Below are 41,006 nucleotides of genomic sequence, written 5' to 3' on the forward strand. Positions count from 1 at the left end.
TCATTCATATCATTAATCCAGAAAATGAGGAACAAATAATCAATAACATATAACAAGAAAATTCGTAAGACTAAATTCCACTTTATTTTTTAAAGTAGAATTTACTTTTACAATTAACCCAAAAAAATAAATATTATTTATTTTTTATCTAAAAATATTGACAATTTAATAAAGGTGTGATAATTTGATATAAACAAACCAATGAGTAGGAGATAAAACTTGAAAATGTACTTAAAGAGAGTCCAGGATGGTGGAAGCTGGATAGTGGCAGTTAAGTAAATGGACCTATGAGGGCAAAGGGGAAAGGTAACGAGTATCCTGCGACGTGAGCTTACGTTACAAAGCAAAAATGTGTTGGCATTTTAATGAGGTGGGTTATTTTTATAACCAATAAAGGTGGTACCGCAGATTATAACATCTGTCCTTTGATGGACAGGTGTTTTTTGTTTATATGCCAATAAGAAAGGAGCTTTCTTATGAAAATGAAACGATGGTGTCTTATTTTCTAGTTAAACATGAATAAAATACAATATAAAGGAGATAAGACTATGAAAAAAATTTTAAAAAACGTATTAATAGGAATATGTATATTATCAATGACAATGGGTTGTCAAGGTGATAACTCAACTGTGAAAAAAGTTGCTGTTGTTCAATATATGGAACACACATCATTAAATACAATTAAGGATGCTTTTGATAAGCAAATGGAGGAGTTAGGTTATCAAGATAATCAAAATATTGAATATATTTTTAAAAATGCACAAGGGGATAATAGTATTGCTGCTAGTATTACACAAACATTTGCATCAGAAAATCCCGATGTCGTTGTTGCGATAGCAACTCCTGTTGCTCAGTCAGTTGCATCGCTTTCTTCAACAACACCTGTTGTCTTTGCAGCAGTGAGTGATCCAATTGGAGCTAAACTGACAAGTTCTTTAGAAAAACCAGATAAAAATATAACAGGAACCAGTGACGAGATTCAAGTAGATTTGATTCTTGATAAAGCCCTTGAAATAAATCCGAATTTAAAAACTTTAGGAGTTATTTACAACAAAGGAGAAGCTAATTCAGTAACAAATATTCAAAAAGCTAAAAATTATGCACAAAAGCATGGTTTTGAAATTAAAGAAGCAACTATTACAAATGTTAATGAAGTTCAAAGTGCAATTGATGTTCTTGCAACTCAATGTGATGCTGTTTTTGCTCCTAATGACAATACAATTGCCAGTGCTATGAACGTTGTCAGTCATTCATGTATTCAGTCACAAGTTCCACTTTATGTAGGAGCAGATTCTATGGTACAGGATGGTGGATTTTTAAGTGTAGGGATTGATTATGAAGAATTGGGAAGGGAAACTGCCAATATGGTTGATCAAATTCTTAATGGGGCAAATGTAAGTGATATTCCTGTTAAGGTTTTTAAGGATGATTTAAAGATTTATGTGAATCAGGATGTCATGACACAAATTGATGTTGAATTACCTGAAAACATCATTCAAGATTCTTCATTGGTTATGATGTAGAGAGGTGGTCATGTTATGAATATGATAGTTATTATTGGAGCATTAGAACTTGGTGGTATATTTGCGATTATGTCTTTAGGATTATATTTGAGCTATAAGATTTTAAACTTACCTGATTTAACAGTTGATGGAAGCTTTACATTGGGTTGTGCAGTTAGTGCTGTTTTGACACTTTCTGGGCATCCTTACTTGGCATTATGTGCAGCTTTTATTGCAGGAATGCTGGCTGGTCTTGTGACTGGGCTTTTAACAACAAAGTTGAAAATTGCATCTTTACTTGCAGGGATTTTAACTATGACTGGACTTTATTCTATAAATTTAAAAATTATGAATGATTCACCTAATTTGTCATTGTTCGGTTCTACAACCATATTTACACCATTGACCAATTTACAACCATATTCACAGTTTTTATTGATTATCATGTTTGTAGCTGTTATTTTTGGAGTTCTTTATTATTTTTTAAAAACACAGCTTGGTTTAGCGCTGCGCGCATGCGGCGATAACGAAGATATGGTTAAAGCTTCATCTATAAATGCTGACTTGATGAAAATTTTAGGTTTTTCTTTATCCAATGGACTTGTGGCTTTGTCTGGAGCTATATATGCTCAGCATCAATCCTTTGCGGATAGTCAAAGTGGCACAGGAATGATGGTCATTGGTTTAGCAAGTATTATTATTGGAATGGCATTTATAAAAAAAGATCAGATTCATTATCAATTATTAGCGGTTACGATAGGTGCATTTATTTATCGTGGAATTCTCACTTTAGCTTTACAAATGGGGATTCCATCAACAGATTTAAAACTGTTGTCTGCTTTATTAGTTGTATTGGCTTTGATTTTGACAAAACTAAAAATAAGGAGGAAAAAAGTATGTTAGAATTACAGGACATATCGGTTGTTTTTCATTCTGATACAATTCATGAAAAGAAAGCTTTATCACATGTCAATTTACAAATTCAACAAGGGGATTTTGTAACAATTATTGGTAGTAATGGAGCTGGAAAGTCAACATTGTTTCAAACAATAAGTGGAGCGATTCTTCCAGCTCAGGGTCATATTTATTTGAATCATCAAGATATTACAAATTTAAAAGAGTACAAACGTTCACGCTTCATCGGTAGGCTTTTTCAAAATCCTTTAAAAGGAACAGCACCTACTATGACTATTGAAGAAAATTTAGCATTAGCTGGTTGTCAGGGGCATTACTTCAAATTAAAACCAGTTTCTCACTTGCAACGCCAACAAATGAAGGAAGCATTGAAAGAGCTGGGATTAGGATTAGAAAAACGTATGGATACAAAGGTTGGTGTTCTTTCTGGAGGACAACGTCAGGCATTGTCTTTATTAATGGCAACATATGCAAAACCACAGCTTTTACTATTAGATGAGCACACTGCTGCTCTTGATCCACAAACTGCAAAGACAGTCTTAGATTTAACAGCGAATATTGTCAGAAAAAATCAAATGACAACATTAATGATTACTCATAATATGGAAGATGCTATTCAATACGGACAAAAAATCATTATTATGAGTGAAGGGCGAATTCTTGATTTCATTGATGAAAAACGTAAACAAAATTTAACGGTGGAAGACTTGATTTATCTTTATACTCAACATACTCATGATTATCATGATCATATCTTATTACAATAAAAAGTAAGTCAAATGGATAAAATATAAAAAAGGCTGTTTTGAGTAACAGTCTTTTTGTATTATAAGTAATATTGTTGAAAATAGTGTAGACGAATTAAATCACAAATTGTCATAATTTGATAATTAAAATTAATACTATCAAATTTACCAGGAACATAAATAACTTTACAATTTGGTGAAGTTTCTGTTCTCAGATATTTTTTATTTTGGGTAATTAAAATCTGCTGTGCTTTATCAATATGTACATCAGCTTTTGATTTTTTAAATCCTTCTAAGTATCGACCTGTTGCACTAATAACAATGGCCACATCATGTTCATCCATAACAATAGGATCATAACTATGATATTGAATAAAAGGTTTACCAAATGTAATCATGTCAGTTTGTAGTTCAATAGCAATAGATATTGGATATAAAGCACCAAATACAACAATTCTTTTGGCACGATAAAGCTTTTGACAAATATCACTAATGATTTTTTGCATTTCATCATCACTACAGTCCTTATCCATTTTTTCAATGAATTCACGACTATCAACACCAATCATTCTGACACGAATTTGATTAAGACGTGTCTGATGATGATTGACTAAGGTTTCCTTAAATTCTTCATATTCTTTAAAGCCTAGTAAGGCAATAAAAGAATATAATTCTTCTTTTTTAAAACATCCTTTTTTTAAAAATTCTTCTTCACTCATATCTTCCATTTCAAGGTAATGAAAAATAATGAATGTACAAATTTTATAATTATAATCATGAAAAAGGGTTCCATTTAAATAGGTTAAAATACGGCTCAATAATATATTCATAAGATACCTCCCTATTCAACATTATATCATGTTTAAATAGAAATAGATAAAGATTTTGCTTTTTTGAAAAAAATGATATAATCAATAAAATAAAGGAGATGGCAAAATGCGTATAATGAAAATAGATATATCACAGATAGAATTTAACTATCAAAAATATCCTCAAACACTTTATCAATCAGTTTTAAGAATTGGTTTTTCATTTCCTATTTCTGTCAATCAGGAAAATCAACATTACATTTGTGTGGATGGACATAAACGTTTATCAGCTTTGGCTGATATTTTAAAGGACAATCCACAGTATTCACGTGGCACATTGGTACCTGTTATTATTAAAAATAATGGAAATGTACGTTCCAATGATTGCTGGAGAGGAAGAAATACCCATTAAAAAATATTTATATCTTATCTTAATGAAAAACCAATTGGGCAATGTGAAAGAATGCAAATCATTGATCAAAAAAGGTTATGTGATGATTAATGATCAATGTGTGAAAGATCCACATTACCTTGTTTGTAAAGAGGATAAAATTAGAGTTCAAGGTAAAGTGATTGAGGCAATGCCATTTGTTTATTATATGATCAATAAACCAGTGGGATATATATGTGCTGCGCATGACCAGAAATATCCTTGTCTATTAGAATTAATAGATCGAGATGATTGTTATTGTGTTGGACGTCTGGATAAAGATACAACAGGTTTTGTGTTATTAACTAATGATAAATCTTTATCTAAAAAGCTTCTATTGCCACACAATCATGTAGAAAAAACATATGAAGTGCAGACAAAATTGCCAATAACGGAAAACTATGTTGAGGCTTTTCAAAAAGGAATGATGATAGTTAGGACCTATCAATGTTTACCAGCAGAGCTAGAAATAAAAGATGATTATCATTGCCTCGTTACAATATGTGAAGGAAGATATCATCAAATCAAAAAAATGTTTTTATCAATGTCTAATGAAGTTGTTAGTTTAAAACGAATAGCATTTGCGCATATTGTTTTAGATGAACAATTGAAATATGGACAATATCGTCAACTTAATGAAGATGAAATGAAATTATTGCAGAATGCTTTGGCATAGACATCTGATAGGGAAGTTGATATAATTGTGACAAGATTGGAGGAAAATAGAATGTCAGTATTAGATACAAATATACTTATATATCGTTATTTTGAAGAAATTTCACAAATTCCGCATGGTTCATACCATGAAGAAAAATTGGCGGATTATATTGAAGATTTAGCTAAACAACATCATCTTCGTTATATGCGTGATGACATGCATAATTTGATTGTGTTTAAAGAAGCCAGTCAAGGCTATGAAGATCATGAACCAGTCATGTTACAGGCACATATAGATATGGTTAATGAAAAGAATAAAGAAAGTCAGCATAATTTTGATACTGATCCATTAAAGCTTTATGTGGAAGATGGTTTTTTACATGCCAATGAGACAACTTTAGGAGCTGATGATGGTTGTGGTGTATGTTATATGTTGGCATTGTTGACAGATAACAGTTTATCTCATCCAGCATTGGAATGTGTCTTTACTGTTCAAGAAGAAGTTGGACTATGTGGAGCAATGGCTTTAGATACAACATCACTTAAAGCTAAACGTTTAATTAATTTAGATAATGAAGCAGAAGGGGAAACTTGTGTGTCATCATCAGGAGGAAATGATGTTTTGATTACCAAAGAAATCACGGGTGAAGATAATCATTCTCCAGTTTATGTTTTGGAAGTGAAAGGTTTAAAAGGTGGACATTCTGGTGGATGTATTCATTTAGGTAGAGGAAATGCTAATAAGATTGCGGGACGCATTTTATATCATTTATTGAAAAATGGGATGGATATTCGTTTGATTGATATTACAGGAGGATTAAAAAACAATGCGATTCCTAGAGAGTGTACAGTTGCTTTTGCAAGTCAGCAATCTTATGAAGAATTAGCACAATATATTGGACAGTATGAAACAGATATTCGAAAGGAATTAGAAATCAGTGATCCTGAATTTTATGTGGAATTGCATTGTGATGAATGTCATGTCTGTGTGAAGGCAAAAGATAGTGAAGCTATGATTTCAATTATGTATTTAGGTTTGAATGGAATGCTGGAAATGTCACAGGCAATTGAACATTTACCAACTTTATCATTGAATATGGGGGTCATACGTACACATGATAATAGTTTTACAATTGATTATTCATTACGTTCACCTTTAAAAAGTTTACGTGATGAGTTATGTCTACAACTGGAAACAATTGCTTTATTATATGGGGCTTCTATTCAGGTGTCTAATGATTATCCGGGTTGGGATTATGATCCTCATTCACGCTTTAGAGCACAGTTTAAAGAATTTTATCAAACCTATGCCAATCAGACATTAAAAGAAGAGGCAACACATGGTGGATTAGAAACGGGTATTTTTAAACAAAAAATTCCTGATTTAGATATTATAACTTATGGACCACATATGGAAAATGTTCATACACCTGATGAAAAATTAGATTTGGCTTCTTATTTAAGATGTTATGATTGTTTAGTTGCCTTTTTAGCAACTTTATAGAGGAATTTTATGGATTGTTCAATCAAAAAACAATGTGGCAGCTGTCAATATATTGGAATGGATTATCAAAAACAGTTGCTTATAAAAAAAGAAAAGTGTCAAAAACTATTTCCTCATCATTTCGTTCATGATGTTGCTGGAATGGAAAAACCATATTATTATCGTAATAAAGTCATTGTCGCTTTTAATCAAAGATATGAATATGGTTTATATGAAGAAACATCTCATCGCATTGTACCGATGAAATCATGTTTGTTGCATGATGATGAAACACATCAAGTTTTATCGACCATACAGAAGATTCTCAAAAAATATCGTGTATCCATATATGATGAAAAGAAAAATAGAGGATTTTTAAGACATGTTTTAATACGTAGGGCAGTCATAACGAATCAGACACTCGTTGTTCTGGTTGGAACAGATCATGTCATGAAGGGAAGTAAAAATTTTTGTCAGGAATTAATAAAAGCCTGTCCATCTGTTCAATCGGTTGTTTTAAATACAAATCGTAGACAAACAAGTGTAGTTTTATCTAAACAAGAAAAAGTGCTATATGGAAAAGGATTTATTGTTGATCAATTATGTGGCTTAACATTTAAAATATCAGCACAATCATTTTACCAGATTAATCATGAACAGTGTACAGTTCTTTATCATCGCATTTTAGCGTTATTGAATTTACATCAGGATGATATCATTTTAGATACTTATTGTGGTATTGGAACGATTGGAATGTTTTTGGCTCAATATGTTCAAACTGTTATTGGGGTGGAAATCAACAAAGAAGCTTATAAAGATGCTATTAACAATGCAAAAATGAATCATATTTCAAATATTCATTTTGTTAATGGGGATGCTTCTGAGTTTATGCATCAATTGGCTATTCAAAAGCAAAAAGTGGATTGTGTTGTTATGGATCCACCACGTGCTGGGAGTACAAAAACTTTTATTGAAGCAATTCGTACTTTACAGCCTAGACAGGTTGTCTATGTATCATGTGATCCAACAACGCAGGCACGTGATTTGAAAATGTTTGCTAAAATCGGCTATCAAAGTCATGATGTTTATCCAGTTGATATGTTTCCACATACTGAGCATGTGGAGACGGTAGTACTTTTGTCCAAACTCAATACCAAAAAACATATCAACATTGAGATACATACAGATGAATTAGATCTAACTAAAGCCGAAGCTAAGGGTACATATGATGATATCAAAGACTATATACGCGAGAAATATGATACAAAAGTATCGTCGCTCAATATAGCTCAAGTAAAAGAAAAACTAGGCATCAAAGAAAGAGAAAATTATAACTTCTCAAAGAATAAAAATCATAAACAACCAAACTGTACTAAAGAAAAAGAAAAAATGATCATTGATGCGCTAAAGCATTTTAAAATGATCTAATCGAGGAGGAACAGTATGTTTTACAAAATGATAGAGAATAAGTGCAAAGAATGGTATAGCTCAAATCAATGTACTGTTAATCCAATAATCGATTATATTGAAAAGACAGGACAAATGAGAGATGCTCAAATTGAAGCCATTAAAATCTATTTGTTTCTAAAAATAGGTTGCGAATGTAAGCCACTAGAATTTTTATTTAGAAATGGTGTTTTTAATTCTATCAATCTAAATGATGTTGAATTATCAACAAGTACAAGAGAATACTTAGAAGATAATCCAGCTGCAACAGCCTTGTTTGAGTATTCTCGATTAACAAATGATAAAGGTGAACAGGTATCTGAAAAACTTGAAAAACAAATAAAGAAAGACCCATCAAGCATTGATTATGACAGGTTCTTTCGTAATGTTTTTTATGGACTTTCCTATACCGATTATCTATTCAGTCTTCCGATGGGAGCTGGTAAAACATATTTGATGGCAGCATTTATATATCTTGATTTATATTTTGCTAAAAATGAACCTTTAAATCCTGCTTTTGCACATAATTTCATTATCTTTGCTCCATCAGGTTTAAAGTCTTCTGTTGTACCTAGCCTTAAAACAATCCAGAATTTTGATCCTGCTTGGATAATCCCCGAACCTTCTGCATCAGAAATAAAACGTAGTATGTCTTTTGAGGTATTAGATCAAAGTAAGACTGCTAATAAATCAAATAAAACAAAGAATCCAAATGTTCAGAAAATTGCTAACCATCAGCCTCTTTCAGAATTGTTTGGTTTAGTTGCTGTTACCAATGCCGAGAAAGTTATTCTTGATCGCATTGTAGAAAAGAATGGTCAAGTAAGCTTATTTGAAGATAGTGATGATGAAAAAGATAGACAAGCAAATGAATTACGAAACCTTATTGGTAAATTGCCGTCACTTTCAATTTTTATTGATGAAGTTCATCACGCTGTAAGTAGTGAGATAAAACTTCGTGCTGTAGTTACAAAATGGGCACAGAATAATACATTAAATTCTGTTATAGGTTTCTCCGGAACTCCTTACCTTGATAAAGCTGAGAAATTTAAAGTCGTTGATTCTTTGTCCGTAGGTACATCAGAAATAACTAATATTGTTTATTACTATCCACTCATTGATGGTGTAGGCAATTTCTTAAAGCGCCCAGTAGTTAAAATTGCTGAAATCGCAGATAGTACTGTAATCATCGAAAAAGGTGTTCGAGAATTTTTAGATACTTACAAAGACACTGTTTACGATGGCGGTCTAGTTGCCAAATTGGGGATTTATTGTGGGACAATAGAAAAACTTGAAGAAGTAGTTTATCCACTGGTATCTCGTATCGTTGCCGAATATGGCTTAGGCACGGAAGTTATTCTTAAATTCCACAAAGGAAACAAGCAATATAAGATGCCTGCTGATAGCCAATTACAGTTTGATATTTTAGATAAATCAATTTCTAAAACACGCATTATTTTGCTAGTGCAAATAGGAAAAGAAGGATGGGATTGCAAAAGTCTTACCGGAATTATCTTGTCTCAAGAAGGTGACTGCCCGACAAATATGGTCTTACAAACATCTTGCCGTTGCTTAAGGCAAGTAGTTAAAGGTGCCCCTGAAACTGCTCTAATATATTTAAACGAAAGCAATGCAGAAAAATTAAATACACAATTAGAACAACAACACCATATTACACTTAAAGAATTTTCATCTGCTGATAACAGAAAGATTCCTTTAAAGCGTTATGACAGAACCTCTTACTTAAAATTGCCGAAAGTAGACTTTTATCAATTGAAAATCAACTATGATTCACTTGTAATTGAAAAAGCAAATCCGAAAGACAGTATTATTAAGGCTACTGAATCTGCTCGTTACGCTGACACCATTATCAAAACAACAGATTTATCTATGGATGAGAGCAAAACAACAATAAGTGTTGATGATACTGAATATGGTAAAGAATTAGCTACTTTCAACTCTTGGATTTATGGAATTATGAAAGGTGGATTTGGAAATCCATCAGTTCCAGAGCTTTTGAAATATGAAAAGGAGCTTAGAGATATTTTTGCATCTATTACCTATCAGAAGGACGGGTCTTGTTATTACAGTTCTAAGTACAATCGTAAGGTGGTTGAGTCAAATATACGCAAAGCATATTTTGATAAAGTAGATTTTACTTCTACTGAAGAGCTAATCCCACAAGAAGCCAATCTTCTAAATATCACAAATTTCACTTCAAAAATTTATACCGATAGCGAAAAAGATTATTATCCAGAGCAAGCAATAGTTGAAAATATAGTAAAGGACGATAAAGGAAAATTGAAACTAGATCCAAAGATGGAAGAAACTATACGTTTTCTTGAATCGAACGGAAATAAGGAAATGGCAGATAAATTGCGTGTGCAAAGCTCTTCTCACATCAACAAGGATCGCTCATTCCATTATCTTCCTTATCATACTGACAGTTCATTTGAGCAGACATTTTTAAAAGAAGTCTTATCTTTTGATGAATTGGCGAAATTAGGTTTAGAGGTCTACTATAATGGCGATCGTTCTATGACTGAGTTTAAAATCAAATGTTATAAAAGCAAAGGCAACAAATGGAACTATGTTGGTTTTTATACCCCGGACTTCTTAATTATCCAGCGCAAAAGTAAAGATATTCATAAAGTAATTATCGTTGAAACAAAGGGTGATATTTATGCAAATGATCCAGAATTCAAAGATAAACGTAAGTTTATGGAAACAGAATTCCTAAAACAGAACAATAAAGCTTTCGGTTACAATCGTTTTGAATATCTTTATTTGGAAGACACAATGTCTGAAAGCAGCAGATTAAATGTTACATTCGATAAAATTAGAAATTTCTTTAAGGATGGTAATTGAGCATGCCTATAGTAAACAACGGATTGTATATAGAAACTGAAGATAAACCTTATGAGGCCGAGTCTGCTTACTACATAGATTTTCAAATAACAAGTGCATTGTATTCGCTTGAAAAAATATGTAGTAATAGTGAAATTAATCATCCTCTATTCAAGAATAAATACCAGTATTACCATTATTATTGCGATCATCTTATTTTTTCTTTAGGTCAAATTTCTTCTCGTTTTTCTATCACAGATAAAGAAAAGGAACATATTCGAAAAAGAAAAGAAGCTAACATTCGTAATTTTTCTTTTAGCGAAGATAAATATCCGATGTTAAGCAAAAGGATGGTTAGAAATACAATCGAACATATAGATGAGCATAATCAGAAAGTCATTACAAAATATCGTGGTGTAGGTGGATTTAATGTTATTGATAACGAAATAGATGAAAAAGTTCGCCAAGCATTAATAAATAAAAGACATTTACATCCTTATACATTGAATTTAATAACGAATGAACTTTGGATTATGAGAAATGAAGAAGAATATGATCTTGATCTCATAGCATTAAAAAATGAATTATTAATGTTGCAAAAGGATGTCAGAAATTTGTTATCTTTAGCAACAGATATGTTTACAAAGGGGGAATAAAAATGCCAATTAAATACGTACCATTTATACCAGAGCCAGTAGAAGGGCAAGCAGTACTCGGTAACTTTAACAGAATTTTAAAATATAAAGGAGCTGATGATGTCTCTATGACATTACAACGTGGAATGCCTTTATATGAAGTTGAAAAGCAAGAAACAGTTGGAGAAAACGTCAACGGGAATATGGTTATCCGTGGTGAATGCGTATCTGCTTGTGCCTATCTAAAAGAACAAGGTATTCAAGTTGACCTTGTTTATATTGATCCACCTTTTGCTAGTGGGGCAGATTATGCAAAGAGGGTGTATATTCGTCGAAATCCAAAAGTTGCAGAAGCTATTGCAAAAGCAGAAGAAGAGCTTGATATTGATGAACTGAAAGCTTTTGAAGAAAAGATGTATGGTGATGTTTGGAATAAAGAAAAGTACCTTAACTGGATGTATGAAAATCTAATGGCAATTAAGTCTGTAATGAGTGAGACTGCATCTATCTATGTTCATTTAGATTGGCATATTTTTCATTATGTAAAAATATTAATGGATGAAATATTTGGAGAAGATTGTTTTCAAAATGAGATTATTTGGCACTATGGAGGAAGGATGATGCATGGTGTAGGTACATTCAACAGAAAACATGACACCATAGCGTACTATAGATTAAGCGAAGAAGGTGTGTTTCACTTGCCTAAAGAAGAAGTGGACTTTGATCAATATGCAAAGAATAGACACGAAAAAATTCATATCGACGAGAACGGAAGAAGATATCTTTTAGCACCAGACGCCAATATGGAAAGAACAACAAGACAATACGAAGATGAGATTGTTGAAAAGGGTCGTGCTATAGATGATGTTTGGGAGATTAGATATATAAGAGGAAATGCTCACGAAAGAGTAGATTATGCTACGCAAAAGCCCGAGGAATTGCTTGAACGAATCGTTGAATCTTCCTCTAATGAAGGTATGATTGTTGCTGATTTCTTTGGAGGCAGTGGTGTTACAGCTGCTGTTGCTAATAAACTCGGAAGAAAGTTTATCCACTGTGATATTGGTATTAACTCTATTCAAACTACTCGTGACCGCCTTGTTGCTGATAGAGCAGAATTTGATGTACTCGAAATAAAAGATGGGGTGCAATTGTACCGTAATCCTGTTCAAACAATCGATAAGATTAAATCGCTTATTCCAGGATTGAAGAACGAAGATTCTCTGGATTCATTCTGGGAAGGTGCTATTTCTGACAGCAAACTTGGCTCGGTTCCTGTATATATACCAAACTTAATGGATAGCTCATCAAAGCTTCTTGATAAAGTTACAATGAATAGAATTATTCATCAAGCAATACCAGATTTAGATAATTCAATCAAAAAAGTAATTGTTTACTATGTAGATATTACTGATGAAAATGAAATCAAGCAATTCATCAAAGAAGACGATAGCACTGATGTAGAAATCGAACTTCGTGATCTTAAAACAGTTCTTGATGATGTAGTAATTGGAGATTATGCAGAATATCATATCGAAGAAAATCAAGATAATTTGTTTGGTGGATATTCGGTCATTATTGATAAATTTATCAGTGACCGTGTAATGTCAAAAATAGATGAATTTAATCACAAAGCTTTCCTTAACTCTACTGAAAAAAAGCCTTACAAACCAATTGAAATCAGCGAAGAAGGCTTAGAGCTCATCGAATTTTTAAGTGTCGACTGTACTTCCGCTGATGGTGAGTGGCACTCTGATAGCGAAGTAAAAATTGATAAAAATGGTTATGTCATTCTGAATGGTAATAAAACTAAAGAGTTTTGGGATGGGTCTATCAGTAGCGACAAGCATCCACTACGTTTGAAAATTAGAAACATTTGTGGCGATGAAACTATCTGGAAATTAGAAAATGCATGATTACCAATGTCAACCAATGATTTTGGTGATTGAGTTTTCTTTGTGTTGAATGATGCGTAAAACATACAATTAACCTTATCAGAAATATACATACTTAGCAACTAAAAAACACGACCTCTAATTTTTAAGTCGTGTTTTTGTATAATGCTTTCAGAAGGTTAATTAGAAGAAACTACTTTCAACACATCACCCGGAGTAGTAAATACACCAAGAGTATCACCGTTTGAATCATAGAATTCAACTTCATAATATATACCATCATATTCTAGGACAATTGCCCCTTTGGTACCGATTGGAAGTCCTTTAAATTCTTTAATGAGTTTTACCACGTCTAATTCTTTCATAGCCCTATCCTTTACTCTAAGTCGTACAGCTTCTGCTTATATTTTACTTTATGATCATCGATTTGCACATTGGAACTTAATAAAATTCTTCTATAAAATCGGATCAAGATAAAGATAGGAGGATCTTTAATTATGCAAACATTATTCGAAAAGTGTGCTGTAGATTGTGCAAATAAAGGTGATTATTTTTTGCCTAGAGTGCGCTTAAACGAGCCAGGAAACGTGGAATTAGGTCTATGGGCACAGCGCCATCGAGAGTATCTGCGGAATCATCATAGAGTTATTTATTATAATTTGCTTACTCAGGGAAAGCTCGATACATACCTATCCGATGTAGAAAACTAAGCCCAAAAGTATTTTCAATTACTTATAAAATCACTTGCTGAAAAAGAAAATGTTGATGATAAGCTAAAAGAAAATAATGCGATGTTGTGGATTCAAAAGATGAACAACATTCAAAATCGGGCTAGAGAAATTGTGAATTCTGAGATAATTTATAACTACTAAATCACAATATTAGCACTACTAAGAGATCAAACAAAATCTCAAGGTAGTGCTTTTTGTTTGCTCAAAATTTTGATTGAGAAATTCTATGAATAATCTTAGCGAGCAGACCATTTATGGATATACATCCACAAACGGTACAAATATAGCGAGCAGTGTATTTATGGACAGATACCATAAATACCACTCGTTAGGGATGATCCCTAAGACCCTTAAAAATTGTTCATTAGTTTATCTGTTTCTTTATCTTTTTTTGAGAGCGCAAAGAATCATTTAATTTTAACCCTTCGTTTTTATCAGTTATTGTCCGAACACTATGAAGGACATATTTTTTGAAGAAATCTTTAAATCCAACTTGCGTTTTGATAGTTTTCTGTCCTTACAAGTGAAGAGATATAAAATCTTTTCGATAAACGCTTATTCTGGGTGTCCATTTTGATGGTGTTTGTCTAAATAGGTGAAGAGACATTAATAAATTCTCTTCAAATAGAGCATTTAGGGTGTGCATTTTAAAAGTGTTTGTCCAAATAAGTGAAGGGAGTGATGCAAGATGAAAAACGATAGCTTTTATAAGTTGCCAAAGAGATTGTTTCTTGATGCAAGATACAAGCACCTATCGATAAGTTCCAAGGTTTTGTATGCACTGTTACTTGATCGCAAAGCTTTATCCATCAAAAACAACTGGATCGATGCTAACGGCGATTACTATTTGTACTTCACGAACGGTGAAGCAAAGAAAATTTTAAATTGTGGTAATGAGAAGATAAGTAAATTGTTCAAAGAACTAGAAGCTGTAAATCTCATATTACGCAAACGACAAGGCTTGAGAAAACCAAATATCATATACGTTTATCGTATCTGAAGTCTGATTATCAAATTTCAAGAGTTTCGATTATCGAACACAAATAAGAATGATGATAGTAAGACTAGGAATATTACTAGCTGAAAAAATAAGTATATGTAGGAGAAATTAAGATGAAAGAAAATATTGAAAAGATAGATATAAGATTGCTTGTACCATTTAAAGATCATCCTTTTTCAGATCGTAATGGTTTAGAAAATGATGAACTACTACAAAGCATCAAAGATAATGGCATACTTGAACCAATTATTGTTAGACCTATGGAAAATGGTGATTTTGAAATTATATCCGGGCATAGAAGAGTTAATGTTTTAAAGAAGTTAGGTATTGATACGGTACCTGCCATTGTTGAAGATCTAAATGATCAAGAAGCCGTAATCGCAATGGTCGATGCCAATTTGAAAAGAGAACATATTTTGCCAAGCGAAAAAGCTTTTGCTTATAAGATGAAACTTGAAGCTATCAAGCATCAAGGAAAGACAACTTGTGGACAGGTTGTCCATAAGTCTAGAGAACAAATATCCGACAGTGAAAGTGGCAGACAAATTCAACGATATATCCGTTTGACATATTTGATACCAGAACTATTGAAACTTGTTGATGAGGATAGAATGGCGCTTACGCCAGCTGTTGAACTTTCTTACTTGTCTTTGGACGAGCAACAAAAACTATATGAGCAGATTGAATATACCTATGCCACACCATCATTATCGCAAGCGCAACGTCTGAGAAAATTAAGTGCAGGTCACAATTTCTTTTCAGATAGTATTGCACTTATTTTAAACGAAGAAAAGCCGAATCAGAAAGAACAGCTTAAATTTAGGACTGAGGATATCAAAAAATACTTTCCGAAAAATTACACACCAAAAGATATGCAGGAAGTGATCATCAAACTACTTGAAAGATGGAAAAGGAGCAGAGATAAAGATACAAGATAAATTAGAAGATAAGAAAGTGCATAGCGACGAATATAATCACTTTATTGATTTTATGGTTGAAATATATCTTAAGTACGGAGCGCTTGATATTAAATCATCGCTACAGATACTTTTGGATCTATTACCCAAAACAACGACTGGTATTAGTAGCGGCAGCAGCCGTCTTAAGAAGAATTAAAATTCGCACATTCGATTTAAATAAACATCAACATTACAATCTAATTATGGAGGATTACTTTTTATGGAAAATAAAAGCTGTTATATCTATACTCGTGTATCAACTTCAATGCAAGTTGATGGTTATAGTTTGGATGCACAAAAGGATAAATTAAGGAAGTATGCTGAATTTCAAGATTTGGAAGTTAAAGGTGAATATTGCGATGAAGGGAAATTGGGAAAAAGCGTTGAGGGAAGAATCGAATTTCAGAGAATGTTAGAAGATATAAGATCACTAAAAGATAATGTAGATTATGTGTTGGTCTTTAAACTTTCACGTTTTGGAAGAAATGCGGCGGATGTCTTAAATTCTCTTCAAATAATGCAAGACTTTGGTACAAATTTGATATGTGTTGAAGATGGTATCGATAGTTCAAAAGATAGTGGCAAACTGATGATTTCCGTTCTTTCTGCCGTTGCCGAGATTGAAAGAGAAAATATCTTAGTTCAAACAATGGAAGGGAGAAAACAGAAAGCTAGAGAAGGGAAATGGAATGGTGGCTTTGCGCCTTATGGATATAAGCTTGTCAATGGTGAACTAGAAATTGCCGAAGATGAAGCTGAAGCTATTCGTCTTATCTTTGATTTATATGCCAATACTGATATGGGCGCTAATTATACAGCTAAATATTTAGAGACTCATAATATCAGGAAAAAGCCCAGACAAAATGGTAAGTATCCATATTTCACTGCACATTTAATAATCAAAATAATCGATAATCCAGTCTATAATGGCAAGATTGCTTATGGCAGAAGAAAGACTGAAAAAGTAAAAGGCACCCGCAATGAATATAAACAAGTTAGATCAGATGATTATCTTTTGGTTGAAGGGATTCATAAAGCAATAATTGATGATAAATTATGGGATAAAGCGCAACGTAAGCATAAGTCACAGGTCAAGAAATATGAAGTTGTAGATCGCCTTAAAAACCAACAAAAGCATTTATTGTCAGGTATGATTAAGTGTCCAATCTGTGGCGCAGGAATGTATGGTAATAAGTCATCAAAGCGTAAGAAAGATGGCACAAAATATAAAGATTATTATTTCTATGGTTGCAAGCATCGCAAACTAATCAACGGTCATAGATGCACCTATAATAAGCAGATAAATGAAGAAGTGTTAAATGATGCAGTGATTGAGATCGTAACTAAGTTAGTTAGAAATAAAAAACTTCTTGAGAGTATGAAAGAAAAGATTGATTCTAAGATCAATACAACAGATATCGATATAGAAATTGAAAACTTTCAAAAACAGTTAAGGCAATTAAATATGTCCAAGATTAATTTACTGGATGATATTGGTGCTCTTGATCCAGAAGACAAACATTATAAAGCGATGAAATCCGACTTAAATGATCGTTTATATTCCATCTATGACAAAATTGAAGATATCAATGATTTATTAGAAGAAGCTTATGCGACAAAGCAAACCATTGAAAAAGATAAGATTACAAGCGATAATATTTATGAGATTTTGACGAATTTTGATGTGTTTTATCAGCGAATGAATAAAGTTGAGCAGAGGAAATTTATTGAGCTTTTGATCGATGAGATCCAAATTTATAAAGAAAGACAGCCCAATGGCCAATGGATCAAAAGCATTAAATTCAAGCTTCCGTTACTAGAGGAAACTTTGGGTACTTACTTGGACAAAAATTCGCAGGATGAAACGGTTGTATTGATGTCAAAGGTGAACCCTACTAAGTAAATATAGACTTGAAAACAAAGACTTTTCGGGTTACTATCGTTAAAGTGTTCGATTAGCGTCTTGAAAAGTCTTTTTAGTTATTAGAATTTTGATATTGTGGGAACTGGTCAATATGATATGGTTGACACTACAAGATGATTGACAATAAAAATGAACCCTTTTAATAAAGTGGGCAATGGAGTCAACTTAGTAAGTTGGCTCTTTTTTATTTTTTTGGAAATAAAAGAGTATCTTTTTTACTTGTAGTTAAGTATAATTATCTATTTATTATCTTATTTCCTTTACTTTTGTTGTATAATGTAGTTAAGAAAGAAGGTGCTTCTATGTTCGTTAGAGTTATCAAAAATAATAAGGGTAAGAAAAATACCTGTTTTTGTGCACTCGTTGAATCCTATCGTGATTCTTCTGGCGTTCCTAAACATCGTGTCCTTATCAACTTTGGGCAGGTTGATGAGGAATCCGTTCCTTTTCTGAAGGCTGCTTTCTCCAAGAAAAAGCCTCGTCTTGTCTATGATGATGAATAATGTAAGTTAAGTCTTGCACATGCGAAGAAGGACTACACGGTATTAGCGGATGAAATAGAAATCCTAAGAGATAAAAAGCAGGAGATTTTGGTGCAGCGTGCAGAGACTGAGGGTGTAAAGAAGCGCATTAGCGAGCTTTCGGAATTTTTACAAAACACCGATACAGAGCTAACTGATTATGATGAGCTGATGGTTAGAAAATACATCGAGCAGATAAAGGTGTACGATGAGAAGCTCACCGTATGCTTTAAGGCAAAAGTGGAGATTGATATTCCGCGATAAAATGAATATACAGACAAATCAGGAGGCAGGGGTTATTCCATGCCTTTTGTGGAATTGATTTTATTCGTGGTTTGGTATATAATATGTGATAGTAGAACAAGGAGTAGTCTGTAGTTTCGTAGGAGAGATCATATGGAATATTTATCAATAAAACAAACAGCAGAAAAATGGGGTATTTCCGTCAGAAGGATTCAGGTGCTTTGCGCTGAGAAACGCATTCCTGGCGCCATAAAGATTGGTTCTTATTGGGCCATTCCTGCTGATGCAGAAAAACCAGATGATCAAAGAATTAAAAGTGGAAAATATATAAAGGAGCAGGAGTAGGAGGTGCCTTTGAATGGACGTTCGTGTAGCGATGAATATGACGCATGATGAGATTAAAAGTAAATACAAAGAATATCTAAGGTTACAGGCACTTAGCAAAAATACAGTGCAGACAGCGTCCAACGATACCTTTTACTTGTGGAAGAATGAAAGTAAAGAGCTATTCTGGGAGAAGATATTATCGCCAGATTTTGAGATCGTGTATCGCGCAGCTATGGTAGAGTCCCTATCCAAGCGTACCAAGGGTGATCCACAAAAGCTCATTAGTTCATATATGTCCAGCACAAGACGTTTTAGAAAGTTTCTGGAGTGTGATGCTGCGGAAACGACAGCAGCGCCGGACCAGACCATTCGAAAAAGGAAGGTCAACGTCGATGTCCCAACACCATGTGCAAGCGAGGTTGAGTTGTATCTCTCTAAATGGGATGAGCTTGAGCATTATCGTTTGCAGGAGGATGCTTTAGACAAGCTGTTTTTTACGTTGTGCCCGGAAAACAAAGATATTTCCGATGTGCTTTTGAAGGTGTCAACGCTGAATGATTTTTATAGCACAAACATCTTCTCTGTTTACCCGGTGGCAAAACATATCACATCACTTGCTATTGATGCTAGGTTGAAGGCCGGTGATGTCACTTTGGTTGGAGATATTCAGAGGGTGCTAATCAACGGCTCGGAGAGAAAATTCTATTCGTTTGCAACAAAATATTGCAGTCATCATAATCCGCTGGAGTATCCCATCTATGATAGCTACGTAGAGAAGGTGCTTAAGCATTATAGGGACTTAGATAGATTTGCGAAATTTAGCAATGATGACCTGAAGGATTATATACGCTTCAAAGGTGTGTTAGTCGATTTTAGAAGATTCTATCACCTGGAGCAGTTTAATTTGAAGGAAATCGATAAGTATATATGGCAGTTAGGAAAGACATATTTTCCCAAGGATTTCAGTAAGAAAAAATAACGGAAGTGCACTATGGCTTTTGATCCAGGCTTGAAAATAGGACAAATATTAAAAAATGCAGATATTGTTGACACCTTTAAGTACGGCAACATGGGTGGAATGCGTCGTTCAAAGACTACGAACACCTTGGTTATTGTATCTGACTATACAAAAGGCATTTATCATGACAAGTGGATCGGCGGCGTTCTGCATTACACTGGCATGGGTAAATCCGTAGACCAGGATTTGTACTGGTCTCAAAATGCAACGCTCGCAGAAAGCGGCTTCAATGGTGTCGATGTGCATTTATTTGAGGTGATGGATGCCGGCGAGTATGTTTATTGCGGAAGAATTGAGTTGGTGGATAAACCATATGCGGATACCCAGCCTGGTGAGGATGGTGTGCCAAGAAAAGTATGGATGTTCCCCCGTTCGGCCAGTTCCGGATAATGACGTACAGAAGCCACAAATGTTTGTATTTAAAGATACGGAGGACTACAAGGCACGCGGTAAGAACGTGGATGAAGAATATACCAAAATGATGCAGGAACTCAAAAAGAGTAAAACAAAACCTCCGATTGCAAAGGCGCCGGTGTATGTAAAATCAGAACCGAAGCCACCTGTTGTTATCCCAGCGGATATTGTAGGTAAAACAGTGAAGCATAAAACCTTTGGAACCGGCAAGATTACAGAGATTGTCGGCACCACCATTGTTATACAGTTTGAAACCGTTGGAGAAAAGAAGATGGGATACGAATTTTGCATGGAGAAGAAGCTGCTGGAATTTGTATAAGTGGACAATATGAAAACAGTTAGAGTGGTAGCAGCAGTTATCCTTCAAGGTGACAGGATATTTGCAACTGCAAGAGGCTACGGAGAATTTAAAGGACAGTGGGAGTTCCCTGGCGGAAAGATTGAGGTCGGAGAGACGCCACAGCAGGCCCTTATAAGAGAAATAAAAGAAGAACTGAATGTAATGGTATCCGTAGGAGATCTGATTGATACGATTGAATACGATTATCCTACATTTCACCTGTCTATGGATTGCTTTTGGTGTGAAATTACTGACGGAGAGCTAAAGCTCCTGGAGGCGGAATCAGCTCGCTGGCTTACAAGGGAAACCTTGTATGATGTTCCGTGGCTGCCGGCGGATTTGGGTGTTGATTAAGAAGATTGCTACGCAGATGGAGAATATGAAGTATATTACCAGGATTGTAATAAAAGGTGTTTCCGGCTATGGCCCTGCAGATGAAGCATACAATGATAAAGTTACCATTACGCCTACTTCAATTTCTTATGAATACAAGCCGTTGTACGAATCAGAGCTCAATCCAAGCAGAAAGTGGAGTTATAAAACAAATAGTCCTATTTTTAGGATGATGTACGACAAGGTTGCGGGTATGCTTCCGGCGATCATTGAAAGAGGCATACAGGAGTTCTGTACGGATATTGGTGGTATTGAGTACACTATCACATATTCAGATAAGACGAAATTCAAAGAGATTTACTGGGGTCCGAGAGATTACTTTGAAGAATTGTTTGTGGCAATAAAGCGCATGGTGCCGGAAACGGAGTATACACCAGTGGTATTACTTACATCGGAGGATTTCGATGATGAGGAGGATGAGGAATAACTTATGAAAATACATTACTTTCAGAGATACCATGAAAAAGAGAACGTGGCAACAGCAAACACCATGCTTTTGCTTTCACGCTTATATTCGTACTCGTCAGATAAGTTTTTCAGGTTTTTAAAGTCAGAATATTTTTCTGATTCCTTCAATCCGGAGATTGTATTCACATTGCAGGAAAAGAGTGTTGATAGTATCCCTGACGCGACAATTACGCAGGAAAGCTTCAAGATTGTTGTAGAAATAAAGATGTCAGATTGGTTCCATGAGGACCAGTTGCTTCGGCATTTAAATTCCTTTACTGATGAAAAGTATAAGGTCATGCTCACTCTGGCACCAGAAACAATGGAAGCCGGAAAGATGAAAGCTTTTGAAGAGAAGCTAAAGGAATATAACGAAAAGCAAAAACATCCGGTAATTCATATCAATACGACTTTTGAGGCTATGGCAAATGCTATAAGCGATGTGTTAGACGATAGAGATTACGATATGCAGGATGTCCTCGCAGATTATCTGAACTATTGTTATTCAGATGGACTGATTCCGGTTTCTGATGCATGGAAATATATGAGGATGCAGCTTGCAGGAACCACGTTTGATTTCAATATCAGTTCAAATGTTTATTATGACAATGCAGAGCGCGGCTTTAGAGCTCATGATACGCTTGGACTTTACAAGAATAAAAGTGTACGAGCAATTGGTAAAGTAATCGCCAGAATTACTGCGGTTGAAACTGAAAACGGCGTTAAATACAATGCAGAATTTGGTGAGTTAACGGATGAAAGAAAATCCATCATTGCTGAAGCTATGGCTGATGGTGATTTGCATGGATATGACCTTAGAACGACTGAACACAGATACTTCTTTGTGGAGAAGTTCTACGAAACTGATTATAAGAAGGTAACGCCAAGAGCACCGATGGGTACTAGAATATTTGATTTGACGCAGGTGCTCGGTACGGAAGATATTCCTGATATAGAGGAACTTGCGCAGCGATTAATGAGTGAGAGCTGGACTTGATTAATGTGAAGTTGAAAGGGGTGTTATAATGGACAAACGTGCTTTTTTGAAAACTGTAATTGAAGTGTTAAAATATGATGACAAATTTAAGAAAATAGAAAAAAGAGAAATCCTGATTAAACTTTTATCGAGGTCTTCAGTTAATTTTTTGCCACAGTGGGGGTTTGTTGGAGCTGGAGTCCCTGATCAGCGCTGGGAGATTGTCGAAGTTAGATGTCCGGTACCACTTTTAAATGAGGCACACGAACTAGAGCCGGATATAGATAAGATAGTCTCATATGTTTATGAAGAGTCTGAAGAACACGCTTTGCAAAAAGTCAATATTCGCCCATTGGTTATTGATACTCCACCAGAGATCGTGGAACATGAGGTGGTATTTGATGAACTTCAAGATACAGTGATTCAAGGTATACGAGATGCAAAATATATGATATGGGTTGCAGTTGCATGGTTCTCTAATGATGCTATTTATAATGAGCTTATTGCAAAGAAAAATAGAGGTGTCAGCATTAGAGTTTTAGTATCAAATGAACCGACAAATAATACTACTGTTCAAAAACTCAAACGCGAAGGTGTAGACGTAAAGGTTGTCAATACATGGGGCGAGAATGGTAGAAATAGAATGCATCATAAGTTCTGCATTGTAGATTTAGATTATGTTATGCATGGCTCCTACAACTGGAGTAAGAATGCAAATTATAATGAGGAAACATTAGCCACAGCACTTGACCGTGAATTTGTATCTAAATTTGCAGATGAATTTATGGAAATTTACAACGAAATTGTATAACGATAGCCTTGAGCTATCGGTGAAAGGTTTGTTGACCAGTTATGAGTAACGGGCAGGCAGGTATGACGTACTTACTGTCGTGTCGTGCCATATTGAAAGTGTCGTACTTTTGAGTCGAGATCTATAGAAAAAGATAGATGAAAATAATTATTTTTATCAAAAAGCATATACAAAAGAGTATATTTCATATATAGTAATACAAGTAGACAATCAATCAGGAGGGTTAATAATGATTGAAATATTAAAAGCAATATTGTTCGGTATTGTAGAAGGTGTGACAGAATGGCTTCCTATCAGCAGTACAGGACATATGATTTTACTTGATGAATTTATTAAATTGGATGTAAGTCCAGAATTTTATAGTTTGTTTCAGGTTGTCATTCAGTTGGGTGCAATTATGGCTGTTGTTATTTTGTTTTGGAATGATTTTTTTCCTTTTGGAAAAAAAGACAATCCATATCCATTAGCTAAAGATGGTTTATTATCTTATGTAAAAGTTGATAAGGTTGTCTTATGGATTAAAATATTAGTAGCCTGTATTCCAGCAGCAGTCGTTGGGGTACTCTTTGATGAACAACTAGAAGCAATGTTCTATAATTATCAGACAGTATCTATAGCATTGATTGTTTTTGGGATTGCGTTTATTGTGATTGAAAATAGAAATGCGCATCAACATAGTCGCATCCATTCATTACGAAATATTACAATTCAGACAGCTTTACTGATTGGTGTATTTCAGCTGATTGCAGCGATTTTCCCTGGAACATCACGTTCAGGTGCAACGATTGTAGGAGCTTTATTATTAGGCGTATCTAGAACCGTTGCAGCTGAGTTTACATTCTTTTTAGCAATTCCAGTTATGTTTGGAGCTTCACTATTAAAGATTGTTAAATTTGGTCTGTCTTTTACAATGCAGGAAGCAACAATTCTTATTATTGGTATGGTTGTCGCCTTTGTTGTTTCTGTATTTGTTATTAAGTTTTTAATGAGTTATATTAAAAAACATGACTTTAAAGTTTTTGGATGGTATCGTATTGTTTTAGGTATCATAGTTCTTGTATATTTTATGTTTTTAGGATAACACGATTTCTGTCGTGTTTTTCTTTGTATGGAGGAAATATGAAGTATCAGTTAGTGTATTCATGTGATGAAGAACTTTATCAGTTTTATTTGCGTCAAAGAACGTATTTTTCATTGGATGTTCAAGAAATAACTTATGATTATATTAATCAGGATATGTTGGGGCCTGAGGGGTTTGATGAAAGAAATCATTTTCACTATAAAATATATGAACATCAAACAATGATTGCTTATATAGATTATATGCTTGGCTATCGTTTTTCTATGAAACATGATCAGTCGTATTTATGGATTGGTTTGTTTCTAGTAGAAGAAAGCTTATGGCATCATCATTATGGTCAAAGAATTATTCAAAGATTATGTCAAAATTATTCTCAATATACGATACAGTTAGCTTGTTTATCTCAAAATAAAAACGGAAAGGCTTTTTGGCAAGCTATGGGCTTTAAAGAAATAGCTCGTTCATATTGGGGTCATGAAGAAGTTATAATATTTGAAAAACAGTCTATGGAGGTATTATGAGTTTTATTGATTTTGAAAAAGAATATATGAATACAAAAAAAGAGAGTCAATATATTCATCGTTATTGCAATATGTTTGCTGTGTTAAGACTTGTCTTTTTTTGCGTGATGATTGTATTGTTATTATTGGGATATTATTGGCAAAACATTGGCTATGTTTTAGCAGGAATTTTCTTTATTGGATTTATAGTCATGGTTATCATTCATAATCGTTATAAAAAACAAGATCTTTATATCCAATCCCTTTTGAAAACATATAAGCGTCATATTGATAGAAAAGAGGGGAAATGGAAAGAATTTGAAGAGAATGGAGAGGCTTTTTTAAGTGATCAGGACTATAAAAGCCTTGATTTGGATGTTTTAGGTCAAAATTCATTATATCAGATGATTTGTGTAGCATTTACCCAACAAGGGAAAAAGCAATTAGCAGATTATCTGATTCAGGATAGCAGCTATGATCAAATGATGGAACGTCAAAAAGCAGTTAAAGAATTGGCAGATATGCCAGAATTTGTTGTTCGATTAGAAACATTAGGTTCAATGATTCCAGAACAAAAAAAGAATGGCATTGAAAAATGGATGGCATATATTCAAAATCAGTCCATTCCAATATTATCACGATTTTTATTTATTATACCTTTGATTATCTGCTGTAGTTTGATTTGTGTCTGTTTTGGATGGGGCACACCATATAGCCAAGCCATATTGGAAGTAGGAGTCGTTTTACAATTGTGTTTTACGTTTTTAAAATATCGTTATCATCAGGAAATGTTTGAACCAATTGCGTACTTATCCACAGGTTTGGAAAGTTATGCACAGAGTTATGCACAAATTGTGAACAACTCATTTTCTTCATCTTATCTAAAATCATTACAATCAAATATAACGCATCAAGAGGATGCTATAAAGGCTATTTTACAACTTTCGCGTATAAGTCAAAAGGTTATCTATCGTCAAAATATTTTTGCTTTTCTATTTTTAAATGGTTTAGGATTATTTGATTATTATATTCAATATCAATATGCCAAGTGGCTCAAGCAATATAGTCATGCTGTTCCAAAATGGTTTGAAAGTTTAGCTCATATAGAAGCATTAATGAGCTTGGCAGTTTTAAAAGTGGATCAGTTTGATGTTGTCTTGCCCGATATTCAGGAACAGAAAGCTTTATCATTCCATGATTTGCGTCATCCTTTAATTGATCCTTATCATGTTGTTGGAAATGATTTTGAAATGCAGGAATCTTTATGTGTGATTACAGGTTCTAACATGTCTGGAAAAACAACATTTATGCGAACTATTGCTTTAAATTTAATTTTAGCATATGCCGGGGGATTTGTTTTTGCTAAAAATATGAGCTGTTTTCCAATGCATATTATGACCTCTATGCGTGTGAAAGATAATGTGGAAGAAGGTATTTCTACTTTTTATGGAGAACTTTTACGTATTAAGGAAATGATTGAATATTCTCATAAGAAACAACCAATGATTTGTTTTATTGATGAGATTTTTAAAGGAACAAACTCTTTGGATCGTATTGCCGGAGCAAAAGCAACGATTGAAAAGTTATCCTTACCTTATGCTTATACCTTTTTAACAACGCATGATTTAGAACTAGGTCAGCTAAAAAAACAGAATTATCATTTTGATGAATACTATGAAGATGAACACATATATTTTGATTATAAAATCAAAAAAGGCATATCAAAATCAAGCAATGGGCAATTCTTATTAAAACAGGTTGGTATTCTTGATTGATAGGGGGTTAATGGAAATGAAAGAAAAAACAATGAAAGATATGTTTAAATTAACTTTTGGCGAAGAGGTTGGAAATGCTGTCAGTCATGGTGTGATGGCTTTACTATGTTTATTATCCTTGCCTTTTGTAGCTGTATATTCATATATTAAAGGTGGAGTTGTTCGTAGTGTAGGTGTTTCTATTTTTGTTATTTGTTTATTTTTAATGTTTTTGATTTCAACAATATATCATAGTATGGCTTATGATTCTAAACAGAAATATGTCTTTAGAAAATTAGATCATATCTGCATCTATTTAGCGATTGCTGGAAGTTATACACCCGTAGCTTTATGTGTCGTTCAAGGCTGGGTAGGTATTTTAATTTTAGTTATTCAATGGTCTGCAGTTTTAGCTGGAATTTTATTGAAAGCTATTGCGAAACGATCTTTTCCCGTTTTATCTACGACTATTTATTTAGTCATGGGATGGATAGCCATTATCTTTATTCCATTTCTTATTCATTCTTCTTTCTGGTTTTTGTTTTTTATTGTTATGGGTGGAATCATGTATTCCGTAGGTGTTTTCTTCTATGCTAAGCATAAAAAATATTTTCATTTTGTCTGGCATTTATTCATTAATTGCGCAAGTATTTTACATTTCATAGCAATTGTTTTTCTCATGTAATAAAAACCCCAGGACAGAGCTTTAGCTTGTCTTTGGGGTTATTTTTCTTCATCTGTTTCATAAAAAGTATCAAGTATTCTTTCGGCAATCATTTTATATTGATTACTTAAAGAACAGATTAATAATAAAATGAAAACAAGTTGGTAAGAGTTATCTAAATCTATGTGTTGATTTTTAATTAAGTTTTGAATAGAAATTGTCACATCATGAGATAACTCTTTTTGTATGTTTAAATAATTATTATAAATGGGTTCAATTTCTTCCATATGATCATGGAAAGGCTGTAAAATCTTTTTGATTTCCTGGATAGAAATAGTATTTTTTAGTGAATAGATAAGTAACATTTGTAAAATATGATTTTTTGTATATTTCTTTCCTTTGATAGGTTTTAATAATCCTTCTTTAGAATAATTATTAATCATCGTTTTGGTTAGAAGCTTATCATCATCATGTCGCTTATTATCAGCAAGATTAATATCAAATAAAGTCATAATTTGATCCATATACAAATCAAGAGAAGGTATATCTTCCGATTTTAAATGACTCATGTTTTCAATCTGATCTAAAATCATATCTAATTTTTCATTGTTCATAAACTCACCTCATAAATAACTATACATGAATTTATACAAAATAACAATATCTCGTTGACAAATGGTTAAAATAAAATATAATAGATGTATAAAGTAGTATTAAATACTACATATAAAGGAGTTGATATTGTGAGAAAGTTGTTTCAGAAAGCTATGGATCCTATTAGCAGTGAAACTCATTTTATAGGTGCCTGTTTATCTTTCATTGGTTTATTGATTATGATTTTTATTGGAATACAGAAAGATACGTCACCGGCTGTTTTATGTGCTGGAATCATTTTTGGCATATCATTGATTGCTTTATATAGTGCCAGTTCAATTTATCATTTTTTTAGTGGCAGTCAAAGAATAAAAACGATTTTAAGAAAATTAGACCATTCAATGATCTATGTATTAATAGTTGGAACTTATACTCCAGTTGTTATTGCATGTATGCCTGCGCCTCATTCATATTATTTTCTTGCTGTTTTGTGGAGTGTTGCTATTATTGGAATTATTTTAAAAATCTATTGGTTAAATGCACCTCGCGTGGTTGCAACAGCTATTTATTTGATTTTAGGATGGTCTATCTTATTTGATTTTCAATCATTTAGAGGTATTCCTTTACCTTGTTTGTTCTTAATTGCCTGTGGTGGTATTGCATATTCTATTGGTGCTTTTATTTATATTTTTAAAAAACCTAATTTAACGAAAGATTTTGGCTTTCATGAACTTTTCCATATATTTGTCATTATGGGTTCAGTATTTCATTATCTGGCAATTGTTATTTTTATTTTATAAAAAGCATATCTATGCTTTTTTTCTTTGCTTTATATGTCATTTTTGCTTATAATAGGAACTGGTGATAAAAGAATGAAAAAATTAAAATTAACATATCAGACTATGATATTATATGTTTTGACCTTTTTGGTCATTGTTATAGGAGATCAGGTGACAAAAATCATTGTTGATCATACATTATCTCTAGGTGGTAGTTATTCCATTATAGATAATTTCTTTTATTTTACATATACACATAATACAGGGGCAGCCTGGGGAATGTTGGCAGGTAAAATAAATCTATTCGTGATTGTATGGATAGTTGCTGCGATTGGAATTGTTTATTATTTTATCAAATCTGAACCCTATCAAAAATTGACACGTTTTGGATTGGTACTTGTTTTTGGGGGATCAATTGGCAATTTAATTGATCGTATTGCCTTTGGATATGTAAGAGATTTTATTGATTTTATTATTTTTGGATATAATTTTCCTATTTTTAATGTTGCTGATATGGCGATTACTATTGGTATGGCGTTAGTCATCTTAGAAATATGTATAGAGGAGTATAAAGCATGGAAACTATCAAAATCACAGTAGATGAAGAACATAAAGGTCAAAGGCTGGATAAATTGTTGTCTGGTTATTTGAAAGATATGTCAAGAACACAGATTCAACAATTAATTCGTCAACAAAATGTGACTGTGAATGATGTCATTGTTAAATCAAGTTATAAAGCCGAAATAGGAGATATTTGTTGTGTATCTATTCCTGAACCAGAAAATATAGATATATTACCAGAGAATATTCCGCTTGATATTGTTTATGAAGATCAGGACGTCATTGTAGTCAACAAACCAAGTGGTATGATTGTTCATCCATCAGCAGGTATTTATTCAGGAACTCTTGTGAATGCTTTATTATATCATTGTCAAGATTTATCAGGTATTAATGGCGTGATGCGACCAGGTATTGTTCATCGTATTGATAAGGAAACAAGTGGTTTATTAATGGTTGCAAAAAATGATTTGGCACATCAAAGTTTAAGTAAGCAATTACAGGAGCATACAGTTACAAGACGTTACTATGCATTGGTTCATGGTTTGATTCCTCATGAGTTTGGACGAATTGAAGCACCTATTGGACGTGATCCTCGTGATCGCCAGAAAATGACTTGTACTGATAAAAATGCCAAAGAAGCAATCACAAATTTTAAAGTGATTGAACGTTTTCGTGATATGAGTTTGGTTGAATGTCGTTTAGAAACTGGACGTACACATCAAATTCGTGTTCATATGCAATATATTGGACATCCTGTATATGGTGATCCACAATATGGACTTAGACGTGATGATACAAGTCATGGTCAATATTTACATGCTAAAATTTTAGGATTTATTCATCCACGAACACATGAAGAATTATATTTTGAAAGTGAGTTACCAGATTTCTTTTTAAATAAACTTTCACAACTAAGAGAAGAAATGGGGGAATAAAAATGTCTAAAGTGATTAGTTGGGATCAGTATTTTATGGGAATTGCAAAATTATCAGCATATCGTTCAAAAGATCCTAATACACAAGTGGGGGCTTGTATTGTGAGTCCTGAAAATAAAATCGTAGGTGTCGGATATAATGGATTGCCTTGGGGATGTGAGGATACGGAATTTCCTTGGAACAGTCGAGAAGGGGATATGTATGATACAAAATATCCATATGTTGTTCATGCTGAGTTGAATGCAATTTTAAATAGTATTCAAAATCTCAAGGGATGTCGTATCTATGTATCATTATTTCCTTGTCATGAATGTGTGAAAGCTATTATTCAAAGTGGTATTCAAAAGATTATTTACGAAGATGATAAATATAATGATACACCTAGTGATCGTGCTGCAAAGCGTATGCTGGATGCTGCAGGTGTTGCCTATCAAAAAATGCAACGCTTCGATATAGAGATTAAAGATTAATAAAAAAGCTGAGTTATATTGTTTTTAATCATTCCAATATAGCTCAGTTTTTATATTTTATAAACTTATTCAAAATTGGTTTTATAAAATATCAAAAGGTAATAATAAAAAAGAATGGTTCATTTCCATTCTTACTGTTCTTTCAATAATGCCTTAACACGTTTTGTGTTTGTAAAATTGAGTTTGACAACTTTTGTTAAAATATTTTCGCCATATTTAGCAGCAATCTTTGCAGCAACAACATCAACTTGAGAACTTGATCCACGGATTAAATTCATTTTTAAACTTTTTGTCATATTTGCAAAATACTGTAAATATGCATATCTTGATAAAATTTCCGCAGCTAATACAGCCATGTATTTTTGTTCGGCATCTGAAACAAACATTAAATCTTTTACAACAATAACTTCATTTTTCAGATAATTAAAATATGTTTTTGGAGAAACAAATTGATTGATCACTTTTACCTTTACATTTTGTTTGACTTTCTGCATAACATTCACAGTTGCCTGATTGTAGAGTTTTGATTTAATATTAGCTTGATTAAAACCATCACTTACCATTTTATTATAATGTGAGTTATCTAAAATTAATAAACTATAAATAAGCTTGTCTTTAATGAGCTTTGCACATTGAATAATTTCACGATTACTTAAAGTTGTTATATCATCAATTTTGAGCTCTTTTAATAACTCAATATCTTTTTCCTGTACATAACATGATACAACACAAATTGGACCTAAATAATCAGTAGAACCTGTTTCAGCACATCCAATATGATGATACGGAAAAATATCTTCAATGTTCGTTGTCATATTAGCTAATTGTTTCGCTATTTTCTTAGACCAATGTTTGGCTTCCTGAAAAGCATTAGCACCCGAAAACTCAACTGTATGATTATCTTTAGCGATAATATCGCAACCAATAGCATGTGCTTTAAATATAAGGTTTGTGTCATCAACTGGAACCATTTGACTATCATAATATTTTTTCATTTTCTCCAATGTAATTTGTTCAACTTTTAAAATAATTGGTTCCACGTTAATCACCTCATTATTATTTTAACATAATTTTGTTAATTTTGACAGAACATTTTTCAAATGTTATAATATCGGCGTTTATAAGGAGGGTTTTTCTTGGATTTTTTTTCAATAGACATCATTTGTGTCATATTTTTAGTGATAACTGCGATTATTGGGTATAAAAAAGGATTCATTATTCAGCTTTATGATATTATATCTTTTTTATTCGTTTTATTGTTAGTCTATTTTTTAAGTGATCCATTATCATCAATATGGACAATTTATCAATATGACAGCCATGATTTTATTGCTTCACTAATAGGTTCTACAATTAATCGTATAGTCGTTGGTTTCATCCTATTTATTGTTTTCATGATCATAAAAAAAATCATAGGAGTTTTGGTAAAACCACTATTAAAAGGTATTATGCATACTTTTTCTTTAACAGCTTTTGCAGATCGTTTATTAGGTCTATGTTGTCATGTGGTTGAAGGAATATTGATTATTTATATCTGTCTGGTTTTTCTTTTCATTCCATTTGTAGCTAATGGAAAAGAAATGATTCAAAATTCCTATATCGCAAATGCCATTGTCGATATGATTCCCGATGTCACTCAAACCGTTATGAATATGAGTGATCTTATGCAAGATAATAATAGTCTGGATACTTATTCAAAAGAATTTATCGCTGAATTTACATTGAATGCCATGAATGCTCATTTTATCAATGAACAAGATGCACTTCAATTATTTGAAGATTATGTATTTCATCAAAATCAGACCATTCAGTTGAATCCTTCACAAATTCAGCAGTTAACACAATTATTAGAAGATTCAAACTATTCAACACAACAGATTCAAGACGTTCTATCTCAAATAAAGGGGTGATAAAATGAAAAATATATATGAAACATTAGAAATGAACATCATTCAGGATAAAATCATGCGTTTTTGTGCTTCATCATTAGGGAAACAAGAAGTTCAAAAATTACAGATATTTGATGATGAAGATGATGTTAATGAGGCATTAGATAAAGTTGATGAAGCCATGAAATTTATTGATCGACAAGGAAGATTACCATTAGGTGGACTTAGTGATATTTCTTTGAGTTTAAAAAAAGCTAATAGAGATGGTCAATTAACAGGTGAAGAATTGTTACATGTCCAAACTCATCTGGAATGTGTTGTTAATGTCCAAAATTATTTTGATAATAGCGAAATAACAGCTCATTTTTTAAATGAACTTAACACTGGTTTAGTAGCTCAACCCCGTTTATTAGAAGAAATAAGAAAATGTATAACTCCAGATGGTCAAGTCGATGATCATGCCAGTCCTAAGCTTTTTCATATTCGTCAACAGATAAGGAATACTCAGTCACAAATCCGTACAAGAATGGAACATCTTGTGAAGGAAAGTCAGGATTATTTATCTATTGATCAAATGACATCAAGAAATAATCGGCTGGTATTGCCAGTTCAGTCGCATCATAAAAATCAGATTCAAGGACTTATTCATGCTCAAAGTGCGACCGGGCAAACTGTTTATATTGAACCAGCAGAAGTTGTAAGTATGAACAATCAGATCAGTTTATACGAGGCTCAAGAAAAGGAAGAAGTGGAACGTATTCTTTTTCATCTTTCTCAACTTATTAAAAATCATTATTATCACTTTCATTTTAACTTAGAGATTCTTACTGAATTAGATTTTATTTTTGCTAAAGCACAGTTTGGTGTGCTTTATCATTGTTGTCGACCAACGATCCAAAAAGATGGCAATGTTTTGTCTTTTTTAGAAGCACGTCATCCATGTATTGATCAAGAAAAAGTGATTGCGAATGACATTATATTAAAACAGCATCGTATTTTATTAATTACTGGAAGTAATACTGGTGGAAAAACAGTGACATTAAAAACAGCAGGTTTATTATCGTTTATGGCGTTATGTGGACTACCAGTCCCAGCTCGTGAAGCTGTTATTCCTTTATTTGATCAGATATATGTCGATTTGGGGGATGAACAGTCTATTGAGCAGTCACTTTCAACATTTTCTAGTCATATGATGAAAATTATAGATATTTTACATCATGCAACTGCATCAAGTTTAGTTATATTAGATGAAATTGGATCTGGAACTGATCCTCAAGAAGGAGAAAGTCTGGCTGAAGCTATTTTATCACGTTTTGTAGATATGAAATCTTTTGTTTTAGCCACTACCCATTATGGTCGACTCAAAACATTTGCAAAAGAGCATCCAGAGATATTGATGGCGGCCGTTGCTTTTGATGTAGAGTCAATGAAACCAACATATCATTTGAAATTGGACAGTGTTGGACAATCATATGCTATTGAAATTGCAGAACTTTTAGGTTTAGACAAAAACATTGTTCAAAATGCACGAAATATTAAAAATGAATCCATGTCTGAACATGAAAGATTAATGGAAACACTGCAAATGAAAGAGGATATTTTAGAACAAAAGGAAAAACAACTTATTGAATCTCAAGAAGAAGTTCAAATCTTACAAAACAAATATGAAAAACAGTTACGTCAGATAGAAAATCAAAAAGATCAAATGATTCAAAAAGCTAAAGATGAGGCTAATGCAATTATCGATAAAGCCAAAACAGAAGTTCAGGATATGATGAATATTATGAAACAGTCGACATTAAAACCTCATGAAATGAATCAAATACGTCATGATTTAGATCAAATGAAATATGTTAATCAGGAGGTTGTTCATAAACAGGATCATCAATTGCATATTGGAGATCATGTTCGTGTGTTGAAGATGAACAGAGAAGGGGATATTGTGGAAGTTTTAAAGAATCATATGGTTATGGTTTCTATATCTGGACTCAATGTTAAATTACATGAAGATGAAGTGCTTTATTTACATCCTCAAACAAAAGTGAAAAAAGTTGAAAAAGCAAAAATAAAGAAATCAACCGTTTCTAAAACAGGAAATTATGAAATTAATATTATTGGAAAAAGATATGAAGAGGCAATGGCATTGGTTGATAAATTCTTGGATGATGCTTTGGTGATGGGATATCCGCATGTCCGTATTGTACATGGAATGGGAACTGGCGCACTTCGAAAAGGAGTAAGGAAAATTTTAGATAAGAACAAACACGTTGTATCATATCGAGATGGTGGACCTAATGAAGGTGGATTAGGGGCTACACTGGTATATTTTGAATAATGAATGATCTTATTAGAAATAAGCTCTCTTTATTACCTGCATCACCAGGATGTTATTTAATGAAAAATAAAGAGGGAACTGTGATTTATGTTGGTAAAGCTAAAAAATTAAAAAATCGTGTTCATTCTTATTTTGTTGGTGTTCATAATTATAAAACGACAAAACTGGTAAGTGAAATTGAGGATTTTGATTATATTGTAACTGATAGTGAAAAAGAAGCACTGCTTTTAGAAATTAATCTGATTAAAGATTATACCCCTCAATATAATATAATGTTTATGGATAATACCTATTATCCATATATTCAAATGACAAATGAAACACATCCTCGCTTACGTATTGTTAGAAATGCCAAAGAAAAAAAAGCCAAACATTTTGGTCCATTTCCAGATGCTACTGCAGCTAGAGAAACTTTTAAATTATTAAATCGTTTATATCCTCTTAGAAAATGTAATCATATTCCTAAAAAACCTTGTCTTTATTATTCATTGGGACAATGTCTGGCGCCATGTATTCAAGATGTTGATGAGAATATATATGTTGATATTAAAAAATCTATTACTAAACTTCTTAATGGGGATATCAAAGAAAAAGTTAATGAGTTAACTGAAAAAATGATGAAGGCTAGTGAGGAATTGAATTTTGAGCAAGCTAAAGAATATCGTGATTTAATTTCACATATTCGTTATGTGACAGCTAAACAGCATGTTCAATTTAATGATCAGATTGATCGTGATATTTTAGGATATTATGTTGATCATGGTTATTTAAGCATCCAGTTATTTTTTATGCGTCACGGTAAGCTGTTATCACGTGATTTGAATTTAATACCTATTGAAGATCATGTTCAAGAGAGTTTACAGCAATTTATGGTTTCGTTTTATCAAAATAATACCTTACCAAAGGAAATTCTTGTTCCTATGGATATGGATATAGATTTGCTTTCACAAATTATTGAATGTAAAATTCTAAAACCTCAAAAAGGTAATAAGGCTTCTCTTGTTCAAATGGCGATTGAAAATGCTAAAGAATCATTAGAAAAGAAATTCCAATTAATGGAAAAAAATGAAGCAGCGACTTTAGGCGCTATCCAACAGTTAGGTGAACTTTTGCATATGAAAACACCTCATATTATTGAATTGTTTGATAATTCTAATATTCAGGGTGCTTATGCAGTTGCTGGAATGGTTTGTTTTAAAGATGGCATTCCTTCTAAAAAGGATTATCGTAAATTTAAAATCAAAACTGTTGATGGACCAGATGATTATGGAAGTATGCGAGAAGTGATTTATCGTAGATATTACCGTGTCTTGATGGAAAATCTGACACCTCCTGATATGATTATTGTAGATGGTGGATTAGGACAAATTCATGCAGCTAAAGAAGTTATTGATTCATTAGCAATGAATATACCTGTTTATGGGTTGGCTAAAGACGATAAACATTCAACAGCTATGTTGTTGGACCAGGATGGGCAGCCAATACCTATTCATCCAAAAAGTGAACTTTTCTTTTTATTGACACGTATGCAAGATGAAGTTCACCGTTATGCTATTAGTTTTCATAAAAATGTACGTTCTAAATCTTTATTTGCTTCTACGTTAGATGATATTGAAGGAATCGGACCAAAACGTAAGCAACAATTGTTGCATCATTTTAAAAGTGTAAAACGAATGAGAGAAGCAACTATAGAAGAACTTCAGGAAGTTTTACCTGAAAAAGTTGCGAAAGAACTTTTTCAATCTTTGCATACAAATGAGCACAGCTCATAACCTTTACTCATATATTAATGTGGGAGGGTTGTGATGCATTCCTTATTGACAAAGCGTGAAAAAGAGATATTTACACTCTTGATACAATCTTATACAACAAAAGAAATTGCAAAACAATTATATATTAGTGAAAAGACAGTTCGTAATCATATTTCCAATGTGATTCAAAAACTAGGTGTTGAGTCTCGTATCCAGGCTGTCTTGGAACTTATTAAAATGAAAGAAATTGATCTTTAGAAATCAATTTCTTTTCTTTAAAAATATAACAATATGTATTATAATAGTCGAGAAAGGGTGATGACATGAAATTAAAAACATGGCACTTATTTCTTGTAATCATTATTTTGTTTGGTTGTTCTTTTTATGTTGTTAATCTTCATTTTGATAAATTTTATAGACTTAATGGCATTAATAATGATAATCGTGTCTTAATTGAAAAATATTTAAGTGATGACGAGCAGGAATATTTAATAGATAATCAGATTTCAATTGATCTATTTATTGACTACATAGAATATGATGATTTTCAATTAGTCAATTATCAATATTATAACCTTTTAAAAGAAACTCATCGTTATTCAACAATAACAGATATTCTAGAAACTGGAAATTCTTTAGCTACACGATTAGATTATCTTTATCGTCAACAAGCTTTTGATCAGGCCAAAGTATTAGTACATAATGTTTTGGAAGAAGCTTTTTTAAATACTGACAATTTTAATTTTGACTATATTGATATCTACACATCAATGAAATCATTATATCAGGAAAATGATTATTCATTTGTACAGGATAGCGAGAAATATATCCTCATTTTACAGGAAATGGGCTATGATGATTTAAATCAGATTAGTCAGATTATGGAAATGTTAACACGTGCTTATAATCAGCAGACTTTAGCTGATTTAATGACGACAACATTACCAGCAGGAGTACAAATGGTTTTTGCACCTTATGAATTAGATACCTTAGTGAATCAACAAAACTATATTGGAAAATATGAGCCACGTGAATTACTTCTCGTACAGGATATACCAAGGGTAAGTTATACAATGTATTTACAAAAGGATGCATATAATGCTTTATTAAAACTTTATACAGATTTAAGCAAAGAATACAAAGGCTTTTTATTGCGCAGTGCTTATCAGTCACCACAGACATTAGATGAAAAAGAAGTGGGTTATAATGAAATGCAGCTAGGTTTAACAATTGAAGTCACACAATCTGAATTGGCTTATCAGGAATTTGAAAATACTGAGATGTCAAAATGGCTTGAAGAACATGCTTATGAATATGGTTTTATTTTAAGATATCCACAGCGCAAGGCTTCTATTACAAATCATGCCTATGATGCTCATATTTATCGATATGTTGGTAAATCTTTAGCTAAATCTTTGCATGATTCAAATTTAACATTAGAAGAATATCAATTACAAAACAAGGGAGAATAATTATGAATAATCCAATTGGAATCTTTGATTCTGGAGTAGGAGGACTTACAGTTTTAGACTATATGCGTCAACAGTTTCCGCATGAAAATATGATTTATATTGGTGATAATGCACATTGTCCTTATGGTGATAAAACGAAAAGTCAACTTTTAGAATATACACGTCAAATATGTGATTATTTTGCAAAGCAACATGTTAAAATGATTGTTTTGGCTTGTAATACAACAAGTGCAAATGTCTTGGATGAATTACAGAAGTTATATCCACATATTCCCATCGTAGGTGTCATTCATTCAACAGTACATGAGTTTTTAGCACGTCATCATCAAAGAGTCTTGGTGATTGCGACATCAGCAACAATTCAATCTCATAAGTATCGACAAATGCTTTTACAATACAATCCTGAATTAACTGTTTATGAATTGGCGACACCACGCTTAGTTCCAGTCATTGAGTCTGGGGAATACAAATATGGAATACAAGAACTTTTAGGAGAATATTTGTTACCATATCAAAATAAAATAGATGCTTTAATTTTGGGGTGTACACATTATCCTATTCTATTAAAACAGTTTCAAGACGTGATCGAAGATATTGATTATATTTCTAGCAGTGCATCTATCTGTCAGGAAGTGGCTTCATATCTTAAAAACCATCATCTAGAAAATACGTCTTCATTACCTCAGACAATTACCATTTATACAACGGGAGATACACAAACTTTTGTAGAATCTTCACAAGGATTTTTTGATTATCAGGATTTATCTGTTTCACATCTTCATTTATAAAATTTTTAGATGTTATTTTAAACATGGCAGGGAAGTAACAAATAACGTTACTTCCTTTATTGTATAACATGGAATTGAAGACTAAGTAAAAAATACAGCAATATATTCTGTTGTTTATGTTTTTTATAAATTCTATTTGAGATTTTGATAATGAAATATACATAATAGTCTTGATTGAAAGTCAAAGATCATATTTTTTATAGAAATATGATTCATTGGAATCTTTTTTTTATATTTTCATATATTGTTTTGAGGTGGGAACATGAAAAAGAAGATTATCATTGTGTCTGTTTCAATTATTTGTTTAGCTATTGGTTCTTTTATATATTTACAGATGGATGATTCAAAACAGGTCAGTGAAACATATTTACAAACTCTCATATATCAGGATGCTAATCATGATCTTGTTCCTGTAAGCTTAAATGTGCATAATCAAATGGAATTAGAAACTGATATTAGAAATAAAATTGATTTAATGCAATCGTCTCAATTGCAGGCATATGGATTATATCCTGTTATTGATTCACAATTAGAAGTTCAATCAGTAGAACTTCAAGATCATATGTTAACAGTGAGTTTTAATGATTGTTTATATTCTAATCAAGATGCTTTAAATATTATTGAAGCTTTGACTTATGTACTCACTGATTATGATGATGTTAATCAACTTAAAATACAAATAGATGGAAAAGATGTAACATATTTGCCCAATAGCACTGTTCCATTAAATCATCTAACACATGATTTAGGGTTGAATAATTTTGAAGAAGCATCAACTTTCTTACATCAAAGTGTACCTGTGATGGTTTATCAGGAAAAGACAATAGCTGATTATCTTTATTATGTTCCAACAACATTACGTATTAGTGAGTTTGATAGTTTAGAAGAACAAGTTCAAACTATTTTAAGTCATATCAATAGTAAAATTCATTTATTAAATGCATCACTCGATAATCAGGTTTTAACACTGGAATTAGATTCAAATCTTTTATTAGACAATGAAAGAATAGATAAGACTTTAGAAGAACTTATCATTTTATCTTTAACATCTTTAGATAACGTCAAGGATGTAGACATTCTCATTAATGGAGAAAGTGTTAGAAATCAGGAAACTTCACAAATTCATTATAATTATATTAAAATTTAGATTTTTTTGGTATAATAGTGTCTAGGTGATGTAAATGAAAAAAATTGTAATTATGTCTGATAACCACGGCGATCAGTCTATGATTGATTATGTAAAAGAACATGAACAAGATGGGGACTATTATATTCATTGTGGAGATAGCGAGGCTTATGATTTAAGAGTATTAGAAGGTTTTATCTGTGTCAAAGGAAATAATGACTGGTCTTTAGATTTACCTAAAGAGGCACGTCTTGTTGTAGAAGGTGTATCTATTTTCATTACTCATGGTCAGTATTTTGGCTATTTTAATAGAGAATTAGCTATGAATGATATACTGACAAGGAATCATTGTCAGGTTTTAATATCAGGTCATACGCACATGCCAATGTTTCAAAAAGATGGATCGTTCTATTATATTAATCCTGGATCTACAACCTTACCACGTGGAGGGAGTGCCAGAAGCTATGCTGTATTATTCATTGATAATGGGAAACTGGATTTTAGACTGAAAGAGATACAAAAATAAAAATGTATCTTTTTTTATAAAAAAGTAAAAAAAGTCTTGCATGTTATAATATGTTATGCTAATATATATGAGCAGTCGAAAAACAGATGTCTACGTAGCTCAGCTGGATAGAGCACACGCCTTCTAAGCGTGCGGTCGCGGGTTCGAATCCCTCCGTGGACGCCATTTAAAAACTACCCTGATTTATCAGGGTCAATGGAGTCAACTTAGTAAGTTGGCTCTTTTTTATTTTTTTGGAAATAAAAGAGTGTCTTTTTTACTTGTAGTTAAGTATAATTATCTATTTATTATCTTATTTCCTTTACTTTTGTT

44 protein-coding genes, 1 tRNA gene, 1 pseudogene and 1 other annotated feature are annotated in these 41,006 nt (G+C 32.7%); of the genes and pseudogenes, 42 read left to right on the top strand and 4 right to left on the bottom strand.

The window, feature by feature from the left end:
• Positions 1–192: 192 nt before the first annotated feature.
• Positions 193–429, top strand: a binding site (T-box leader).
• 119 nt (positions 430–548) lie between these two features.
• Genes B5E87_RS10880 through B5E87_RS10890 form a run of 3 tightly spaced genes read left to right on the top strand, consistent with a single transcriptional unit; the run spans position 549 to position 3,184 of the window.
• The gene (locus tag B5E87_RS10880; RefSeq protein WP_087244937.1) at positions 549–1,523 is read left to right on the top strand and encodes an ABC transporter substrate-binding protein; all 975 of its coding nucleotides are present in this window, start codon (positions 549–551) and stop codon (positions 1,521–1,523) included.
• 15 nt (positions 1,524–1,538) lie between these two features.
• Positions 1,539–2,405, top strand: coding sequence for an ABC transporter permease (locus tag B5E87_RS10885; protein ID WP_087244938.1), 867 nt, complete (start codon positions 1,539–1,541; stop codon positions 2,403–2,405).
• On the top strand, positions 2,399–3,184 hold the full coding sequence (locus B5E87_RS10890) for an ABC transporter ATP-binding protein (RefSeq protein ID WP_087244939.1): 786 nt from the start codon (positions 2,399–2,401) through the stop codon (positions 3,182–3,184). The genes B5E87_RS10885 and B5E87_RS10890 overlap by 7 nt, the downstream gene beginning before the upstream one ends.
• Positions 3,185–3,243: 59 nt before the next feature.
• On the opposite strand, the gene B5E87_RS10895 is transcribed toward B5E87_RS10890, so the two are convergent.
• Positions 3,244–3,993 carry a MurR/RpiR family transcriptional regulator gene (locus B5E87_RS10895; protein WP_087244940.1) on the bottom strand — a complete coding sequence of 250 codons (750 nt, stop codon included), beginning with the start codon at positions 3,991–3,993 and terminating at the stop codon, positions 3,244–3,246.
• Positions 3,994–4,099: 106 nt separating this feature from the next.
• Here B5E87_RS10895 and B5E87_RS10900 point away from each other — a divergent pair, with 106 nt between their 5' ends.
• From B5E87_RS10900 to B5E87_RS10930, 7 genes are read left to right on the top strand one after another with little or no spacing between them, the layout of a single operon-like run.
• Positions 4,100–4,384, top strand: a complete 285-nt coding sequence (locus B5E87_RS10900; RefSeq protein ID WP_087244941.1) for a ParB N-terminal domain-containing protein — start codon at positions 4,100–4,102, stop codon at positions 4,382–4,384.
• A gap of 22 nt (positions 4,385–4,406) precedes the next feature.
• On the top strand, positions 4,407–5,078 hold the full coding sequence (locus B5E87_RS10905; protein ID WP_087244975.1) for a 16S rRNA pseudouridine(516) synthase: 672 nt from the start codon (positions 4,407–4,409) through the stop codon (positions 5,076–5,078).
• Between the two features lie 51 nt (positions 5,079–5,129).
• On the top strand, positions 5,130–6,563 hold the full coding sequence (gene pepD, locus B5E87_RS10910; protein WP_087244942.1) for a beta-Ala-His dipeptidase: 1,434 nt from the start codon (positions 5,130–5,132) through the stop codon (positions 6,561–6,563).
• Between the two features lie 9 nt (positions 6,564–6,572).
• Positions 6,573–7,970 (top strand): 23S rRNA (uracil(1939)-C(5))-methyltransferase RlmD, encoded by a 1,398-nt coding sequence (gene rlmD / locus B5E87_RS10915; RefSeq protein ID WP_087244943.1) that lies wholly within the window; start codon positions 6,573–6,575, stop codon positions 7,968–7,970.
• A 15-nt stretch (positions 7,971–7,985) separates the two neighbouring features.
• Positions 7,986–10,856 (top strand): DEAD/DEAH box helicase family protein, encoded by a 2,871-nt coding sequence (locus tag B5E87_RS10920; protein ID WP_087244944.1) that lies wholly within the window; start codon positions 7,986–7,988, stop codon positions 10,854–10,856.
• 2 nt (positions 10,857–10,858) lie between these two features.
• On the top strand, positions 10,859–11,491 hold the full coding sequence (locus tag B5E87_RS10925) for a transcription initiation factor TFIID subunit 6 (RefSeq protein ID WP_087244945.1): 633 nt from the start codon (positions 10,859–10,861) through the stop codon (positions 11,489–11,491).
• Positions 11,492–11,493: 2 nt separating this feature from the next.
• Complete coding sequence (locus tag B5E87_RS10930; protein ID WP_087244946.1) at positions 11,494–13,386, top strand: DNA-methyltransferase; 1,893 nt, start codon at positions 11,494–11,496, stop codon at positions 13,384–13,386.
• A 158-nt stretch (positions 13,387–13,544) separates the two neighbouring features.
• Here the strand turns inward: B5E87_RS10930 and B5E87_RS10935 are convergent, their stop codons facing one another.
• Complete coding sequence (locus tag B5E87_RS10935; protein WP_087244947.1) at positions 13,545–13,730, bottom strand: DUF4926 domain-containing protein; 186 nt, start codon at positions 13,728–13,730, stop codon at positions 13,545–13,547.
• A gap of 132 nt (positions 13,731–13,862) precedes the next feature.
• Here B5E87_RS10935 and B5E87_RS15455 point away from each other — a divergent pair.
• The 19 genes and pseudogenes from B5E87_RS15455 (at position 13,863) to trhA (B5E87_RS11025) (ending at position 27,489) form a co-directional block, all read left to right on the top strand.
• Positions 13,863–14,237: pseudogene (locus B5E87_RS15455) on the top strand (TnpV protein).
• A 547-nt stretch (positions 14,238–14,784) separates the two neighbouring features.
• The gene (locus B5E87_RS10945) at positions 14,785–15,096 is read left to right on the top strand and encodes a replication initiator protein A (protein WP_087244948.1); all 312 of its coding nucleotides are present in this window, start codon (positions 14,785–14,787) and stop codon (positions 15,094–15,096) included.
• A gap of 113 nt (positions 15,097–15,209) precedes the next feature.
• Positions 15,210–16,034, top strand: a complete 825-nt coding sequence (locus B5E87_RS10950) for a ParB/RepB/Spo0J family partition protein (RefSeq protein WP_087244949.1) — start codon at positions 15,210–15,212, stop codon at positions 16,032–16,034.
• A complete protein-coding gene (locus B5E87_RS15080; protein ID WP_087244950.1) occupies positions 15,994–16,212 on the top strand; it encodes a hypothetical protein in 219 nt (72 codons plus the stop codon). Before B5E87_RS10950 ends, B5E87_RS15080 begins: the two co-directional genes overlap by 41 nt.
• A 63-nt stretch (positions 16,213–16,275) precedes the next feature.
• Complete coding sequence (locus tag B5E87_RS10960) at positions 16,276–17,958, top strand: recombinase family protein (protein ID WP_087244951.1); 1,683 nt, start codon at positions 16,276–16,278, stop codon at positions 17,956–17,958.
• A 323-nt stretch (positions 17,959–18,281) separates the two neighbouring features.
• Positions 18,282–18,482, top strand: a complete 201-nt coding sequence (locus B5E87_RS14910; protein ID WP_143746902.1) for a 2-C-methyl-D-erythritol 4-phosphate cytidylyltransferase — start codon at positions 18,282–18,284, stop codon at positions 18,480–18,482.
• An 87-nt stretch (positions 18,483–18,569) separates the two neighbouring features.
• Positions 18,570–18,764, top strand: a complete 195-nt coding sequence (locus B5E87_RS10970; RefSeq protein WP_206399303.1) for a hypothetical protein — start codon at positions 18,570–18,572, stop codon at positions 18,762–18,764.
• A gap of 132 nt (positions 18,765–18,896) precedes the next feature.
• Entirely contained in the window at positions 18,897–19,088 is a 192-nt protein-coding gene (locus B5E87_RS10975) for a helix-turn-helix domain-containing protein (protein WP_087244953.1), read from the top strand.
• A gap of 13 nt (positions 19,089–19,101) precedes the next feature.
• On the top strand, positions 19,102–20,049 hold the full coding sequence (locus tag B5E87_RS15295) for a hypothetical protein (RefSeq protein WP_206399304.1): 948 nt from the start codon (positions 19,102–19,104) through the stop codon (positions 20,047–20,049).
• A gap of 12 nt (positions 20,050–20,061) precedes the next feature.
• A complete protein-coding gene (locus tag B5E87_RS15300) occupies positions 20,062–20,478 on the top strand; it encodes an SRA domain-containing endonuclease (RefSeq protein WP_206399306.1) in 417 nt (138 codons plus the stop codon).
• Between the two features lie 19 nt (positions 20,479–20,497).
• Positions 20,498–20,821 carry a hypothetical protein gene (locus tag B5E87_RS15305; protein WP_206399307.1) on the top strand — a complete coding sequence of 108 codons (324 nt, stop codon included), beginning with the start codon at positions 20,498–20,500 and terminating at the stop codon, positions 20,819–20,821.
• 9 nt (positions 20,822–20,830) lie between these two features.
• A complete protein-coding gene (locus B5E87_RS10990; RefSeq protein ID WP_087244954.1) occupies positions 20,831–21,196 on the top strand; it encodes a (deoxy)nucleoside triphosphate pyrophosphohydrolase in 366 nt (121 codons plus the stop codon).
• 25 nt (positions 21,197–21,221) lie between these two features.
• Positions 21,222–21,662, top strand: coding sequence for a hypothetical protein (locus tag B5E87_RS10995; RefSeq protein WP_158095605.1), 441 nt, complete (start codon positions 21,222–21,224; stop codon positions 21,660–21,662).
• A 3-nt stretch (positions 21,663–21,665) separates the two neighbouring features.
• Complete coding sequence (locus B5E87_RS11000) at positions 21,666–22,679, top strand: hypothetical protein (protein ID WP_087244956.1); 1,014 nt, start codon at positions 21,666–21,668, stop codon at positions 22,677–22,679.
• A gap of 28 nt (positions 22,680–22,707) precedes the next feature.
• Complete coding sequence (locus tag B5E87_RS11005; protein WP_087244957.1) at positions 22,708–23,469, top strand: phospholipase D-like domain-containing protein; 762 nt, start codon at positions 22,708–22,710, stop codon at positions 23,467–23,469.
• Between the two features lie 229 nt (positions 23,470–23,698).
• Complete coding sequence (locus B5E87_RS11010; RefSeq protein WP_087244958.1) at positions 23,699–24,550, top strand: undecaprenyl-diphosphate phosphatase; 852 nt, start codon at positions 23,699–23,701, stop codon at positions 24,548–24,550.
• A gap of 38 nt (positions 24,551–24,588) precedes the next feature.
• Positions 24,589–25,071: a GNAT family N-acetyltransferase gene (locus tag B5E87_RS11015; RefSeq protein ID WP_087244959.1), complete on the top strand. Its 483-nt coding sequence runs from the start codon at positions 24,589–24,591 to the stop codon at positions 25,069–25,071.
• Entirely contained in the window at positions 25,068–26,825 is a 1,758-nt protein-coding gene (locus tag B5E87_RS11020; protein ID WP_087244960.1) for a MutS-related protein, read from the top strand. The genes B5E87_RS11015 and B5E87_RS11020 overlap by 4 nt, the downstream gene beginning before the upstream one ends.
• A gap of 16 nt (positions 26,826–26,841) precedes the next feature.
• Positions 26,842–27,489, top strand: a complete 648-nt coding sequence (gene trhA / locus B5E87_RS11025) for a PAQR family membrane homeostasis protein TrhA (protein ID WP_087244977.1) — start codon at positions 26,842–26,844, stop codon at positions 27,487–27,489.
• Positions 27,490–27,527: 38 nt separating this feature from the next.
• Here the strand turns inward: trhA (B5E87_RS11025) and B5E87_RS11030 are convergent, their stop codons facing one another.
• Positions 27,528–28,082: a DUF1836 domain-containing protein gene (locus tag B5E87_RS11030; RefSeq protein WP_087244961.1), complete on the bottom strand. Its 555-nt coding sequence runs from the start codon at positions 28,080–28,082 to the stop codon at positions 27,528–27,530.
• A 129-nt stretch (positions 28,083–28,211) separates the two neighbouring features.
• Between B5E87_RS11030 and trhA (B5E87_RS11035) the strand changes: the two genes are divergently transcribed.
• The 4 genes from trhA (B5E87_RS11035) to B5E87_RS11050 all read left to right on the top strand — a co-directional run bounded on the left by trhA (B5E87_RS11035) (position 28,212) and on the right by B5E87_RS11050 (position 30,807).
• On the top strand, positions 28,212–28,862 hold the full coding sequence (gene trhA, locus B5E87_RS11035; RefSeq protein WP_087244962.1) for a PAQR family membrane homeostasis protein TrhA: 651 nt from the start codon (positions 28,212–28,214) through the stop codon (positions 28,860–28,862).
• Between the two features lie 72 nt (positions 28,863–28,934).
• Entirely contained in the window at positions 28,935–29,441 is a 507-nt protein-coding gene (gene lspA / locus B5E87_RS11040; RefSeq protein ID WP_087244963.1) for a signal peptidase II, read from the top strand.
• Positions 29,417–30,337, top strand: coding sequence for an RluA family pseudouridine synthase (locus B5E87_RS11045; protein ID WP_087244964.1), 921 nt, complete (start codon positions 29,417–29,419; stop codon positions 30,335–30,337). The genes lspA and B5E87_RS11045 overlap by 25 nt, the downstream gene beginning before the upstream one ends.
• Before the next feature lie 2 nt (positions 30,338–30,339).
• Positions 30,340–30,807 carry a deoxycytidylate deaminase gene (locus B5E87_RS11050; RefSeq protein ID WP_087244965.1) on the top strand — a complete coding sequence of 156 codons (468 nt, stop codon included), beginning with the start codon at positions 30,340–30,342 and terminating at the stop codon, positions 30,805–30,807.
• A gap of 131 nt (positions 30,808–30,938) precedes the next feature.
• Here the strand turns inward: B5E87_RS11050 and rnhC are convergent, their stop codons facing one another.
• Positions 30,939–31,847: a ribonuclease HIII gene (gene rnhC, locus B5E87_RS11055; protein ID WP_087244966.1), complete on the bottom strand. Its 909-nt coding sequence runs from the start codon at positions 31,845–31,847 to the stop codon at positions 30,939–30,941.
• 96 nt (positions 31,848–31,943) lie between these two features.
• Between rnhC and B5E87_RS11060 the strand changes: the two genes are divergently transcribed.
• The 9 genes from B5E87_RS11060 to B5E87_RS11100 all read left to right on the top strand — a co-directional run bounded on the left by B5E87_RS11060 (position 31,944) and on the right by B5E87_RS11100 (position 40,859).
• Positions 31,944–32,717, top strand: a complete 774-nt coding sequence (locus B5E87_RS11060; RefSeq protein ID WP_087244967.1) for a CvpA family protein — start codon at positions 31,944–31,946, stop codon at positions 32,715–32,717.
• A gap of 4 nt (positions 32,718–32,721) precedes the next feature.
• Entirely contained in the window at positions 32,722–35,031 is a 2,310-nt protein-coding gene (locus tag B5E87_RS11065; RefSeq protein WP_087244968.1) for an endonuclease MutS2, read from the top strand.
• Complete coding sequence (uvrC, locus tag B5E87_RS11070) at positions 35,031–36,803, top strand: excinuclease ABC subunit UvrC (RefSeq protein ID WP_087244969.1); 1,773 nt, start codon at positions 35,031–35,033, stop codon at positions 36,801–36,803. Before B5E87_RS11065 ends, uvrC begins: the two co-directional genes overlap by 1 nt.
• 33 nt (positions 36,804–36,836) lie before the next feature.
• Entirely contained in the window at positions 36,837–37,040 is a 204-nt protein-coding gene (locus tag B5E87_RS11075) for a helix-turn-helix domain-containing protein (protein ID WP_087244970.1), read from the top strand.
• Positions 37,041–37,105: 65 nt separating this feature from the next.
• Positions 37,106–38,254 carry a M15 family metallopeptidase gene (locus B5E87_RS11080; RefSeq protein WP_087244971.1) on the top strand — a complete coding sequence of 383 codons (1,149 nt, stop codon included), beginning with the start codon at positions 37,106–37,108 and terminating at the stop codon, positions 38,252–38,254.
• Between the two features lie 2 nt (positions 38,255–38,256).
• Positions 38,257–39,042 (top strand): glutamate racemase, encoded by a 786-nt coding sequence (gene murI, locus B5E87_RS11085; protein WP_087244972.1) that lies wholly within the window; start codon positions 38,257–38,259, stop codon positions 39,040–39,042.
• A gap of 262 nt (positions 39,043–39,304) precedes the next feature.
• Entirely contained in the window at positions 39,305–40,189 is an 885-nt protein-coding gene (locus tag B5E87_RS11090) for a GerMN domain-containing protein (protein WP_087244973.1), read from the top strand.
• Between the two features lie 34 nt (positions 40,190–40,223).
• Positions 40,224–40,694: a metallophosphoesterase family protein gene (locus B5E87_RS11095; RefSeq protein WP_087244974.1), complete on the top strand. Its 471-nt coding sequence runs from the start codon at positions 40,224–40,226 to the stop codon at positions 40,692–40,694.
• 88 nt (positions 40,695–40,782) lie between these two features.
• A tRNA-Arg gene (locus B5E87_RS11100) sits at positions 40,783–40,859 on the top strand.
• The last annotated feature ends 147 nt before the right edge of the window (positions 40,860–41,006 follow it).

Origin of the sequence: Massilimicrobiota sp. An142 (assembly GCF_002160725.1) — a bacterium.
GTDB classification, from domain to species: Bacteria; Bacillota_I; Bacilli_A; order Erysipelotrichales; family Coprobacillaceae; genus Allocoprobacillus; species Allocoprobacillus merdigallinarum.

Coding starts and splice junctions, on each gene's coding strand:
- pepD (WP_087244942.1), top strand. CDS start 5,130: ATGTCAGTATTAGATACAAATATACTTATATATCGTTATTTTGAAGAA.
- B5E87_RS11000 (WP_087244956.1), top strand. CDS start 21,666: ATGAAAATACATTACTTTCAGAGATACCATGAAAAAGAGAACGTGGCA.
- B5E87_RS11005 (WP_087244957.1), top strand. CDS start 22,708: ATGGACAAACGTGCTTTTTTGAAAACTGTAATTGAAGTGTTAAAATAT.
- B5E87_RS10900 (WP_087244941.1), top strand. CDS start 4,100: ATGCGTATAATGAAAATAGATATATCACAGATAGAATTTAACTATCAA.
- B5E87_RS10995 (WP_158095605.1), top strand. CDS start 21,222: ATGAAGTATATTACCAGGATTGTAATAAAAGGTGTTTCCGGCTATGGC.
- B5E87_RS15305 (WP_206399307.1), top strand. CDS start 20,498: ATGTTTGTATTTAAAGATACGGAGGACTACAAGGCACGCGGTAAGAAC.
- B5E87_RS10920 (WP_087244944.1), top strand. CDS start 7,986: ATGTTTTACAAAATGATAGAGAATAAGTGCAAAGAATGGTATAGCTCA.
- rlmD (WP_087244943.1), top strand. CDS start 6,573: ATGGATTGTTCAATCAAAAAACAATGTGGCAGCTGTCAATATATTGGA.
- B5E87_RS11075 (WP_087244970.1), top strand. CDS start 36,837: ATGCATTCCTTATTGACAAAGCGTGAAAAAGAGATATTTACACTCTTG.
- B5E87_RS11050 (WP_087244965.1), top strand. CDS start 30,340: ATGTCTAAAGTGATTAGTTGGGATCAGTATTTTATGGGAATTGCAAAA.
- B5E87_RS11080 (WP_087244971.1), top strand. CDS start 37,106: ATGAAATTAAAAACATGGCACTTATTTCTTGTAATCATTATTTTGTTT.
- B5E87_RS11090 (WP_087244973.1), top strand. CDS start 39,305: ATGAAAAAGAAGATTATCATTGTGTCTGTTTCAATTATTTGTTTAGCT.
- B5E87_RS10975 (WP_087244953.1), top strand. CDS start 18,897: ATGGAATATTTATCAATAAAACAAACAGCAGAAAAATGGGGTATTTCC.
- B5E87_RS10935 (WP_087244947.1), bottom strand. CDS start 13,730: ATGAAAGAATTAGACGTGGTAAAACTCATTAAAGAATTTAAAGGACTT.
- B5E87_RS10945 (WP_087244948.1), top strand. CDS start 14,785: ATGAAAAACGATAGCTTTTATAAGTTGCCAAAGAGATTGTTTCTTGAT.
- B5E87_RS10960 (WP_087244951.1), top strand. CDS start 16,276: ATGGAAAATAAAAGCTGTTATATCTATACTCGTGTATCAACTTCAATG.
- B5E87_RS10890 (WP_087244939.1), top strand. CDS start 2,399: ATGTTAGAATTACAGGACATATCGGTTGTTTTTCATTCTGATACAATT.
- B5E87_RS11095 (WP_087244974.1), top strand. CDS start 40,224: ATGAAAAAAATTGTAATTATGTCTGATAACCACGGCGATCAGTCTATG.
- B5E87_RS11015 (WP_087244959.1), top strand. CDS start 24,589: ATGAAGTATCAGTTAGTGTATTCATGTGATGAAGAACTTTATCAGTTT.
- B5E87_RS10930 (WP_087244946.1), top strand. CDS start 11,494: ATGCCAATTAAATACGTACCATTTATACCAGAGCCAGTAGAAGGGCAA.
- B5E87_RS11020 (WP_087244960.1), top strand. CDS start 25,068: ATGAGTTTTATTGATTTTGAAAAAGAATATATGAATACAAAAAAAGAG.
- B5E87_RS11030 (WP_087244961.1), bottom strand. CDS start 28,082: ATGAACAATGAAAAATTAGATATGATTTTAGATCAGATTGAAAACATG.
- B5E87_RS11010 (WP_087244958.1), top strand. CDS start 23,699: ATGATTGAAATATTAAAAGCAATATTGTTCGGTATTGTAGAAGGTGTG.
- B5E87_RS10950 (WP_087244949.1), top strand. CDS start 15,210: ATGAAAGAAAATATTGAAAAGATAGATATAAGATTGCTTGTACCATTT.
- B5E87_RS15295 (WP_206399304.1), top strand. CDS start 19,102: ATGGACGTTCGTGTAGCGATGAATATGACGCATGATGAGATTAAAAGT.
- B5E87_RS10990 (WP_087244954.1), top strand. CDS start 20,831: ATGAAAACAGTTAGAGTGGTAGCAGCAGTTATCCTTCAAGGTGACAGG.
- B5E87_RS11065 (WP_087244968.1), top strand. CDS start 32,722: ATGAAAAATATATATGAAACATTAGAAATGAACATCATTCAGGATAAA.
- B5E87_RS10925 (WP_087244945.1), top strand. CDS start 10,859: ATGCCTATAGTAAACAACGGATTGTATATAGAAACTGAAGATAAACCT.
- trhA (WP_087244977.1), top strand. CDS start 26,842: ATGAAAGAAAAAACAATGAAAGATATGTTTAAATTAACTTTTGGCGAA.
- B5E87_RS10895 (WP_087244940.1), bottom strand. CDS start 3,993: ATGAATATATTATTGAGCCGTATTTTAACCTATTTAAATGGAACCCTT.
- B5E87_RS11045 (WP_087244964.1), top strand. CDS start 29,417: ATGGAAACTATCAAAATCACAGTAGATGAAGAACATAAAGGTCAAAGG.
- B5E87_RS10880 (WP_087244937.1), top strand. CDS start 549: ATGAAAAAAATTTTAAAAAACGTATTAATAGGAATATGTATATTATCA.
- B5E87_RS10885 (WP_087244938.1), top strand. CDS start 1,539: ATGAATATGATAGTTATTATTGGAGCATTAGAACTTGGTGGTATATTT.
- B5E87_RS15300 (WP_206399306.1), top strand. CDS start 20,062: ATGGCTTTTGATCCAGGCTTGAAAATAGGACAAATATTAAAAAATGCA.
- B5E87_RS10905 (WP_087244975.1), top strand. CDS start 4,407: ATGAAAAACCAATTGGGCAATGTGAAAGAATGCAAATCATTGATCAAA.
- murI (WP_087244972.1), top strand. CDS start 38,257: ATGAATAATCCAATTGGAATCTTTGATTCTGGAGTAGGAGGACTTACA.
- uvrC (WP_087244969.1), top strand. CDS start 35,031: ATGAATGATCTTATTAGAAATAAGCTCTCTTTATTACCTGCATCACCA.
- lspA (WP_087244963.1), top strand. CDS start 28,935: ATGAAAAAATTAAAATTAACATATCAGACTATGATATTATATGTTTTG.
- B5E87_RS14910 (WP_143746902.1), top strand. CDS start 18,282: ATGTTCGTTAGAGTTATCAAAAATAATAAGGGTAAGAAAAATACCTGT.